Source organism: Chelatococcus albus (assembly GCF_030067675.1).
Taxonomy (GTDB): domain Bacteria; phylum Pseudomonadota; class Alphaproteobacteria; order Rhizobiales; family Beijerinckiaceae; genus Chelatococcus_A; species Chelatococcus_A albus.
Genome location: NZ_JASJEV010000007.1, coordinates 224,999 through 282,669 on the forward strand (window position 1 = coordinate 224,999; position 57,671 = coordinate 282,669).

General features: G+C 71.5%; 45 protein-coding genes (1 of these 45 cut by a window edge). 3 read left to right on the forward strand and 42 right to left on the reverse strand.

The features are described from left to right. The 15 genes from QNA08_RS12965 to QNA08_RS13035 all read right to left on the reverse strand — a co-directional run. Positions 1-132: the beginning of an ABC transporter permease subunit gene (locus QNA08_RS12965; RefSeq protein WP_283741133.1), read on the reverse strand. It extends 771 nt beyond the left edge of the window; the window shows 132 of its 903 coding nt (coding positions 1-132); its start codon is at positions 130-132; its stop codon lies off the left edge, out of view. Continuing rightward, positions 122-1,132, reverse strand: a complete 1,011-nt coding sequence (locus tag QNA08_RS12970) for an ABC transporter permease subunit (RefSeq protein WP_283741134.1) — start codon at positions 1,130-1,132, stop codon at positions 122-124. The genes QNA08_RS12965 and QNA08_RS12970 overlap by 11 nt, the downstream gene beginning before the upstream one ends. 71 nt (positions 1,133-1,203) lie before the next feature. Further along, on the reverse strand, positions 1,204-2,805 hold the full coding sequence (locus QNA08_RS12975) for an ABC transporter substrate-binding protein (protein WP_283741135.1): 1,602 nt from the start codon (positions 2,803-2,805) through the stop codon (positions 1,204-1,206). Between the two features lie 391 nt (positions 2,806-3,196). After that, entirely contained in the window at positions 3,197-7,528 is a 4,332-nt protein-coding gene (locus tag QNA08_RS12980) for a translocation/assembly module TamB domain-containing protein (RefSeq protein WP_283741136.1), read from the reverse strand. Next, positions 7,528-9,561: an autotransporter assembly complex protein TamA gene (locus QNA08_RS12985; RefSeq protein ID WP_283741137.1), complete on the reverse strand. Its 2,034-nt coding sequence runs from the start codon at positions 9,559-9,561 to the stop codon at positions 7,528-7,530. The genes QNA08_RS12980 and QNA08_RS12985 overlap by 1 nt, the downstream gene beginning before the upstream one ends. Positions 9,562-9,742: 181 nt before the next feature. After that, positions 9,743-11,110, reverse strand: a complete 1,368-nt coding sequence (gene pcaB, locus QNA08_RS12990; protein ID WP_283741138.1) for a 3-carboxy-cis,cis-muconate cycloisomerase — start codon at positions 11,108-11,110, stop codon at positions 9,743-9,745. A gap of 66 nt (positions 11,111-11,176) precedes the next feature. After that, positions 11,177-11,752, reverse strand: a complete 576-nt coding sequence (gene pcaG, locus QNA08_RS12995) for a protocatechuate 3,4-dioxygenase subunit alpha (protein WP_283741139.1) — start codon at positions 11,750-11,752, stop codon at positions 11,177-11,179. 4 nt (positions 11,753-11,756) lie between these two features. After that, on the reverse strand, positions 11,757-12,455 hold the full coding sequence (pcaH, locus tag QNA08_RS13000; protein WP_283741140.1) for a protocatechuate 3,4-dioxygenase subunit beta: 699 nt from the start codon (positions 12,453-12,455) through the stop codon (positions 11,757-11,759). A gap of 55 nt (positions 12,456-12,510) precedes the next feature. Beyond that, positions 12,511-13,716: a 3-oxoadipyl-CoA thiolase gene (pcaF, locus tag QNA08_RS13005; protein WP_283741141.1), complete on the reverse strand. Its 1,206-nt coding sequence runs from the start codon at positions 13,714-13,716 to the stop codon at positions 12,511-12,513. Beyond that, positions 13,716-14,525 carry a CoA-transferase subunit beta gene (locus QNA08_RS13010; RefSeq protein WP_283741142.1) on the reverse strand — a complete coding sequence of 270 codons (810 nt, stop codon included), beginning with the start codon at positions 14,523-14,525 and terminating at the stop codon, positions 13,716-13,718. The genes pcaF and QNA08_RS13010 overlap by 1 nt, the downstream gene beginning before the upstream one ends. A gap of 10 nt (positions 14,526-14,535) precedes the next feature. Beyond that, on the reverse strand, positions 14,536-15,384 hold the full coding sequence (locus tag QNA08_RS13015; RefSeq protein ID WP_283741143.1) for a CoA transferase subunit A: 849 nt from the start codon (positions 15,382-15,384) through the stop codon (positions 14,536-14,538). Between the two features lie 227 nt (positions 15,385-15,611). Beyond that, on the reverse strand, positions 15,612-16,556 hold the full coding sequence (locus QNA08_RS13020; RefSeq protein ID WP_283741144.1) for an ABC transporter substrate-binding protein: 945 nt from the start codon (positions 16,554-16,556) through the stop codon (positions 15,612-15,614). A 94-nt stretch (positions 16,557-16,650) separates the two neighbouring features. Then, positions 16,651-17,700 carry an ABC transporter permease subunit gene (locus tag QNA08_RS13025; RefSeq protein WP_422679914.1) on the reverse strand — a complete coding sequence of 350 codons (1,050 nt, stop codon included), beginning with the start codon at positions 17,698-17,700 and terminating at the stop codon, positions 16,651-16,653. A gap of 66 nt (positions 17,701-17,766) precedes the next feature. After that, positions 17,767-19,314, reverse strand: a complete 1,548-nt coding sequence (locus tag QNA08_RS13030) for a sugar ABC transporter ATP-binding protein (protein WP_283741215.1) — start codon at positions 19,312-19,314, stop codon at positions 17,767-17,769. Positions 19,315-19,349: 35 nt separating this feature from the next. Continuing rightward, entirely contained in the window at positions 19,350-20,603 is a 1,254-nt protein-coding gene (locus tag QNA08_RS13035) for an ROK family transcriptional regulator (RefSeq protein WP_283741145.1), read from the reverse strand. 210 nt (positions 20,604-20,813) lie between these two features. Between QNA08_RS13035 and xylB the strand changes: the two genes are divergently transcribed. Beyond that, entirely contained in the window at positions 20,814-22,277 is a 1,464-nt protein-coding gene (xylB, locus tag QNA08_RS13040; protein ID WP_283741146.1) for a xylulokinase, read from the forward strand. Between the two features lie 242 nt (positions 22,278-22,519). Here the strand turns inward: xylB and QNA08_RS13045 are convergent, their stop codons facing one another. The 7 genes from QNA08_RS13045 to QNA08_RS13075 form a co-directional block, all read right to left on the reverse strand. Continuing rightward, entirely contained in the window at positions 22,520-23,158 is a 639-nt protein-coding gene (locus QNA08_RS13045; RefSeq protein WP_283741147.1) for a 2-dehydro-3-deoxy-6-phosphogalactonate aldolase, read from the reverse strand. A 5-nt stretch (positions 23,159-23,163) separates the two neighbouring features. Further along, on the reverse strand, positions 23,164-24,099 hold the full coding sequence (locus QNA08_RS13050; RefSeq protein WP_283741148.1) for a 2-dehydro-3-deoxygalactonokinase: 936 nt from the start codon (positions 24,097-24,099) through the stop codon (positions 23,164-23,166). Between the two features lie 42 nt (positions 24,100-24,141). Further along, positions 24,142-25,347 carry a mandelate racemase/muconate lactonizing enzyme family protein gene (locus QNA08_RS13055; RefSeq protein WP_283741149.1) on the reverse strand — a complete coding sequence of 402 codons (1,206 nt, stop codon included), beginning with the start codon at positions 25,345-25,347 and terminating at the stop codon, positions 24,142-24,144. Positions 25,348-25,449: 102 nt separating this feature from the next. Then, the gene (locus QNA08_RS13060) at positions 25,450-26,466 is read right to left on the reverse strand and encodes a TRAP transporter substrate-binding protein (RefSeq protein WP_283741150.1); all 1,017 of its coding nucleotides are present in this window, start codon (positions 26,464-26,466) and stop codon (positions 25,450-25,452) included. 65 nt (positions 26,467-26,531) lie between these two features. Further along, complete coding sequence (locus QNA08_RS13065) at positions 26,532-27,815, reverse strand: TRAP transporter large permease subunit (protein WP_283741151.1); 1,284 nt, start codon at positions 27,813-27,815, stop codon at positions 26,532-26,534. Continuing rightward, positions 27,812-28,354 (reverse strand): TRAP transporter small permease, encoded by a 543-nt coding sequence (locus QNA08_RS13070; protein WP_283741152.1) that lies wholly within the window; start codon positions 28,352-28,354, stop codon positions 27,812-27,814. Before QNA08_RS13070 ends, QNA08_RS13065 begins: the two co-directional genes overlap by 4 nt. A gap of 48 nt (positions 28,355-28,402) precedes the next feature. Continuing rightward, entirely contained in the window at positions 28,403-29,104 is a 702-nt protein-coding gene (locus tag QNA08_RS13075) for a FadR/GntR family transcriptional regulator (RefSeq protein ID WP_283741153.1), read from the reverse strand. Positions 29,105-29,357: 253 nt separating this feature from the next. On the opposite strand from QNA08_RS13075, the gene QNA08_RS13080 reads away from it, so the two are divergent. Beyond that, the gene (locus QNA08_RS13080) at positions 29,358-30,260 is read left to right on the forward strand and encodes a DMT family transporter (protein ID WP_283741154.1); all 903 of its coding nucleotides are present in this window, start codon (positions 29,358-29,360) and stop codon (positions 30,258-30,260) included. A gap of 19 nt (positions 30,261-30,279) precedes the next feature. Here the strand turns inward: QNA08_RS13080 and QNA08_RS13085 are convergent, their stop codons facing one another. From QNA08_RS13085 to QNA08_RS13125, 9 genes are all read right to left on the reverse strand, one after another. Beyond that, positions 30,280-31,443 carry a M20 aminoacylase family protein gene (locus QNA08_RS13085; protein WP_283741155.1) on the reverse strand — a complete coding sequence of 388 codons (1,164 nt, stop codon included), beginning with the start codon at positions 31,441-31,443 and terminating at the stop codon, positions 30,280-30,282. 48 nt (positions 31,444-31,491) lie between these two features. Further along, positions 31,492-32,994 (reverse strand): M81 family metallopeptidase, encoded by a 1,503-nt coding sequence (locus tag QNA08_RS13090; RefSeq protein ID WP_340322117.1) that lies wholly within the window; start codon positions 32,992-32,994, stop codon positions 31,492-31,494. Next, entirely contained in the window at positions 32,994-34,508 is a 1,515-nt protein-coding gene (locus QNA08_RS13095; protein ID WP_283741157.1) for a M81 family metallopeptidase, read from the reverse strand. Before QNA08_RS13095 ends, QNA08_RS13090 begins: the two co-directional genes overlap by 1 nt. 19 nt (positions 34,509-34,527) lie before the next feature. Beyond that, positions 34,528-36,174 carry an ABC transporter ATP-binding protein gene (locus QNA08_RS13100; protein WP_283741216.1) on the reverse strand — a complete coding sequence of 549 codons (1,647 nt, stop codon included), beginning with the start codon at positions 36,172-36,174 and terminating at the stop codon, positions 34,528-34,530. A gap of 14 nt (positions 36,175-36,188) precedes the next feature. Then, complete coding sequence (locus QNA08_RS13105; RefSeq protein ID WP_283741217.1) at positions 36,189-37,016, reverse strand: ABC transporter permease; 828 nt, start codon at positions 37,014-37,016, stop codon at positions 36,189-36,191. A 62-nt stretch (positions 37,017-37,078) separates the two neighbouring features. Next, a complete protein-coding gene (locus QNA08_RS13110; RefSeq protein WP_283741158.1) occupies positions 37,079-38,020 on the reverse strand; it encodes an ABC transporter permease in 942 nt (313 codons plus the stop codon). Between the two features lie 147 nt (positions 38,021-38,167). Beyond that, positions 38,168-39,694 (reverse strand): ABC transporter substrate-binding protein, encoded by a 1,527-nt coding sequence (locus QNA08_RS13115; protein ID WP_422679918.1) that lies wholly within the window; start codon positions 39,692-39,694, stop codon positions 38,168-38,170. Positions 39,695-40,011: 317 nt separating this feature from the next. After that, positions 40,012-40,335, reverse strand: coding sequence for a cupin domain-containing protein (locus QNA08_RS13120; RefSeq protein WP_283741160.1), 324 nt, complete (start codon positions 40,333-40,335; stop codon positions 40,012-40,014). A gap of 41 nt (positions 40,336-40,376) precedes the next feature. Beyond that, positions 40,377-41,177 (reverse strand): IclR family transcriptional regulator, encoded by an 801-nt coding sequence (locus tag QNA08_RS13125; RefSeq protein WP_283741161.1) that lies wholly within the window; start codon positions 41,175-41,177, stop codon positions 40,377-40,379. A gap of 211 nt (positions 41,178-41,388) precedes the next feature. Here QNA08_RS13125 and QNA08_RS13130 point away from each other — a divergent pair, with 211 nt between their 5' ends. Beyond that, positions 41,389-42,672, forward strand: a complete 1,284-nt coding sequence (locus QNA08_RS13130) for an ArgE/DapE family deacylase (protein ID WP_283741162.1) — start codon at positions 41,389-41,391, stop codon at positions 42,670-42,672. Positions 42,673-42,702: 30 nt separating this feature from the next. On the opposite strand, the gene QNA08_RS13135 is transcribed toward QNA08_RS13130, so the two are convergent. From QNA08_RS13135 to QNA08_RS13185, 11 genes are all read right to left on the reverse strand, one after another. Continuing rightward, positions 42,703-44,028 (reverse strand): aspartate aminotransferase family protein, encoded by a 1,326-nt coding sequence (locus QNA08_RS13135; RefSeq protein ID WP_283741163.1) that lies wholly within the window; start codon positions 44,026-44,028, stop codon positions 42,703-42,705. Next, the gene (locus QNA08_RS13140; RefSeq protein ID WP_283741164.1) at positions 44,019-45,092 is read right to left on the reverse strand and encodes a phosphotransferase; all 1,074 of its coding nucleotides are present in this window, start codon (positions 45,090-45,092) and stop codon (positions 44,019-44,021) included. Before QNA08_RS13140 ends, QNA08_RS13135 begins: the two co-directional genes overlap by 10 nt. A 392-nt stretch (positions 45,093-45,484) precedes the next feature. Next, complete coding sequence (locus QNA08_RS13145; RefSeq protein WP_283741165.1) at positions 45,485-46,729, reverse strand: Zn-dependent hydrolase; 1,245 nt, start codon at positions 46,727-46,729, stop codon at positions 45,485-45,487. A 75-nt stretch (positions 46,730-46,804) separates the two neighbouring features. Next, complete coding sequence (locus QNA08_RS13150) at positions 46,805-47,473, reverse strand: GntR family transcriptional regulator (RefSeq protein ID WP_283741166.1); 669 nt, start codon at positions 47,471-47,473, stop codon at positions 46,805-46,807. A 216-nt stretch (positions 47,474-47,689) separates the two neighbouring features. Further along, entirely contained in the window at positions 47,690-49,120 is a 1,431-nt protein-coding gene (locus QNA08_RS13155) for an aldehyde dehydrogenase family protein (protein WP_283741167.1), read from the reverse strand. A gap of 41 nt (positions 49,121-49,161) precedes the next feature. Further along, positions 49,162-50,208 (reverse strand): histone deacetylase family protein, encoded by a 1,047-nt coding sequence (locus QNA08_RS13160; protein ID WP_283741168.1) that lies wholly within the window; start codon positions 50,206-50,208, stop codon positions 49,162-49,164. Positions 50,209-50,387: 179 nt separating this feature from the next. After that, positions 50,388-52,088: a thiamine pyrophosphate-binding protein gene (locus QNA08_RS13165; protein WP_283741169.1), complete on the reverse strand. Its 1,701-nt coding sequence runs from the start codon at positions 52,086-52,088 to the stop codon at positions 50,388-50,390. Positions 52,089-52,110: 22 nt separating this feature from the next. Then, positions 52,111-53,757 carry an ABC transporter ATP-binding protein gene (locus tag QNA08_RS13170; protein ID WP_283741170.1) on the reverse strand — a complete coding sequence of 549 codons (1,647 nt, stop codon included), beginning with the start codon at positions 53,755-53,757 and terminating at the stop codon, positions 52,111-52,113. 1 nt (position 53,758) lies between these two features. Then, on the reverse strand, positions 53,759-54,595 hold the full coding sequence (locus QNA08_RS13175; RefSeq protein ID WP_283741171.1) for an ABC transporter permease: 837 nt from the start codon (positions 54,593-54,595) through the stop codon (positions 53,759-53,761). Between the two features lie 14 nt (positions 54,596-54,609). Beyond that, the gene (locus QNA08_RS13180; RefSeq protein WP_283741172.1) at positions 54,610-55,587 is read right to left on the reverse strand and encodes an ABC transporter permease; all 978 of its coding nucleotides are present in this window, start codon (positions 55,585-55,587) and stop codon (positions 54,610-54,612) included. 327 nt (positions 55,588-55,914) lie between these two features. Beyond that, on the reverse strand, positions 55,915-57,492 hold the full coding sequence (locus QNA08_RS13185) for an ABC transporter substrate-binding protein (protein ID WP_283741173.1): 1,578 nt from the start codon (positions 57,490-57,492) through the stop codon (positions 55,915-55,917). Positions 57,493-57,671 lie beyond the last annotated feature (179 nt).

Sequence of the window (57,671 nt, forward strand, 5' to 3'; positions counted from 1 at the left end):
GAGCAGCGCGATGAGCACCACGACGGCGAGGCCGAGGAGCGCGCCCCTGTTGCGCGCGAGGTCGTGCCAGAAGACCGCGAGCGGATGGGGCGGCGCCTGTGGTGCGGAAATGACGGTGACGTCAGCGGCCATGGCGAACCCGCGGATTGATGACGCCGTTGACGATGTCGACGCCGAGATTGACGAGCACGAGGATCGAGGAGATGAGCAGTACGCCGCCCTGCAGGGCGGGATAGTCGCGGCGGAAGATGGACTCGATGAGCCACTTGCCGACCCCCGGCCAGGCGAAGATCGTCTCCGTCAGCACCGCGCCCGCGAGCAGCGTGCCCCCCTGCAGGCCGATGACGGTGACGACCGGGATCATGGCGTTGCGCAGGGCGTGCAGCCCGATGACGCGGAGGGGCGGGAGCCCCTTGGCGCGCGCCGTGCGCACATAGTCCTCCTCCAGCACCTCGAGCATGGACGAGCGCGTCATGCGCGCGATGGCCGCGAGCGGAATGGTGCCGAGCACCACCGCCGGCAGGACGAGGTGGGACAGCGCCGAGGCGAAGGCGCCCTCCTGCCCCGAGATGAGGGCGTCGATCGTCATGAAGCCCGTGACCGGCTCGAAATAGTAGAGCAGGTCGATGCGCCCGGAGACGGGCGTCAGGTCGAGCTGGACCGAGAAGAAGAGGATGAGCAGCAGCCCCCACCAGAAGATCGGCATGGAATAGCCGAAGAGCGCGACGCCCATGAGGCCGTGGTCGAGGATGCCGCCCCGCCGCAGCGCCGCCACGACGCCGAAGGGGATGCCGAAGGTGACGGCGAAGACGGTGGCGAAGAAGGCGAGTTCGAGCGTCGCCGGGAAGAGCGTCAGGAACTCCTTCAGCACCGGCTCCTTGGTGACGAGCGAGATGCCGAAATCGCCCTGCGCGAGGCCGGAGACGTAGTCGGCGAACTGCTTCCACACCGGCTGGTCGAGCCCGAGCTCGTGGCGGAACTGGGCAAGCCGCTCGGGGCTGATGCCGCGCTCGCCCGTGCGGACCTCGACGGGGTCCCCCGGGACGAGCCTGACGGCGAGGAAGGTGAGGAACATCAGCGCGAAGATCGTGGGGATCGTCAGCGCCAGACGTCGACCGATGTAGGTGAGCATGGGAGCCTGTTAGCCAAAGGGCGGCAGGTCGTCGATGCGACCTGCCGCCCGATCTCATGCGACTCTTCCGCTCACTTCACTTCGACACCATAGAAGTCGTGGCGTCCGAGGGGGCTCACCTTGTAGCCCGTCACTTCCTTGCGGATCGGCTCGAAGACGACCGAGTGCGCGATCGTCATCTGCGGCGCCTCGTCGTGGGCGATGGTCTGCATCTCCTCGTAGAGCTTCGTGCGCTCGGCGACGTTCGGGATCTGCTTGGCCTTCACCAGCCGGTCGTCGAAGTTCTTGTCGCACCACTTCGACAGGTTCTGGCCGCCGGCGCGGGCCGCCGAGCAGCCGAGCAGGAAGAAGAAGTTGTCCGGATCGCCGTTGTCGCCGGTCCAGCCCAGCTGGCCGGTGATGTGCTCGCCCTGCTGCAGGCGCTTGCGGTACTCGCCCCATTCATAGGTGACGAGCTTGGCGTTGAGCCCGACCTTGGCAAGGTCGGCCTGCATCATCTCGGCGATGCGCTTGGCGTTGGGGTTGTAGGGCCGCTGCACCGGCATGTACCACAGGTCGATGTCGAGCGGCGTCTGCACGCCGGCTTCCTTCAGGAGCTGCCTGGCCTTCTCGGGGTCGTAGCCGTAGTCCTTCACCTTGTCGTTGTAGGACCAGATGGTCGGCGGGATGAGGTTCTTCGCCGCCTGGCCGGCGCCCTGGTAGACGTCGCGGATGATCGCCGCCTTGTCGATCGCCATGATGTAGGCCTGGCGGACGTGCTTGTCGTCGAAGGGCTTCTTCTGCACGTTGAAGGCGACATAGGCGATGTTGAGCCCCGGCTGGGACAGGAGGTTGATGTCCTTGTCCTCCTTCATCTTGGCAAGGTCGGCCGGGTTCGGGCCGAACATCACCTGGCACTCGCCCTTCTTCAGCTTGGCATAGCGGGCGGTCGCGTCCGGCGTGATGGCATAGACGAGGTCGTCGATCTTGGCCTTGCCTCCCCAGTATTGCGGGAAGGCCTTGAAGCGGATGACGGCGTCCTTCTGATAGGCGACGAACTGGAACGGCCCGGTGCCGACGGGGATCTGGTCGAACTGCTCCGGCTTGCCCTGTTTCATGAGGAAGTCGGCATATTCGGCCGAGTGGATCGTGCCGAGGTCCATCGCGAGATTGGCGATGAAGGGCGCATTCGGCTCGGAGAGGGTCATGCGGATGGTATAGTCATCCACCTTCTCGAGCTTCTGAATGAGCTTCGGCATCTCCATGTCGTTGTAGTAGTCGTACGCCCCGCCCGACACCTTGTGGTAGGGATGCTTGGGGTCTCCCTGGCGGTTGAACGAGAACAATACGTCGTCGGCGTTGAAGTCGCGCGTCGGCTTGAAATTGTTGATGCCGGAGTGAAACTTCACGCCCTTGCGCAGGTGGAAGGTGATGACCTTGCCGTCGTCCGAGATGTCCCATTTCTCGGCGAGGCCGGGAACGACCTTGGTGGTGCCGCGCTCGAACTCGACGAGCTGGTTGAAGACGGGACGGGCGGCGTCGAGGCTCGTGCCCGTGGTGTTGAGCGCCGGCGTGAAGTTCTCGGGGCTCCCTTCCGAACAATAGACGAGCGTCTTTGCCGAAAGCGCGGTGGACGCCAGCACCGCGGCCGCGAAGGATACCGCGGCAACGCTTCCCCTGATTGTGCGAGACATTGTTCAGCCCTCTCTGATGCCAGCACCACTGGCCGCCGGTGTGCCGGAGGGGCCGAGGGTCTGGTCGTTATGCGGCCGGTGACGGCACGCGCTGGCGGCTATCGAAGCAAGTCGCGAGGTGGCTGGCAACTGGCCACATGCCGCGCGGCGGCACGTCGCCGAAAGATGATACCAGTTGGGCGGCAGCCTTTACGGAAAAGGCGAGGCTTTTCGCGCCTCGATAATACCAGATTACCCCCCATGTTCCGCAGAGTTTCGCAGCGTGCGCCGGCACGCGAGGCCTCGCCGCCGGCCGTTCGCCGCCGGAATCGGCCGTTCCCGCCCGCCCCCGAGGACCGGACCGGAGATGGCGACCGGCTTGCGCCCCGTCGCCCCCGCGGGCGGCGCGCCCTCAGTAGTCCCATTCCATGCCGACGCCGACCGCGGTCTTGCCCTCGGCGCCCACCTCGCCCTGCACCTTGATGTTCTTCGTCACGTCGATGTCGACCGTGACCGCGCTCGAACCCGGCGTCGCGCCCTGCTTCACGCCGACGTAGATGTTGTCGTTGATGCGCTTGCCGATGCCGACGGCGACGCCGCCGTTCTCGCTCGCGCCGATGTCGATGGCGTCGATGCCGAGGGAGCGCGACAGGTCGTCGAGGCCCCGGCCGCCGAGGCCGGTGAGCTGCGCCACGGCCTGGGCGAGGCGGATGGTCTGGCTCGCGGTGAGGCTGCCCGAGGGGCGGCCGAAGAGGAGGCGGGCGAGCACCTCGTCCTGCGGCAGTTCGGGTGAGGCGGAGAAGGCGAGCTTCGGCTGCGAGGCGCGCCCGGTGACGGCGACGCGCGCGGTGACGTCGCCCGCCGGCGCCTCGGCGAGGAAGTCGAGCTCGGGATCGACGCCGCCGCCCGGGAAGCCGATGGTGCCGCGCGTGAAGGTGAGCCGCCGGCCGAGCAGCGAGAAGGTGCCGCGGCGCATGTCGAAGGCGCCGCTCACCTGCGGGGCGGCGCTCGTGCCGCCGATGGCGAGGGTGCCGCCGAGCTCCGCGTTGATCCCCTGGCCGCGCACGAAGACGCGCGACGGCGCCGCGACGGTGACGTCGAGCACCGCCACGAGCGCCCCCCCGCCCCGGCTGCGCGCGGCGGCGCGCTTCTGCTCGGCGGCGAGGCGCGCCCTCACCCGCGGCGGCGCGTTGACGTGGCGCACGGCGATCGGCGTTGCGGAAAACGGCAGCCGATCGGGCAGGTTGACGTCGAGGTTCGCGACCTCGATGCGCCCGGCGACCTTCGGCTCCCGGGCGAGCGGCCCGCTCACCGAGAGGTCGAGGCTCGCCGTGGCGTTGGTGATCTCGCTGGCGACGAGCTGGGCATTGGCGGCGCGCAGCGTGATCTGGCCCGGGAAGCCCGCCGCCGGATCGAGCGCGATGCGGCCCGAGCCGCCGATCGTGCCGCCGTTGCGCGTCGCCGCGCTCAGGCTCGCGATGGTGAGGGCCCGCTGCGAGCCCGTCACGGTCGCCTCCACCCTGTCGAGATAGAGGCCGTTGACGACGTCCTCGAAGCGGCCGCCCACGATGCGCAGGCTGCCCTGCGCGGCCGGCGCCGCGGGCGTGCCCCTGAGGCCGAGGTCGATCACCGCCGTGCCCGCCGCGCGCTGGCCGTCGGCCAGGAGATCGTTGAGCGTCGCAAGGTCGAGCCGGCCGGCCACCGCGAGGTCGAGCGCGCCCGTCGTGTCGAGCGGGGCCGAGCCGCGCAGCGTGACGGAGGCATTCAACGCGTCGCGGATCACCGCATCGACGCTCGTGCGGCCGCCGGCGAGCGTGCCGGAGGCCGTGACCGCGAAGGGCCTGAGCCCCGCCCCGCGCAGGGCGGCGGAGGACAGCCCCTCGACGCCAAGGCGATAGCGCCCGTCCGGCCTCGCCGCCTCGCCCGACAGCGACAGTTCGCCCCCGAGCGTCCCCGTAAGGCCGAGGTCCGGCGCGGCGAGATCGGCGAGCGCGAGCGGCAGGGCCTCGGCCTTCGCCCGCAGGTCGAGGCGGCGGCCCGCGACCCCGTCCACCACGAGGCGGCCGCGGCCGGCGCGCAATTCGAGGCCGGCGATCCTCACGCCGCCGTCCGCGACGGTGAGCCGTGCCTCGCGCGCGAGCTCGACCCGGTCTGCGCCGCGCAGGGCGGAGAACGTGCGCAGCGCCACCTCCAGGCCGTCGCCGGCCGGCGCGATGCGCGCCCGCGCGGCGAGGTCGATGCCCTGCGCCACGGCGTCGAGCACGACCTCCGTGCCGCCGGCATCGCCCTTCGCCGTCGCGGCGGCGCGGGGCACGGCGAGGCCGCCGCTCGCGAGACCGGCGAGATCGAGGCGCCCGTCGAGTGTCGGCGTGCCGAGGAGGTCACGCCCCTTCATGTCGACATCGGCCCGGCGCAGCGTCGTGCCGAAGGCGGCGACCCGCTCCGCCGTGCCACGCAGGTCGGCGGCCTGACGGCCGTCGACGACGAAGAGATCCGCCTTGAGGTCGAGCTTGCCGGCGAGCTCGGCAAGCAGCAGGGGGCCCACATCGCCGAGGTCGCCCGCCGCGAGCGACAGGCGGCCCGTCGCACGGCCCTGCGCGTCGAGCGCCGCCTCGGCCGCGAGCGCCACCGAGCCGAGATCGAGGCGCAGGCCCTCGATGCGCGTGCGGCCCGCCGCGTCGCGGGTGAAACGTCCCGCCCCCCGCGCCGGCTTGCCGTCCACCGTGCCGTCGAGCGCGAGCGTGCCGCCCGGCGCGGCAAGCACGTCCTTCACCTCCAGGTCGAGCGTGAGGCGCTCGATCGGTCGGTTCACGGCGCGCGCGTCGGCGAGCACCACCCCGGCCCGGGCGTCGAGCCGGGCGAGGCTTCCGGTCAGCGTGGCCGAGACCTCGCCGCGGCCGGCGAGGCGCGGATCGAGGCGGGCGAGATCCGGCAGGAGGAGCCGCGCGGCGACATTGGCACGGGCGGCCGTGGCCGAGCCGTCGGCGACGAGCCGGGCATGAGCCGCGTCGAGCGTCAGATTGCGGAAGCCGAAGCTGCCGTCCATGGCGCGCTGCAGGCCGCCCGTCAGGCGCAGGCTCGGCCCGGCGAGGCCGTCCACCTGCGCCATCCCCGTCCGCAGATTGTCGACCGAGCCGTCGAGGGTGACGGCGAGGCGACCGAGGTCGGGGGCAAGATCGATGTCGGCGGCGAGCCGGACCTGGCCGGCGAAGGGCCGGTCGGCGAAGGCGCGCAGCGCCGCGAGGTCGGCGCGCTCGACCGTCACCTTGCCCTTGACGCTCCGCGGCCCCGCCGCACCGGCATAGCGGGCGGAGAGTGCCGCAAGCTCGATGCGCGCCTCCGCGATCTCGACCTGACCCGTGCGATCCGCCCTGCCCCGGCCGGAGAGCACGGCGCCGCCGCCGAGGGCCCGTGCGAGCGCCGGATCGCGGCTCGCGAGCCCTTCGGCGCGGCCGTCGAGGACGACGGAGAAGCGGGTGTCCGCGGCCATGAGCGGGCCGTCGCCGCTCGCGCCGAGCGTGAGGGCGAGCCGGTCGACACGCTCGCCGTCGAAGGCGAGACCGCGGGCGCTGGCGACCATCCTGACCGTCGGCGCCTTGGCCGTGCCGCCGGCGCTCAGGTCGACGTCGAGGCTCATCCAGCGCGCGGCGGCAGGCAGGAGCGCGGCAAAGCGATGGGCATCGCCGACCGTCAGCCGCACCTGGCCGGCGAGCGCGCCGCCCGTCCTGTCGTAGCTGCCGGTCGCCGAGACCATGCCGGCCGCCGCCGCGAGCTCGACATGGTCGACGCCCACGCGGCCGTCATCGCCGAAGCTGGCGTCGACGGCGAGCGTCGTCTTGCCGTCGAGGAGCGGCGCCAGGCCCGCCGGCATGGCGCGACCGACGTCGGCCTCCAGCCGGCCGGACAGGCTGCGCGCCGCGCCGACGCGCCGCAGGTCGACGAGCCCCCGCGCCGAGCCCTTGTCGGCAAGGTCGAGGGCAAGGTCGCCGCGCCAGGCGTCGAGCGGCCCGGCGCCGACGACGCTGAGCGTCACCGCCGGCAGGTCGGGCAGGCGCGCGAGGCGGGAGACGAGGCCCCCCGCCGGCTCGCTCGCCGTGACGGCCATGTCGAGATGCTGCGTCTCGGGCGCGAAGCGCAGGCGCGCATCGATCCGGCCCTCCGTGCCGTCGATGCGCGCAAGCGCGAGCTCCGCCGACAGGCCCTCGGACGGATCGAGGAGGCGCGCCGCGCCCTCGAGCGACAGGCGCGCCGGCACGCCGAGGAGCGGCGCGCCGAGGTCGATCTCGGCGATCCCCAGCCGCTTGACCGCGACGCCGAGCGGCAGCCGCGGCAGGCCGGGGGGCCCGCCCGCGGGCCCGGCTTCGGCGCGCGGCGGCCGCGCGACCGACAGGCGCCCCACCTCCACCGCGGCGATGTCGAGGCGCCCGGAAAGGAGGGCGCCGGGATGCCAGGCGAGGCGGGCACGGTCGACCGTGAGCCAGGTGCCTTCGGCGTCCGCGAGCGCGACGTCGCGCAGGGTCATGTCGAAGGGCACCGCCCCTTCGAGGCGCCCGATGCGCAGGCTTGCGCCGGGGCCGCTCGCCAGCCGCTCGACGAGGCGCGCGATCTCGGCGCGGCCGGCGTCCGTGCGGGTGAGCGCAAGGAGCGCCGCCCCCGCGAGCGCGACCAGCGCGACGAGCGTGAGGAGCGCCGCCCGGAAGGGCCTGCGGCGCGGAGGCGGGCGGCGGAGGCGGAGGCGGCGCATCAGAAGGCCTGCCCCAGGCTGATGTAGAGGCCGAAGGACGGATCGCCCTTCTCGCGGTTGAGACCGCGCGCGAGGTCGAGCCGGATCGGTCCGATGGCCGTGTAGTAACGCAGGCCGATGCCGGCGGCGTAGCGGAGGTCGGACTTGAAGTCGGGATAGCTCTCGGCGAAGGCGTTGCCGGCGTCGAAGAAGGGAACGACGCCGATCGTGTCGGTGACCTTGACGCGCAGCTCGGCCGAGGCCGCGAGCAGGCTGCGGCCGCCGATGACGTGGCCGCTCGCGTCCCTGGGGCCGAGGCTCTGGTAGCCGTAGCCGCGCACCGAGCCGCCGCCGCCGGCGAAGAAGCGCCGCGGCGGGGGGATGTCGGCGAGATCGGCGCCGATGAGGCTGCCCATGGCGAGGCGGCCGGCGAGCACGTAGCGCGCCTCGTCGTCGAAGGGCAGATAGGCGGAGACGCTGCCCTTGACGAGCGTCATGTCGAGGGAGGAGCCGAGCGCCGTGAGGAAGGGCTCGACGGTGGCGCTCGCGCGGATGCCGCGGGTCGGGTCGAGCTGGCTGTCGGTCGTGTCGTAGGTGAGCGCGACGGGCAGGCCGACGAGCGTGTACCAGCGCCCGCCCTGGTAGTTCGTGTCGAGCGCCCGCAGGATGCGGGCCCGTTCGTGGTCGATGCCGATCTCGCCCGCCAGATGCTCGTCGAAGCGGTGCTTCAGCCCGGCCGCGCCGAGGAAGCCCTGGCGCGAATAGGTCTCGGTGATCTCGCGCAGGAAGGCGGGCTGCACGACGAGGTCGGTCCCCGGGCCGATGATGCCGGGCTTCACGAAGGTGGCGCCGAGGCGATAGCCGACCTGGTCGAGCGTATCGAGCTTCTTGAGCTGGTTGCGGCCGCTGATGTCGGTGCCCGACACCTGCGCATCAAGGCGCAGGCGCTCGGCGCCGCCGAAGAGATTGCGGTGGCCCCAGTAGGCGTTCACCGCCGGGCCGTCGGTCGTCGAATATCTGGCGCCGAAGCCGACGAAGCGCGGCGGGCGCTCCTTGACCTCGATGTCGACAGGCACCTCGCCGCGCTCCTTGAAGCGGTCGTCCTCGCGCAGGCGGATCGACTCGAAGACGTCGTATTTCTGCAGATCGCGGCGCAGCCGGGCGATGGGCTCGGGCGAGAAGACGTCGCCCGGCTTCCAGGGCACGCGCTCGGCGAGGAACTCGGGCCGGAGCCGCTCGGTGCCGCTCACGCCGACGGCGCCGAAGCGGGCCTCTCGGCCGGGCGCGATGCGGAAGGTGACGTCGAGCGTCTTCGTCGCGTGGTCGGCCACGGCGTCGCGCCCCGGCACGGCGGCGAAGGCATGGCCGCGCGTGCGCCAGAGATCGACGAGGGCCTTCTCGGCGGCGAAGACGGTGGCGCTCAGGGCCGGCGCCCCGGGCGCGATGCCGAGCCGCTTCCAGTCCTCGGGCGGCGGCAGCGGCTTGCCCGTGCGGGCGTCGACGACGGCGAGCCGGCCGAAGGTGAACTGCGCGCCGGGCGTGATCGACACGCGCACGGGCACCGGCCCCTTGCGGCGCGCGGCCTCGGCCCGCGCGATCGCCGCCCCGGAGGCCGGGTCGATGCCGGCGACCGCGATGGCCATGGCCGGCTCGTAGTAGCCCAGGGCCGACAGTGCGCCGTAGAGCCGGTCGCGGTCGGCGAGCGCGCGGCGCACGAGGCCCGCGCCGCCCGACGGGGCGTCCTTCCTGAGCCGCGCCAGATTGGACACGTCCTCGAGCTTGCGGGCGAGGTCCCGGTCGCCGCCCGCCACCTCGAAGGTGAGATCGTAGGGCGTGGCGTCCGGCGCGGGGAGCGTCTCCTCGCCGTTGGTCCGGCGGCCGAACAGGCGCTCCCAGAACGAGGGCTCCTCGGCAGGGGCGGCCTGGACAGGGGCGGCTTGGGCGAAGGCGAGCGGCGCCCCCAGGCCGAGCGCGGTCACGACGCCGATGGCGGCACCGCCCCTGCGAAGGATCTGCGAGACGCGCGCGCCCCGATCATGAACCCGACGAACCACCAATCCCGACCGGCCTGAAGGATGCAACCACGAGGTCAGCGCGATGCGCGAGGATCTCGCACATGCCTGCCAACCCGCCCCAATGATAAGGCGAAATTGGGGCGCCGTGGTTAACTGGTACCGGCGACACCGGCCGGTTCAAGGGCTTGCGGCAGCGGTGTTCGAGGCCGCCCGCGGCCCGTCAACCACGATTCCACAGGCTCGCGGCGGCACGGTAGCGGGCGAGTGCCTCGGCGACGAATCGGCCCGCGCTGCCCAGATAGCCGGCGGGATCGAACAGGGGGCCGATCGCCCCGGCGTCGAGATGGGCCCGCACGCGCGGATCGGCCGCAGCGACCTCGGCAAGGCCGCGCCGCCCTGCCACCGCCTCCTTCACCAGGGTCTCGGCGAGGTGATGGGCTTCGCTGCGGCCGAGGGCGGGCGCAAGCGCCGTCATCAGGCGCTCGGCGAAGACGAGGCCGTCGAGTGCGGCGATATTGGCGCCGATCCGCGCCTCGTCAACGACGAGCCCCTCCGCCACCTCGACCATGGCCACGAGCGCCGCATGGGTCGCGGCAAAGAGCGCGGCGATGGTCGGCGCCTCCGCCTGCCAGCCGCCGACGGCTCGCTCGTGCTCCTGCACCATGCCGGCGAGCACGGTGGCCACGAGGCCGGGCGTGCGCGCCGCGGCGGCGAGCGCGATCATCGAGGCGGTGGGATTTCTCTTGTGCGGCATGGTGGAGGAGCCGCCCCGCCCGGCCCCGCCGGGCTCGCGCGCCTCCCCCACCTCGAACTGCATGAGAAGCGAGACGTCGCGCGCCATCTTGGCCGTCGCGCCGGTCAGGATGCCGAGCGCCGCCGCGAGCCCCGCCACGCCGTCGCGGCGCGTGTGCCAGGGCATGGCCGGAAGGGCGAGGCCGAGGCGCGCGGCCATCCGCGCCGCCACTTCCGGGCCCGCCTCGCCCATGACGGCGAGCGTGCCGGTGGCGCCGCCGAGCTGGAGCTCGAGCGCCCCCGCCTTCTCGGCCTCCAGCCGCTCCAGCGCCTCGACGACACCGAGGAGCCAGTTCGCCGCCTTCAGGCCGAAGGTGACGGGCGGGCCCGGCTGCATGAGCGTGCGGCCGAGCATGGGCGTCGCAGCCTGGCGCCCGGCCAGCGCCGCGAGGCCGTCGGCGAGGCGGCGGCCGTCTCGCCCGATCAGCGCGAGGCCCTCGCGCATCTGCAGCGCCGTGGCGGTGTCGACCACGTCCTGGCTCGTCGCGCCATAGTGCACCCAGGCGGCCGCCGCCGCATCGGCGGCGGCGACGCGGGCGGTGAGCCGCCTGACGAAGGGGATGGGAAAGGCCCCCGCGCGCCGGCCCTCGCGGGCAAGGGCCGCGGCATCGAAGCCGTCGGCATCGGCCGCCGCGCGGATGGCGGCCGCCGCGGCCGCCGGAACGAGGCCGAGCTCGGCCTGCGCCTCCGCCAGCGCCACCTCGAAGGCGAGCGCGGCCGCGATGAAGGCATGGTCGCCGAAGACCTCCTCCATCTCGTCGGTGGTGCCCAATGCGCCCGCGATCAACCCCGCCATGCGGCGCCCCCCTCACCGTCCCGTCTCATCGCCCGGCCGCGTCCGCCGCCGGGCAGGGCCTGCCCCTCACGCCTCGAAGAAGACGGTCTCGCCCTCGCCCTGCAGCACGATATCCCAGGTGTAGCGGCCCTCGCCGGCCTTGCGGGCGACGAGGGTGGCGCGGCGCTCGGCGGGCACGAGGGCGAGGACGGGATCGGCCGCATTCGCCGCCTCGCCGTCGAAGTAGAGGCGCGTGTGCAGGCGCTTCAGGACGCCGCGGGCGAAGACGCCGACGCTGATGTGCGGCGCCTGGGCCGCGCCGTCGGGGCCCGGCACCGGGCCGGGCTTGATCGTCTCGAAGAAGAAGGCGCCGTCGGCGCCGGTGGCGGCGCGGCCGAAGCCGACGAAGTCGCTGTTCGGCCGGCGCTCGTCCGCCGGGTGGGCGTAGCGCCCCTCGGCATCCGCCTGCCAGATCTCGATCATGGCGTCGGGCACGGGCGCGCCGTCACCGTCGCGCACGCGGCCCTCGATGCGGATGCGCTCGCCCGTCGTGGAGGGCGTCACGAGATTGCCCGTGACGAACTCGACGCGGCCGTAGTCGCGCGGCGTCAGTGCGTAGGCGAAGTAGGGGCCGACGGTCTGCGAAGGGGTCAGGTCCGCCATGGGGTCACGCCTCCATCGGGGTCGCGTTGCGGCCGCGCAGCACGATGTCGAACCGGTAGCCGAGCGCCCATTCGGGCTTCGTCGTGTCGAGGTCGAAGCGCGAGATCAGCCGCTCGCGCGCCTTCGGGTCGGGGATGGACTGGAAGATCGGGTCGTAGGCGAAGAGCGGGTCGCCCGGGAAATACATCTGCGTGACGAGCCGCGACAGGAAGGAGTGGCCGAAGAGCGAGAAATGGATATGCGCCGGCCGCCAGGCATTGGGGTGGTTGCGCCAGGGATAGGCGCCCGGCTTGACGGTGACGAAGCGGTAGCGCCCTTCGGCGTCCGTCACGCAGCGGCCGGCGCCGGTGAAGTTCGGGTCGAGGGGCGCATCGTGCTGGTCGACCTTGTGGATGTAGCGCCCGGCGGCATTCGCCTGCCAGATCTCGATCAGCGTATCGGGCACCGGGCGGCCGTCCTCGTCGAGCACGCGCCCGGAGACGATGATGCGCTCGCCCAGGGGCTCGCCGGCGTGCTGGCGCGTGAGGTCAGCGTCGTCCGCCCCCACCGTCTCGTGGCCGTAGACGGGCCCGGTCAGCTCGGAGAGCGTGTGCGGAATGATGACGAGCGGCTTCTGCGGCGCGCGCTTCAGCGTGCCGACATAGTCCGCGTGCAGATAGGGCGGATGAGCCTTCAGGCCCTCCCTCGGATAGACAAGACTCATCGGGTTTCCTCCTGGCCTTGTTGCATGGGCGACCCGCCCTGCCGCGGGTCCCGCCTCAGTTCACGCGCTCGACGGCGAGGCTCACCCCCTGTCCGACGCCGACGCACAGGGTGGCGAGGCCGCGCCGCCCGCCCGTCTCGGCGAGGTGGCGCGCCAGCGTCAGCGCCAGCCGCGCCCCCGACATGCCGAGGGGATGGCCGAGCGCGATGGCGCCGCCGTTCGGATTGATGTGCGCGCCGTCGTCCGGCAGGCCGAGGCCGCGCAGCACGGCGAGCGCCTGCGAGGCGAAGGCCTCGTTGAGCTCGACCGCATCGAAGTCCGACACCTTCCAGCCCAGGCGCCCGCACAGCTTCTGCGTGGCCGGGATCGGGCCGATGCCCATGATGCGCGGCTGAACCCCCGCCGTCGCCATGCCGACCACCCGGACGAGCGGGGTGAGGCCGTGCTTCTCCACCGCCTCGGCCGAGGCGACGATCAGCGCCGCCGCGCCGTCGTTGACGCCCGAGGCATTGCCCGCCGTCACCGTGCCCGGCTGGCGCACGAAGGGCTTCAGCTTGGCGAGGCCATCGAGCGTCGTGTCGTGGCGGGGATGCTCGTCCTTGTCGACGACGACGGGGCCGGCCTTGCCCCCCGGCACCATGACCGGCACGATCTCGCCGGCGTGGAAGCCGCGTTCGGCGGCCGCCTTGACGCGCATCTGCGAGCGATAGGCGAAGGCGTCCTGGTCCTCGCGCGTCACCTGGAACTCGTCGGCGACGTTCTCGCCCGTCTCGGGCATCGAGTCGATGCCGTACTGCGCCTTCATCAGCGGATTGACGAAGCGCCAGCCGATCGTCGTGTCGTGCAGCTCGGCGGAGCGCTGGAAGGCGCTCTCGGCCTTGCCCATGACGAGGGGGGCGCGGGTCATGCTCTCGACGCCGCCGGCGATGGCGAGCTCGATCTCGCCGGAGCGGATGGCGCGCGCGGCCGTGCCCACCGCATCGAGCCCGGAGGCACAGAGGCGATTGATGGTGGTGCCCGGCACGGTCTCGGGGAAACCGGCGAGCAGCAGCGCCATGCGCGCCACGTCGCGGTTGTCCTCGCCCGCCTGGTTGGCGCAGCCGAGGAAGACCTCCTCGACATGGTCGGCGAGGCCCGGGTGGCGCGCGGCGAGCGCCTTCAGCGGCACGGCCGCGAGATCGTCGGCGCGCACCCTGGCGAGCGCCCCGCCGTAGCGCCCGATCGGCGTGCGCACGCCGTCGCAGATGAAGACATCGCGCATCACTTTCCTCCCGTCCGCGCCGCCGCCTGCTCGCCCGCCGTGCCCTCGCCCGCGTGGGCGCGCCGCGTGCGCTCCTGCAGGTCGCGCAGCACCGCGAGCTCCCGCTCGGTGGGCGCCGGCGTCTCGGCCACCGTCCCGGCGAAGCGGATCGGCCAGCCCGTGTTCTCGACGATCTTATCGCGGGTCACGCCCGGATGGATGGAGACCACGGTGAGTTCCTTCGTCACCGGGTCGGGCTCCATGACGCACAGGTCGGTGATGACCTTGGTCGGCCCCCTGGTCCTGACGCCGAGGCGCTCGCGGTGGTCGCCGCCCTCGCCGTGGCCCATGGAGGTGACGAAGTCGAGCCTGTCGACGAAGCCGCGCCTGCCCTGCGCCATGATGATGAAGATCTGGCCGCAGTGGGTCGCGATCTCCGGCGCGCCGCCGCCGCCCGGCAGGCGCACCCTGGGGCTGTCGTAGGGGCCCACGACGGTGGTGTTGAGATTGGCGAAGCGGTCGATCTGGGCGCCGCCGAGGAAGCCGAGCGTGATGCGTCCGCCCTGCAGCCAGTAACGGAACATCTCCGGCACAGAGACGGTGGTGAGCGCCGTCTCGCACAATTCGCCGTCGCCGATGGACAGCGGCAGCACGTTCGGCCGCGTGGCGATGGTGCCGCTCTCGTAGATGAGGGTGATGTCGGGCGCGTGCGTCAGGCGCGCGAGGTTGCAGGCGGCGGAGGGTGCTCCGATGCCGACGAAGCAGACATCGTCATTGGTGAGGGCGCGCGCGGCGGCGACCGTCATCATCTCGTTCGCGGTATAGGTCATCGCGCGCTCCTCAGGCCGCCTTGCGGGCGTGGACGGCGAAGGCGTCCGGCCCCTTGGCGAGCACATGTTCCTTCATCCAGGCGAGGAAGGTGTCTCGCTCGCGCGCGATCCCGTCCCATGCCTGGTAGAAGGCGTTGTCACGCTTGTAATAGCCGTGCGCGTAGGAGGGATGGGCCCCGCCCGGCACGACCGCGATCGCCGTCACCGTCCAGGCCGGGAGGATGACGGCGTTGGGCGAGCGCGGCCCGAAGTCGTCGACGATCTCCTCCACAGTCACCACGGCACGCCTGGCGGCGAGCACGGCCTCCTTCTGCACGCCGACGATGCCCTCGAGCAGCACGTTGCCGGCGCGGTCGGCGCGCAGGGCGTGGATCACCGTGACGTCGGGGCGGATGGCCGGCACGGTGGCCAGCACCTCGCCCGTGTAGGGGCAGGTGACGGAGCGGATGCCGGGATTGACCTTGGGCAGGTCCGCCCCCTTGTAGCCGCGGAAGACGGCGAAGGGCAGGTTCGCCGCGCCGGCCTCGTAGGCGTTGGCCATGGCGGCGTGGGAATGCTCCTCGATGGCGAGCCGGTTCGGCCAGCCGTTCTCCACTGCGTCGCGCAGGCGGTGCAGCGAGCCGACGCCGGGATTGCCGCCCCAGGAGAAGACGAGCCTGTCGGCGCAGCCCATGCCGATGAGCTGGTCGTAGATGAGGTCGGGCGTCATGCGCACCAGCGTCAGGTGCCGGCGCCCCTGCCGGATGATCTCGTGCCCCGCCGCATGCGGAATGAGATGCGTGAACCCTTCCATCGCGACGGTGTCGCCGTCGCGAACGGTCTCCCCGATCGCCGCTGCGAGCGGCAGCACCCTGGCCATGGCGTCTCTCGCCTCCCGGTCTGGCGGGGCGGCCCGCCTGCCGGCGGGGATGCCCGTCGTTGAATTGTTGTGCGCATATCGCACAACATGTCGTATTTCGGCCAGAATAGGAGGCGCGCATGCGGCCGTCAATCGGCGCATGCCCGTCGCGGGGGCCGCGGCGGGGCGCCGAAATGCAAACGGCGCCGGACGGGCCGGCGCCGTTTCCCTGGCCGAGGGGCCGCGGCTCAGCGCGGCGAGGACCAGCCCTTGTACTCGTTGACGTTGTCGCGCGTGACGAGCTTCGAGGGCATGAGCGTCACGGTCTCGGCCGGCTTCTTGCCGTTCATGGCCTCGACGCCGAGCTTCACGGCGAGCTGGGCCATGGCGTAGGGGTCCTGGCTGGCGGACGCCTGGATGGCGGGGCTCGCCGGGTCCTTCAGCGCCGCCTCGATGTCGGGGGCGCCGTCCACCGCCGTGATGACGATGCCGTTGCGGTTGAGCTGCTTGGCGGCGAGATCGGTGCCGATGGCCTGGGGATCGTTGATGGCGAAGACGGCGTCGATCTTCGGGTAGCGCGTCAGGTGGCCCTGCATGACGTTGAGGCCGCCGTCGCGCGAGCCCTTGCCGTCCTGGTCGGAGGACAGGACCTTGATGCCGGGGTTCTTGGCGAAGACGCTCTTGCAGCCGTTGACGCGGTCGACGACGGCCGAGACCTGGGGGCCGTTCTGGATGATGACGTCGCCCTTGCCGCCGAGCTTGTCGACGATGTACTGGCAGGCGATCTCGCCGGCCTGGACATTGTTGGTGGTGACGGTGAGGTCGGCGCCCTTGGCCGCCGTGTCCACGGCCACGACCAGGATGCCGGCGGCCTGCGCCTTCCTGATCGCCGGCTCGAGGGCGTTCACGTCGCCGGGGTTGAGCAGGATCATGTCCACGCCCGCGGCGATGAAGTTGTCGATCTGCGTGAACTGCTTGCCGAGGTCGTAGTCGTAGCCGACGGTCGTGATCTTGACGTTCGGGTTCGTCTTCCTGGCCTCCGCCTCCGCCCCCTTGGCAAGAGCGACGAAGAAGGGATTGCCGAGCGAGCCGAGCGAGATGCCGATCGACTTGAGCTCCTTGGCGGACGCCGCTCCGGCGCCGAGCGCGAGGGCGACGGCGGCGGCGGTCAGGGCGAGCGTGCTGGTGGGCATCCTGCGGCGATGGTTCCTCACGGTTTCCTCCACTTGTCCCGATATGCGCCGGCCTGCGGGTTGGTCCCGCGCCGGCCCCGTCCCGCGCGGCCGGTCAGGTCCGCGCCGAGCCCTTGAGGCGGTAGCGGTCGAGCGCCACGGCGCCGATGATGACGAAGCCCTTGATGATGTACTGCCAGATGTCGGACACCCCGACGAGGATGAGGCCGTTCGACAGGACGGCGATGATGAGGGCGCCGACGAGCGTGCCCCAGATGGAGCCGATGCCGCCGACGAAGCTCGTGCCGCCGAGGATGACCGCGGCGATGGCGTCGAGCTCGTAGGACTGGCCGAGCTGCAGGCCGTTGGCCGCGTAGAGGCGCGCCGCCGACATGGCCCCGCCGAGCCCCGAGAACAGGCCCGATGCCCCGTAGACGAAGAGGAGCACGGCCCACACCTTGATGCCCGAGAGCCTTGCGGCGTCCGCATTGCCACCCACCGCATAGATGTGCACGCCGAGCACCGTGCGGCGCAGGACGAACCAGCAGGCGATCACGACGGCGAGCGCGATGACGACGAGCCACGGCACGCCGAGGAGCGTGCCGTTGCCGATGAAGGCGAAGGGCAATTGCGGGTTGAACACCGTCTTGTCGTCGCCGAGGAGGCGCGCGAGGCCGCGGACCGCCGTGAGCGAGCCGAGCGTGACGATGAAGGGCGGCAGGCGCACGAAGGCGATGAGCGCGCCGTTGACGAGGCCGAGCGCGAGCCCCATGGCGAGCGCCGCCGGAATGCCGAGCATGCCCCAGTCCGGGATCTTCGAGGCGATGACGGCGACCATGGCGGAGGCCGCCAGGATCGAGCCGACCGACAGGTCGATGCCGCCGGTGAGGATGACGAAGGTCATGCCGGCGGCGAGCACGATGTTGATCGCCGCCTGCTGCGCCACGATGGACAGGTTCTGCCAGCTCATGAAGCGGCCCTCCGCCCAGGCGCCGGCGAAGCTGCCCGTCTGGGCGTAGCCGCTCAGGAACTGGAACAGGATGGCGATGAGGATCAGCACCGGCAGCATGCCGAGCGCCTGCACGAAGGCGCGCATGGCGAGGCGGCGGCGCATCTCCTCGCTGGCGAAGCCGGCGATCGCGGTGTCGGATGGGCTCGTGGTCATCACAGGGTCCCGTCGCTGATCAGGCTGTCGGAGGACCGCGCCGGGCCGGGCGCGATCCGCGAGCATTCAATGGAGGAGAGCGGGGTCACCCGTAAGGCCCGCCGCCGCGGCCGCCCCCGGGCGATCGACGGCGCCGGTGGCGATGGCGCCGATCGTCTCCTGGCTGATGGGCGGATGGCCGTGGCCTCCGACCTCGCCGGCGATGACGCCCTCGCGCATGACGAGCACGCGGTCGCAGATGCCGACGATCTCGGGCAATTCGCTCGAAATGACGATGACGCCGCCGCCCGCCTTCGCCACGTCGTCGATGAGGCGGTAGATCTCGGACCTGGCGCCGATGTCGACGCCGCGCGTCGGCTCGTCGAGGATGAGCACGCGCGGCCTGGTCTCCAGGAGGCGGGCGAGCAGCACCTTCTGCTGGTTGCCGCCGGACAGCGCGCCCACGCTCACCTGGTCGGTCGGCACGCGGATGCCGAGGTTCTTCACCGCGGCAGCGGCGCGCCGGCGCGCGGCGCGGCGGTCGAGGAGGCCGCCGATGCGGCTGTCGCGGCCGATGACGCCGAGGTTGACGTTCTCCCGCACCGTCATGTCGAGGAAGAGGCCGAGCTGCTTGCGGTCCTCGGTGAGATAGACGATGCCCGCCTCGATCGCCTCGCCCGGGTGCGTCGCCTTCACCGGCCGGCCGTCGAGCGTGATCGTGCCGGTCGTGCGCGGGTCGGCGCCGTAGATCAGGCGCGCGAGCTCCGTGCGCCCGGCGCCGACGAGGCCGGCGAGGCCGAGCACCTCGCCCTCGTGCAGGTCGAGGGAGCAGGGGCCGATGCGGCTGCCGTCGCCGACATCGCGCACCGAGAAGATCACCGGCCCGCGGCTGCCGTGGGCGTCGTGCTCCTTCTTGTAGAAGGTCGACAGGTCGCGGCCCACCATCATGCGGACGAGCTTCTCGGCGGAGAGCTCCGCGCGGTCGAGGGAGCCGACGTGGGTCCCGTCGCGCAGCACGCTGACACGGTCGGCGAGCTCGTAGATCTCGGCCATGCGGTGGCTGATGTAGACGATGGCGAGGCCCTCGGCGCGGAGCTGGCGCACGATGTCGAAGAGGCGCTCCGTCTCGCGCGAGGAGAGCGAGGTGGTCGGCTCGTCCATGACGAGGATGCGCGAGCGGGCGACGAGGGCACGGCCGATCTCGACGAGCTGGCGCTCGGCCATGGTCAGTTCCGCGACCCGCGTCGCCGGCGAGAAGTGCACGCCGAGGCGCTGCAGGACCGGCGCGCACAGCGCGTTCATGGAGCGGCGGTCGACGAAGCTGAGGCGGGCGTGCTCGCGCCCGAGCAGCATGTTCTCCGCCACCGTCAGGTTCGGCGAGAGCGACAGCTCCTGGTAGATGATGGAGACACCGAGCCGGCGCGCGGTGAGCGGCCCGTCGATGTGCACGGTCTCGCCGCCGATGCGGATCTCCCCGCCGGGGTCCGCCTGGTAGGCGCCGGAGAGGATCTTCATGAGCGTCGACTTGCCGGCGCCGTTCTCGCCCATGAGCGCATGAACCTCGCCCGGATAGACGCGCAGCGCCACGTTCGAGAGCGCCTTGACCCCGGGAAAGGTCTTGGAGATCGCGCGCATCTCGAGAATGGGCGCGGCGAGCGGCGTGATCGTGCTCACGGCTGAACCTCCAGGAACATGTCGCCGAAACTGTCGCCGACCTGGCCGGTGAGGACCCGGTGCATGGGGCTGAAGCTCAGGTGCAGCGGCAGGCTCGCCGCGCCGATGGCGGCTGCGTCACAGCCGAGCGAGCCGCGCAGCAGCTCCGGCGCCTTGCGCGACTCGGCCACGGCCGCCTGCGCAGCGCGCGCCACCTCGCCGATGAGGGCGTCGAGCGCCGCCTCCGGCAGGTCGCCGTCGAGCACCACGGTCGAGACATCGAGCAGGTGGCACGAGGCGAGCAGCGGCGCGACGACGGCGTCGGCGGCGTCGCCGCACCATTCGGCGAAGGCCTCGGGACGCGCCGCGATGGCGCGCGCGAGATCCTCGCGGGCGGCGACCGGCGTGCCGCAATGGGCGAGATGGCGCCTGAGCCCGCCGAGCGAGGCGCGCGTGAGCAGCGGCACGTAGTCGTCGCGCGTGCGCGGCACGGAGGGCAGGCGCGACGGGCGCACCGGCATGACGCCGATGTCGCCGGCATTGCCGTTGCGGCCGCGCAGGTAGTCGCCCTCGAGCACGACGCCGCCGCCGAGGGCCGGCCCGATGAAGACATAGATGAAATCGTCGATCTCGCGGCCGCGGCCGTGGTTCAGTTCGCCGACGGCGGCGGCGCTGCCGTCGTTCTCGACGAGGACGCGCAGGCCCGTCGCCGCCGCGAGCGCCGCCTGCACGTCGAAGCTGTCCCACATGCGGTACTTGTCGGCGGTGAGGCCGAGCTCGACGAGCCAGCTCCCCAGATTGTAGGGCATGGCGACGCCGATGCCCTTGAGGCGCTCGACGCCGGGCCGGCCGAGCTCGCGGCGGAAAGCCGCGACGTCGGCCGCGATGCGCACCACCGCATCCTGCGGGTCCGGCAGGCCGTCGTGCACGACGCGCCCGAGGAGGCTGCCGCAGATGTCGACGAGCACGGTCTCGACGAGGTCGCGGTCGATGCGCACGCCGATGGCGTAGGCGCCCTGCGGATTGAGCTCGAGCATGGTCGCCGGCTGGCCGCGCCCGCCGTAGCGCTTGCCGGTGGAGCGCACGAAGCCGGCCGCCTCGAGCTCGCGCACGATCATGCCGGCGGCATTGCTGGTGAGGCCGGCGAGACGGGCGAGATCGGCCTTCGACGCGCGGCCGTGCCGGCGCAGCGCGGTCAGGATGACGCGCTCGTTGAACTCCCGCACGAGGACGGAGTTCGACCCGTGGCGCTGACCGCGCTCCTTGAGCACACCCACCTCCCCGGAGCAGGATCGGGCCCGGGCGCCGTCTCGCCCCCCGTCCCGCCTCTTCTTGCGCGCGAGGGGAGCGGACGCCGCTTCCCTCATTCTTAATTCATAGTGAATTAATTTATCGAACGGCAAAAGCCTGTCAATGTGCCGGCGGCACCCTTTCGCCTATAGTCGCCGGCCGACCCCTTTGGCGCATCGGCGAGCGGCGGCGTGGCACGGTTCATCGGACTGGACATCGGCACCTCGGCGGTGAAGGCGGTGCTCGTCGACGAGGCGCAGGCCGTGCTTGCCGAGGCAGCCGAGCCGCTCGCGACCGAGCGCCCGCGGCCCTTGTGGTCCGAGCAGCATCCCGACGCCTGGTGGCGCGCAGTCGCCACCGTGCTCGACCGGCTCGCGGCCCTGGCGCCGCTCGCGGAGGTTGCGGCCATCGGCCTGTCCGGGCAGATGCACGGCGCCGTCCTCCTCGGCGCGGACCTGAAGCCGCTGCGCCCGGCGATCCTGTGGAACGACGGGCGCGCCTTCGCCGAGGCGGCCGCCCTCAACGCCGACCATCCCGGCCTTGCCGCGATCGTCGGCGTGCCGGCGATGGCGGGCTTCACCGCCCCGAAGCTTGCCTGGCTCGCCCGGCACGAGCCGCCGGTGCGGGCAGGGCTGAAAGTGGCGCTGTCGCCCAAGGACTACCTGCGCCTCGTCCTCACCGGCGAGCTCGCCACCGACCTGTCGGACGCGGCCGGCACCTGGTGGCTCGACGAGGCGCGGCGCGACTGGTGCGACGCGGCGCTTGCCGCCTGCGGCCTCGACCGGTCGTTCATGCCCCGCCTCGTCGAGGGCACCGTCGCCACGGGCAGCGTGCGGGCGGAGCTCGGCCGGCGCTGGGGCCTGCCGCCGGGCGTGATCGTCGCCGCCGGCGCCGGCGACACGGCGGCGGGCGCGATCGGCGTCGGCGTCGTGGCGGAGGGCACGGCGGTCGCCTCCCTCGGCACCTCGGCCAATCTCCTCGCGGCGACGGCGTGCTACCGCCCCGATCCGGGGCGGCTCGTGCACGCCTTCTGCCACGCCCTGCCCGGCCGCTGGTTCCAGATGGCGGCGATGCTCAACGGCGCGAGCTGCCTTTCCTGGGCGGCAAGCCTCGTCGGCGCCGATGTCGCGACGCTCGTCGCCGAGGCCGAGGCGGCCTACGCCGGCCCCGGGGACCTCGTCTTCCTGCCCTATCTCGCCGGCGAGCGCACGCCGCATGACGATCCCCACGCCAGGGGCGCCTTCTTCGGCCTCACCGCGGCGAGCGACCGGCGGGCGCTCGTCCAGGCGGTGCTCGAGGGCGTCGCCTTCACCTTCGCCGACGCGGTCGACTGCATCGCGGCGACCGGCACGCCCCTCGGCGAGATCGCGGCGGTGGGCGGCGGGGCGCGCAGCGATCTGTGGATGCGCATCCTGGCGAGTGTCGTCGACCGGCCCATCCTGCGCCATCGCGGCGGCGACAAGGGCCCGGCCTTCGGCGCCGCCCGCCTCGCCCGCCTGGCGCTGACCGGAGAGGCGCCGGAGGCGGTCTGCGCGGCGCCGCCGATCCTCGACCGCATGGAGCCGGAGCCGGGGCTGGCCGCGGCCTACCGGCCGCGGCTCGCGCGCTTTCGCCGCCTCTACGCGGCCGTGCGCGAGGAGTTCCGCCCCCTCTGACGGCACGAAGCAGCGCTCCTGGAGCACGGCCCGCTTCACCTGAACCGGGAAGCGCATCCATCCTTTCGAGAACAGAGCATTTTCGCCGGCGCGGACCTTCGGCGCTTCGCCATGCCGGCATCCCCTTCGGCGGAAGATGCCTAGAGCACTACCCGATTCAATTGAATCGGGTAGTGCGTCTATCTTTTTGAAAATAGAGCATTTTCTTCGTCGAACCGGCGACCACCTCGGCGGAAAATGCTCTAGCGCACCGCCCTCAGCTCGCGCCAGGCGGAGACGAAGCGCGCGGCCTTGTCCGCCACCTCCGCCGTGCTCATGGCCGGCGTGAACAGGGCGGAACCGAGGCCGAAGCCGTCGGCGCCCGCCCTCATCCAGGGCCCCATGGTCTCGGGCGTGATGCCGCCGACGGGCAGGAAGCGCGTGCCCCCGGGGAACACCGCCCGCCACGCCTTCAGCGCCGCCGGCCCGAGGGTTTCGGCCGGAAACAGCTTCAGCGCGTCGGCCCCGGCCTTGAGCGCGGCGAAGCCCTCCGTCGGGGGGGCGACGCCGGGGGCGCAGGCGAGGCCGAGCGCCTTCGCCCGGCGGATCACCTCCCCGTCCGCGTGCGGCATGACGACGAGCCGGCCGCCGGCCGCCGCCAGCCGGTCGACGTCGGCAGGGTCGAGCACGGTGCCCGCGCCGACCATCACGTCCGCCGGCAGAGCCTCGACGAGGCGGGCGATGCTGGCGAAGGGGTCTGGTGAGTTGAGCGGCACCTCGACGAGGCGGAAGCCCGCGGCGGCGAGCGCCTCGCCGATCTCCACCGCCCGCTCCGGCCCGAGGCCGCGCAGGATGGCGACGAGCGGCAGGGCGGCAAGACAGTCGCTGAGGCAGAAGGCCATGGTCCTTACCCGATGAGCTTGCCGGCGCGCGCCACGCGCAGGAGGCCGGCGGCGACGATGTCGGCCGGCGCCACGCGGCTCTCGAGCGAGAAGCGCGCGAGCGCCGCGGCATAGTGGCCGGCGAGCGCCTCGCCGGCGACGACGGTCAGCGGCCGGGCCTCCGGCTCCAGCCCCATGGCGCGGCACCAGGCGAGCGCCCCGACGATCTCGGCGCCGATGAGGAGGCCGCTGAGATAGCTCGGCGTCGCCGTCTGCGGAAACTCGCCGAAGAGCGGCAGGGTGCGGGCGCTGAACAGGCGGTGCAGGAGGCCGCCCTGCCCGTCCATGTCCTCGGCCATGGCAAGGCCGCGGGCGAAGGCCTCGGCGTCGTCCACCCCGCCCTCGGCGAGCCGGCCGAGGATGGAATGGTCGCGCAGCACGGCGAAGAGCTCGCCGGTCATGAAGGTGCGGAAGGCCGTGACGCGCCCGTTCGCCACGCGCACCCACTTGCTGTGCGTGCCGGGCAGGACGACGAGGCGCTCGCCCTCCGCCTCCCCCAGGGCGCCGAAGATCTGCACCTCCTCGCCGCGCATCACGTCCGGCACGCCGGCCGCGTCGCGCCAGTCGAGCCCCGGCAGGATGCGCAGGCTCCCGTGGTCCGGCACGGCGACGTCGACGCCCGCGGCCGCGACGTCGGCAAGGCCCGCCGGACAGGGGCAGTAGGGCGCCTCGCGCCAGCCCTGGCGGCTGCCGATCATGCCCGAGGCGAGGACGGGCAGGCGCGGATGGGCCTTCACCCAGTCCCCCACCGTCTCGGCGAAGACGGCCGGGAAGGCGCGCCCCTCCACCGCGAGGATGCCGCGCGCAGAGGCGCGCCGGTCGAGCACCGCCCCGTCCGTCCCGATCAGATAGGCGCGCAGCGAGGTCGTTCCCCAGTCCAGGCCGATGAGCGCAGCGGTCACTCCCCTCTCCTCTCGTTCACCCGGGCCCGGCCTGCCCGCGCCTCACAGGTCCCCGGCCCGCGTCACGCGCACGACGGCGTCGGGCCGCCCGGTGAGGCCGGGCAGGAGCTCGAGGCCGAGGCCCGGCTTCATGTTCACCGTCACCTCGCCCCGTGTCACCGCGGGCAGCTCGGTGACGAGCTCGGTATACCAGCCCGTGTAGAAGGCGCGCACGCTCTCCTGGATGAGGGCGTTGCGGGCGTGCAGCGAGAAGTGGCAGGAGGCGGCATAGACCACCGGGCCGGTGCAGTCGTGTGGGGCCACCGGCACGTGCCAGGCCTCGGCGAGCGCCGCGATCTTGCGCGCCTCCGACAGGCCGCCGCACCAGGAGAGATCGAGCATGGCGACGCCGGCCGCCCCCGTCTCCAGATATTCGCGGAAGGCGTGGGTGTAGGACAGGGTCTCCGAGGCGCAGACCCAAGCCTTGCAGTGCTCGGCGTAGTCCCTGAGGTCGCCGACGTTGTCGAGGCGGAAGGGGTCCTCGTGCCAGTAGGTGTCGTAATCGGCGAGCACGCGGGCGAGCTTCTTGGCCATGGGCAGGCTCCACAGCGAGTGGAACTCGACCATGATGTCCATCCTGTCGCCGACCGCCTTGCGGATCCTGGCGAAGGGCTCGAGCGCCCGCCGCAGCTCCTCGGGCGAGATGTCGTAGCCGTTGCTGCGCTCGGCGGCGACATCGAAGGGCCAGATCTTCATGGCGCGGATGCCCTGCTCCAGCAGGGAATGGGCCAGTTCGTCGGCGCGGTGGAGGAAGCCCTCGAGATCCTCGTAGGGCCCCTCGGAGGCGCCGACACCCCAGTTCGCCACCTTCTGGGCGCGCGCGTCGCGAATGTATTTGTAGCCGGCGCAGGTGTTATAGACGCGGATCCTGTCGCGCGAGCGCCCGCCCAGCATGTCGCAGACGGGCTTGCCGTGCGCCTTGCCGAAGATGTCCCAGAGCGCGATGTCGATCGCCGAATTGCCGCGCGTCTCAACCCCGGCGGAGCGCCAGCCGAGATAGTTGGCGAGGTCGCGGTTGACGCCCTCGATCTGCAGCGGATCGCGGCCGATGAGCTTCGCCGCCGCCGTCTCGTGCACATAGGCCTCGACCGCGGCCGCCCCCATGAAGGTCTCGCCGAGGCCGGCGAGCCCCTCGTCGGTGTGGAGACGAACCCAGCAGATATTGGCGAATTCGCCCAGGCGGACGGTTTCGACGGCGGTGATCTTCATGGCAGATGCGTTCTCGCCCGAGGCGGGCGAGGCCCTTCGGAAAGCAGGGAGCGGGGGAGGCGTGCGGAGGGCCTGGCCCTCCGCACGCGCGGACGCGTGCCGTCAGTTCGCCTTGCGCAGGGCGGCGAGCTCGTCGAGCATCCTCTTCAGGGTCTCGGCGCCGACGTTCGGCGCGTGCTTGTCGTAGACCGCCTTGGCCTGCTCGCGGATGCGCTCCTGCTCCTGCTTCTCGAGTTCGTTGACGAGCATGCCCTTGTCCTTGAGCGAGGCGAGGGCCTTGGCGCCCTGGTCGCGCGAGGCCTTGCGCTGCTCGTCGCGGCCGGCGACGGCGCAGTCCTGCAGGGCCTTCTGCTCGTCCGCCGACAGGCCGTCCCACAGCTTCTTGGAATAAAGCACCAGGAAGGGCGTGTAGGCGTGGCGCGTCACCGACAGATATTTCTGCACCTCGTAAAACTTGGAGGTGTCGATGGTGACGAAGGGATTCTCCTGGCCGTCGATCGCCTTGGTCTCGAGCGCCGTGAACACCTCGCCGAAGGCCATGGGCACGGCGTTCGCGCCCATGTTCTTGAAGGTGTCGAGGAAGACGTTGTTCTGCATGACGCGCACCTTCATGCCCTTGAAGTCCTCCCACTTCGTGATGGGCCGGCGCGAGTTCGTCATGTTGCGGAAGCCGTTCTCCCAATAGGCGAGATTGACGAGCCCGACCGTCGTCAGCTTGTCGGAGACATACTTGCCGAAGGCGCCGTCGAGGATGGCGTCGGCTTCCCTTTCGCTGGCGAAGAGGAAGGGCAGGTCGAAGACGCCGAGGTCGGGCAGGATGCCGATGAGCGGCGAGCTCGAGGTGACGACCATCTCCTGCGTGCCGGAGCGAAGCGCCTGCGTCGCCTGCAGGTCGCCGCCGAGCGCCCCGCCCCAGAAGCCCTGCACCTTCATCTTGCCGCCGGACTTCTCGGCGAGGCAGGCCTTGAACCTGGCGACGCCGAGGCCGTTGGGATGGTCCTCGTTGACGCCGTTCGAGAGGCGGATGGTGCGGTCGGCGAACTGCGCCGAGGCGGGCATGGCCGCCGCGAGCGTCATCGCGGCCGCGGCCGCAGCGAGCGTGAGCTTGAGAGCTTTCATCCTTCGTTTCCTCACCTTGATGGTTCTGCGGTTCATTCGATCAGCGATGTCCGCCGCCCCATGCCTCAGCGCCCGCGCAGCCATGCGAGCGGCCCCGTGACGAACTCGGGGAAGAGGATGAGCAGGAAGAGCACGATCGTCTGGGCGATCAGGAAGGGATTGACGCCGCGGATCACGGCGCCCATGGGCACCCGCGCCACGCCGCTGACGACGTTGAGCACGATGCCGACCGGCGGCGTGATGAGGCCGATGGCGTTGTTCATGATGAACAGCACGCCGAAATAGACGGGGTCGATCCCCGCCTGCTTGACGATGGGCATGAGCACCGGCGTCAGGATGAGCACCGTCGGCGAGAAGTCGAGCGCCGTGCCCACCACGAGGACGAGCAGCATGAGCGCGGCCATGAGCAGCGTCTTGTGGCCCATGAGCGGCTCCAGGATGCCGCCGATCTCGGCCGGGATGTTCGCCTGGGTGATGAGCCAGGAGGAGACGAGCGCCGCCGCGACGAGGAACATGACGACGGCCGTCGTCTTTGCCGCGGTGAGGAAGACGCCGTAGAGCATCGACGGCTTCAGCTCGCGATAGACGAACATGCCGATGACGAGGGCATAGACGGCGGCGAGCACGGCCGCCTCCGTCGGCGTGACGATGCCCCACTTGATGCCGCCGAGGATCATCGCCGGCATCAGCAGGGCGAAGAAGCCGTCGACGAAGGCCCTGCCGCGCTCGCGCATGGACGTGCGCGGCGTCGTCTCGAGCGCGTCGCGCCGCGACACGAAGGCCCAGGCGGCGACGAGCGACAGCCCCATCATCAGGCCGGGCACGACGCCGGCGAGGAAGAGCTGCGAGATCGAGACGTTGGCGGCGACACCGAAGATGATGAAGCCGATCGAGGGCGGAATGACCGGCGCGATGATGCCGCCGGCGGCGATGAGGCCGGCCGAGCGCGACACGTCGTAGCCGGCGTTGCGCATCATCGGGATGAGGATCGCCGCGAGCGCCGCCGTGTCGGCCGCAGCCGAGCCCGACAGGGCGGCGAGAATGATCGCCGCCACGATGGCCACATAGCCGAGGCCGCCGTGGATATGGCCGAGGCAGGCCACCGCGAAGTTGACGATGCGCTTCGACAGGCCGCCGACATTCATCAGCTCGCCCGCGAGCAGGAAGAACGGCACGGCGAGCAGCTGGAAGTTGTCGGCGCCGATGATCATGTTCTGCGCCACGATCTGGCTGTCGAAATTGCCGAGCCAGACCATAAGCGCGAGTGCGCAGACGATGAGCGCGAAGGCGATCGGCATGCCGAGCGCCATGGCCCCAAGGAGCGAGGAGAGGAAGACGGCGATGGTCATTCGAGGCGCTCCTTCAGGGCGTGCGCCTCGTCGTCGCCATACTCGCCGGCGAAGGCCTTCAGCTCGTGCTCGTCGATGCGACCGGTGACGACGCGCAGGATGCGCGCGAGCGCCATAAGGCCCATGCCGATGCTCGTGAAGAAGCCGACGCCGTAGATCCACAGCATCGAGATCTCGGTGATCGGCGCGTAGTTCGTGGCGTTGATGCCGGCCTGCTGCCAGGTGCCCCAGAAGAAGACGGCGCAGCAGGCGATGATGACGACGTCGGACAGGACCATGCAGAGCTTGCGCCCGCCCGCGCCGAGGCGCGTCACCAGCGTCTCGACGCCGAGATGCGCGTTCTCGCGCGCGACGACGACTGCACCGATGAAGGTCAGCCACACGAACAGGAAGCGCGACAGCTCCTCCGACACGTCGATGCCCGTGTCGAAGAGATAGCGCAGCACCACGTTGCCGAAGACCATGACGACCATGGCGGCGAGGAGGAGCACGAGAAGCCCCTCCAGGCCCTTGAATCCTAAATCGATTAGACCGCGCATCGACCCTCCCCGCTGCGGTGACCGTCTTCTTGTCTCACGTTCGTCGTTTCATGGCCGGAAGCCGGGCCTGCCCTCGATGTCGCCGCGCGCCCGCACGATGAGGATGCGCGTGGCGTCGCGGGCCGCATCGGGCGTGCCGGCCGCGATCGCGTCGAGCACCGCCTCGTGCAGCGTGAGCGAGGCGATGGCCGCCTCACGCGAGACTACGGACAGCTCGAAGGACAGGCGCAGCATGCCCGTGACGATGGGCACGAGCTGCGACAGGAACTGGTTGCGCGCGGCGTGCAGCAGCGCGCGGTGGAAGGCGAGGTCTGCCTCCACGTAGCTGCCCTTGCGGTACGCCGCCTCGGTCATGGCGGAGAAGGCCCCGCGCAGCGCGGCGATGTCCGCCTCGCCCGCACGCTCGGCGGCGAGCGCCGCCGCCTCCGGCTCGATGATGAGGCGCATGTCGACGATGTCACGCACGAGCGTCCCGTCCACGCCGCTCGCCAGGCGCCAGTCGACCACTTCCGGGTCGAGCAGGCTCCAGCGCTCGTGCGGGCGCACGCGCGTGCCGGTCTTCGGGCGGACGGAAACGATGCCCTTGGCGGTGAGCGTCTTGAGCGCCTCGCGCACCGTGGTGCGGCTCACGGCATAGGCGGCACAGAGCTCGGGCTCGGTCGGCAGCGTGTCGCCCGGCCGATAGCGGCCCGTGACAATGTCGCGGGCGATCGCATCGACGACGGCCTGATGGGCGGTGCGCGGCTCCATGTAATCATCGTATGATATGATGATTGGAGCACAATGGCCTTGTCGTGCACCGCACCAATCCGCGGTGCGACGCACAATGACCCCACCGGCGCCCCCGTCCGAAGCCGTGGCCGCGGCCCCGGTGCCATGAGCCTGGCGCAGGGGCAGGCGGCGCCCGAGGCATGCTCACAAGACAGGCAGGCCGGGATAGGCTCCCGGCCACGCGGGGGCGAGGCGACGCCACCCCCTCCCGACAGCCCACCACGGTTTCCCGATGACCTTCACCCAGATCCGCCGCGCGGTCCTCGAGCCGCGCCACGCCACCCTCGCCGGCATCGGCATGATGGTGACGGGCATCTTCCTCTTCTCCGTCAACGACGTGATGGGAAAGTGGCTGGTCGCGACCTATCCGGTGGCGCAGGTGCTGCTCGTCAGGAGCCTTGCCGCCCTCATCATGCTGGCGCCCTTCATCCGCCGCGAGGGCGTCGCCGCCTTCAGGGGCGCCCCGCGCCCGGGACTGCAGATCCTGCGCGTCGTGTTCTCTACGCTGGAAGTGGCCTGTTTCTACTGGGCGGTGACCTCCCTGCCGCTCGCCGACGTCATGACCTACTATCTCGCCGGCCCGATCTACGTGACGGCGCTCTCGGCCCTCTTCCTCGGCGAGAAGGTGGGCTGGCGGCGCTGGGCGGCGGTGACGGCGGGCTTCGCGGGCGTGCTCGTCGCCCTTCAGCCCTCGCCGGCCACGCTGACGCTGCCGGCGCTCGTGTCCCTCGCGGGCAGCCTGTTCTTCGCCCTGCTGATGATCACGACGCGCAAGCTCAGCGGCACGAGCGACACGGTGCTCGTCACCGGCCAGACGGTTGCCGCGCTCCTCCTCGGCCTCGTGATGGCGCCGTTCGCCTGGGTGGCGCCGGGCGGGCGCGACCTCGCCCTCCTCTCGCTCCTCGGCATCGTCGCCATGGTGGCACACGTGTGCGTCAACCGGGCCCTGAAGCTCGCGCCCGCCTCCGTCGTCGTGCCCTACCAGTACATGCTGATCGTGTGGGCCGTCGTGTTCGGCTACCTCGTCTTCGGCGACGTGCCGCAGGCCTCCACGCTCGTCGGCGCCGCGATCATCGTCGGCGCCGGCCTGTTCATCTTCCTGCGCGAGCAGAGCCTCGCGCGCCCGCAGGGCTGATCGGGCAGGCCCCGATGCCTCACGCCGCCGGCAGGCGCGTCTCGATCAGGCGGGCGAAGAGGCTCGCGCCCGTGGGCAGGATCGCGTCGTCGAGGACGAAGCCCGGATTGTGCACGGGCACGTTGCCGGAGTGGCCGAGCCAGAAGTAGCAGCCCGGCACGGCGCGCAGCATGTCGGCGAAATCCTCGCTGCCCATGAGCGGCTTCGGCGCCGTCAGCACGTTGCCGGCGCCGACGATCTCCTGCGCCACCTCGGCAACCGCCGCGGCCGGCACCTCGTGGTTCTCGAGCACGGTGAAGATGTCGCGGATGTCGACCGCGATCCCGACGTCGAAGGCGGCAGCGATGCCGCCGGCGATGGCGCGCATGCGCTCGCGCACGAGCGTCCGCACGTCGTCGGCGAAGGCGCGGACGGTGCCGGCAAGCCTGACCTCGTCGGGAATGACGTTGTAGGCGGAGCCCGCGTGCACCTGCGTGATGGACAGCACCGCCGCCTGGAGCGGATCGGCGTTGCGGCTCACCACCGTCTGCAGCGCCTGGCCGAGCGCCATGGCGGCGACCACCGGATCGCGCGACTGGTGCGGCATGGCGCCGTGGCTGCCGCGGCCCTTGACCGTGATGTCGAAGAAGTCGGCCCCCGCCATGCCCGGCCCGGGAAAGACCGACACCTGCCCCGGCTCGAGATCGGGCGAGTTGTGCAGGGCATAGACCTCGTCGCAGGGGAAGCGCTCGAACAGGCCCTCGGCGAGCATGGCGCGGGCGCCGCCGAGCCCCTCCTCCGCCGGCTGGAAGATGAAGACGGCCGTGCCGTCGAAGTTGCGCGTCTCGGCGAGGTAGCGTGCCGCGCCGAGGAGGATCGTCGTGTGCCCGTCGTGCCCGCAGCCGTGGAAGCGGTTGGGGATGGTGGAGCGGTAGGGCAGATTGGTCTTCTCCTCCATGGGCAGGGCGTCCATGTCGGCGCGCAGGCCGATGCGGCGCCCGCCGTCGCCCCGGCCCTGGAGCAGGCCGACGACGCCCGTGCCGCCGATGCCGCGATGCACCTCGATGCCCCAGCTCGCGAGCTTCTCCGCCACGATGGAGGAGGTGCGCAGCTCCTCGAAGCCGATTTCCGGATGGGCGTGCAGGTCGCGGCGGATGGCCGTCAGTTCGTCGGCGTAGCCGTCGATGCGGGCGATGTTGGGCATGGCGTTCGTCCGGTGTGCGTGTGGGGGTCGAAGGTCGTCGCGGCGGCGTCAGGGAGCGAAGGCGGGTCCGTTCGGCTTCAGGCGCAGGCCGCGGCGCAGGCGCGTCCAGGGCAGCGCCGCGGGATCGGCCGGCATGGGACCGGGCGCGGCGCAGACGAGGATCGCCTCGGCGATGGGCTCGAAGTCGGCGCGGAAATGCACCGAGCTCTTGTTGACGAGGATCGCCTGCTCCGTGGGCTCGATGCCGACATGGCGGAACATCGCCTGGTCGGCGAGCTGCGCCTTGCGCGAGCCGACGACGACGCGCACGTCGCCGATGCGCAGGCAGGCGGAGGGGCCGAGGTTCATGCGGCTGCCGCCGTAGTAGGGCCCCGGGGCGGTGAAGATGCCGTCCGACAGGGCCTCCACCGCGAATGTCGCCTCGAAGGGGGCATCGCCCGCAACGCCGGACCTGCCGCCGAGGGCGAGCGTCACGGTGGCGCCCTCCCCTGCCGCATGGGCGGCAGCCGCCGCCGCGGGATCGACGATGACGCCGAGGGCCGCCCGCGGCGCCCGGTGCGCCACGAGCGCCCGCAGCATGCCCGTCGTGTCGGAATCGCCGCCGGCGCCGGGGTTGTCCTGCGTGTCGGCGATGACGACGGGCTTCCTCGCCCCCGCCGCGATGGCCATCGCCCGCCGCACGCCCTCGTCCGGCGACAGGATCTCGCCGTCGAAGGCCGCCTCGCTCGCCATGACGAGGCGGGCGATCGCGTCGGCCGCGGCCTCCGCCTCGGCCCGGCTGCGGCCGTAGGCCACCACCGAGGGGCCGCAGTCGGGAATGTCGGCGGCCGGAAAGCCCGGCGCGAAGGAGAGCGTCGGCACCGCCTCGCCCTCCAGCGCGGCGAGGCGGGCATAGATGCCGCGGCAGGGCTCCATGCCCGTGTATTGCCAGCTGATCGGGATGAGGAAGGGCAGCTGCCGGAAGGCCTTGGCGAAGCGCCCGCCGGCGAGGAGGCGCGCGAGGTGGCGCGCGGCGCGGCGCCCGGTCTCGGCCATGTCGACATGCGGGTAGGTGCGGAAGGCGACGAGGGCATCCGCCCCCTCCACCATGGCCGGCGTGACGTTGGCGTGCAGGTCGAGGCTGACGACGAGCGGCACGGCGGGGCCGATGACGCGGCGCACGCGGGCGATGAGCTCGCCCTCGCCGTCGTCGAGATGCTCGGCCACCATGGCCCCGTGCAGGTCGAGATAGACGCCGTCGAGCGGCCCTGCGGCGGCGATGCCCCCGACGATCGTCCCGGCGATGCGCTCGTAGGTCTCCTCGCGCACGTGGGCGGAGGGGCTCGCCGCGCACCAGAGCGTCGGCACGAGCTCCCAGCCGCGCGCCTCCGCCTCCGCGATGAAGCCGCAGATGCCGATATTGACGTCGCGCGTCGCCTCGACGACCGCCCGCCCCACGGACAGCGGCGGCCAGCCGCCGCCCTCCTCGAAATCGCCGTAGCCGGCCTTCGACGGGGCGAAGGTGTTCGTCTCGTGCAGGAAGCCGCCGACGGCGATCCGGACGGCCGACATCATCCCGCCTCCGCGGCGGGCATCGGCCGCGCGGCATCCGCGTCGAGCGGATAGATCGGCCGGCGGACGTTGCGGAAGGTGATCTCGCCGTAGTCGGACGTGCACACGCCCACCCCGGCGCAGGGGATGATCTCGCGCGCCACGTGCCCGAGCCCGGCGCGCCAGTGCACCCGGCTCTTCAGCATGACGAAGCGCTTGCGGCGCGGGTCGATGCCGACCGAGAGGAAGGCGGCCTCGTCGTTCGGCTCCTGATGCTCGGAGATGACGACGATCTCGGCCCTGCCGGTGTCGAGCACGATCGTCGGCCCCATGCGCATCTCGACGCCCTTCGACATCGGGCCGAGGTTGCGGAAATGGCCGTCGGTGATCGTCTTGACGACGCCCGTCACGTCAAGCGGCGGACTGGCCCGGCGGATCGCGGGCATCGCCATCTTGCCGCCGAGCGAGAGCGTGACAGTGGCGCCATGGCCGGCGGCGATCGCCTGCGCCACGGCCGCCGGATCGCAGATCGCGAAGATCGCCACGTCCTCGAGGCCCTGGCGCAGGATCTCGGCAAGGACGGGGGTGGTGTCCATCGTGCCGCCCGAGGCGGCATTGTCGTAGTGGTCGAGGAGGACGATCGGCCCCTCGCCCGGCGGCAGGGCCTTGGCCCGCGCCACGGCCTCGCGCAGGGGCTCGATGGCGAAGACGAAGTCCTTCCGCGCGCGCCAGGCGTCGTCGAGCAGCTCGTCGCGCATCGCCGCGGCGCGGGGCGCGTCGCCGTCCGTCACCACGACGGCCGAGAGGCCTGCCTCGCGGATGTCGGCATGGGGAAAGCCGACGAAGAGGCTCGCGGCGAGCGCCCCCTGCCGCTCGAAGGCGACGCATTTCGCCTGCAGCTCGCGGTTCGGGAACTCGTGCGTGCCCTGCTTCATCACGTGCGGCAGCATGGGGTTGTTGCCCCAGGCCATCACCGGCCGGATCTCGCCGCGGATGGCCCGCACGAGGATGTCGCCGGCGCGCTGCCCGGTCTCGAACTGGTCGAGATGCGGATAGGTCTGGTAGCCGCAGACGACCGTCGCCTTCGCGATGACCGCCGGATAGACATTGGCGTGCATGTCGAGCGCCACTGCGATCGGCGTCGCCGGATCGATGGCGCGGATGCGCTCGATGAGCGTGCCCTCCCCGTCCTCGTGGCTCTCGGTGACCATGGCGCCGTGCAGGTCGAGCATGATGCCGTCGAGGCCGCCGGCGCGCACGGCGTCGAGGATCATGCCGCACATCGTGTCGTAGGCTGCGTCCTCGACGAGGCCGGAGGGCCAGGCCTCGGCGGCGAGCGGGCAGACGATCTCCGCCCCCTCGCGGTCGGCGACGGCGATGAAGCCGCCGATGCCCGAGCCCGTGCCGCGATAGGCCTTCAGCGCCTCCTCGCCGGACAGCGGCACCCCGCGGCCGCGGGCGAAGCGCTCGATCGGCGTCGGCACCGGACTGAAGGTGTTGGTCTCGTGCTTCATCATCGCGATGAGAAAGCGCATTCCCGTCTCCATCCCCTGATCACGAAGCCACCGCGGCCGAGACCGGGCGGAAATGGGCGAAGTCCCAGTCGCGGCCGGGCGCCGCCTCGAAGAGCTGGCGGGTGTAGGCCTGCCGCGGCCGCGTCAGCACCTCCTGCGCCGGCCCCTGCTCGACGATGCGCCCGTGCTGCATGACGACGACGTCGTCGCAGATCTGCGCCGCGACCCTGAGGTCGTGGGTGATGAAGAGGAGCGCGATGCCGAGCCGCTGCTGGATCTCGTCGAGGAGCGCGAGCACCTGCGCCTGCACCGAGACGTCGAGGGCGGAGACGGCCTCGTCGGCGACGAGCACGTCGGGCTCCATGGCGAGCGCGCGGGCGATGGCGATGCGCTGGCGCTGGCCGCCCGAGAACTGGTGCGGATAGCGCGTCACCGCGTCGGGCGGCAGGTCGACGAGCTTCAGGAGCTCGCGCGCCCGCGCCAGGGCATCCTCGCGCGCCACGCCGAAGTTGACCGGCCCCTCGGCGATCGTCTCCCCCACCGTCAGGCGCGGGTTGAGCGAGCGGTAGGGGTCCTGGAAGATCATCTGGATGCGCTTGCGGTGCGGCCGCAGCGCCCCGCGCGAGAGGCCGGAGATGTCGTCGCCGGCGACGCGGATGGCGCCCGAGGAGGGATCGACGAGGCGCACGATGCAGCGCGCCACGGTGGACTTGCCCGAGCCGCTCTCGCCCACGATGCCGAGCGTGCGGCCCTTGCGCAGCGTCAGCGTCACGTCCTTCGCCGCCGCGACCTCGCGTGCCCGGCCGAAGGCGGAGCGCTCGCGGTAGACCTTGCCGAGCCCCGTCGTCTCGAGCACCACGGGCGCCCCCGCATCCGGCCGCGGCGGGCGCGGCACGAGGCTCGGCACCGCCGAGAGGAGATGGCGCGTATAGTCCTGCGCGGGCTCGCGCAGGATCGCGTCAAGGGGGCCGCTCTCGACGAGGCGGCCGTGGCGCATCACCGCCACGCGGTCGGCGATCTCGGCGACGACGCCCATGTCGTGCGTGATGAAGAGCACGGCCGTGCCCTGATTCTCCTGCAGTTCGCGGATGAGCGTCAGGATCTGCTTCTGGGTCGTGACGTCGAGCGCCGTCGTCGGCTCGTCGGCGATGAGGAGCTTCGGCTCCAGGATCAGCGCCATGGCGATCATGATGCGCTGGCGCTGGCCGCCGGAGAGCCTGTGCGGGTAGGAGGCGAAGATGCGCTCCACGTCCGGCAGGTGCACCTGTTCCATCATGGCGAGGATGCGCCGGCGCCGCTCGCGCGCGTCGAGCTTCGTGTGCGCCCTCAGGACCTCGTCGATCTGCCGGCCGACGGGCACCACCGGGTTGAGGGCGGTCATCGGCTCCTGGAAGATCATGGCCATGGTCGTGGCGCGCAGCTGCCGCAGGCGCCGGTCGCTCGCCTGAAGCACCTCCTCACCCACGAGCCGCACCCGGCCGCCGCCCGGCACGAGCGCGCGCTTCGGCAGCAGGCCCATGACGGTGAGCGAGGTGACCGACTTGCCCGAGCCGGACTCGCCGACGAGGCACAGCGTCTCGGCCTCGCGCAGCCTGAGCGAGATGCCGTCGATCACCCGCGGGCCGCCGGGCTTCGGCCCGAGGCCGACGACGAGGTCCTCGATGTCGAGGACGATCGGATGCGTCATGGCGGTCGTCCCGGTCATCGCGTGCCCTCCCGCCGCTTCATGCGCGGATCGAGCGCGTCGCGCGCCGCGTCGCCCAGGAGGTTGATGGAGAGGATGGCGGCCGAGAGCAGGAGGCCCGGCCAGAAGATGAGCGAGGGCTTCAGCTGGAAGTAGGTGCGGCCCTCGGCCATGATGTTGCCCCAGGTCGGCGTCTCCGGGCTGATGCCGGCGCCGAGGAAGGACAGGATCGCCTCGGTGAGGATCGCCGAGGCGCAGACATAGGTGCCCTGCACGATGAGGGGCGCGATGGTGTTCGGCATCAGGTGGCGCCACAGGATCCTCGGCAGGCTGGTGCCGACGGAGATGGCCGCCTCCACGTAGGGCTCCTCGCGCGCCGACAGGACCACCGAGCGCACGAGGCGCACGACACGCGGGATCTCGGGGATGGTGATGGCCACGAGGACTGTGGCGAGGCTCGCCCCGGAGAGCGACACGACGGCGATGGCGAGCAGGATGGCGGGGATCGCCATCAGCCCGTCCATGATGCGCATGACGACGGCATCGACCGGCCGGAAGAAGCCCGAGACGAGGCCGATGGCGAGGCCGATCGTGATGCTGACCAGCGCGGCGCCGAGGCCGACGAGGAGCGAGACGCGCCCGCCATAGACGACGCGCGACAGGAGATCGCGCCCGTAGGCGTCGGTGCCGAGGGGGAATTCCGCGCCCGGCGGCTTCAGGCGCTGGGCCGGGGCGAGCTGCAGCGGGTCGTGCGGCGCGATCCAGGGGGCGAAGACGGCGGAGGCGACGACGACGGCGAGGCAGAGCGCCGCGATCAGCGTGAGCGGGCTCGACGCCGCGAGCATCAGGCTCGCCGACAGGCGCGAGCGCGGGCCCTCGCCGGCCTCGGAAAGGGTCTCGACGCTCATCAGTAGCGGATCCTCGGATCGAGAAGGGTGTAGGCGACGTCGATGAGGAGGTTGATCAGCACGTAGAGCCCGCTGGTCAGAAGGATCATGCCCTGGATGACGGGATAGTCGCGCGCGAGCACGGCATCGACGGTGAGGCGGCCGATGCCCGGCAGGTTGAACACGCTCTCCGTCACCACGACGCCCGAGATGAGGAGGGCGAAGCCCGTGCCGATGACGGTGATGACGGGCACGGCCGCGTTGCGCAGGGCATGGCGCAGGAGCACCGCATGTTCGGCGATGCCCTTGGCGCGCGCCGTGCGCACATAGTCCTCGCCGAGCACGTCGAGCACGGCCGCGCGCGTCATGCGGGCGATGAGCGCGATGTAGATGAAGGACAGCGTGAGCGTGGGCAGGAGCGCCCGCTCGAAGAAGGGCCAGAGGCCGCGCGACAGGCTGCGGAAGCCCTGCACCGGCAGCCATTTCAGCTCGATGGCGAAGATCTGGATCAGGATGTAGCCGATGACGAAGACGGGGATCGAGAAGCCGAGCACCGAGAGCGACATGACGCCCTTGTCGACCAGGCTGCCGTGCTTCCACGCAGCGATGACGCCAAGCGGCACGGCCACGACGATGGAGAGGATGATGGTCGAGAGGGCGAGGCTCACCGTCGGCTCGATGCGCTGGCCGATCATCTGCACGACCGGCACCTGCGAGATGAGCGACACGCCGAGATCGCCGCGCAGGACCTTGCCGATCCAGGTGAAGAACTGCGTGTAGATCGGCTCGTTGAGGCCGAGCGAGATGCGGATGCGCTCGAGCTGCTCGGGGCTCGCCTGGTCGCCGGCGATGATGGCGGCCGGATCGCCTGGGGTGAGCCGCAGGAGCAGGAAGACGAAGACCGCGACGACCCCCATGACGGGAATGGCGGCGAGAACGCGGCGCACGAGATAACCGAACATGTCTGTGCTTCGTTCCGGTCAGGATGTCGGTGCGGGGCGGAACCGCCCCGGCGAGGCGGCGGGCGGCGGCCGCCGACGGCGCGGGCCGCCGCCTCGCCGATCGGGGGCCGGTCCCCGGCGGGCGCGGCGCCCGCCGGGGAGCGCCCGTCAGTCGGCCTTGTCGATGTTCCAGAAATACGGCGCCGGGCCGTCGAGCACGCCGGTCAGCTCCGTGCGCCAGGCGCTCGGCACGATGTACTGGCCGAGGGGGATGTAGATCGCCTGCTCGTAGGCATAGGCCTGCAGGTCCCTGGCGATCGTCTTCTGCTCGTCGAGCGAGCCCGCGCGGCTGTAGGCGTCGCGGAAGGCTTCGAGCTTGGGGTCATCCGGCCAGCCGAACCAGGCGCCCCTGCCGCGGCCGTTGAGGCTGACGTTGACGAGGGGGTTGAAGACGTCGGCGCCGACCCAGTTCGTGAAGAACATGTTCCAGCCGCCTTCCTTCGGCGGCTTCTGGCTGGCGCGGCGGGTGACGAGCGTCTGCCAGTCCATGGCCTGCATGTCGACCTTGAAGCCGGCGGCGCGCAGGAGCTGGCTCGCGACGATGGGCTGCGCCTTCAGGGTGCCGACGTCGGTCGGCTGCATGAGCACGATGGGCGTGCCGTCGTAGCCGGCCTCGGCGAGGAGCTTCTTCGCCTCCTCCATGCCCGTCTTCCTGACGAGCGTCTCGGCGCCGACCTCGGTTTCGAGCGGCGTGCCGCAGACGAACATGGCGCCGCAGATCCTGTAGTACTGCGGGTTGCCGATGAGGGCGTCGAGCACGTCCTTCTGGTTGAGGGCGAGAAGCGCGGCGCGGCGGATCTTCGGATTGTCGAAGGGCGGGTGCAGGAAGTTCATGCGCCCCATGGTCTGGTAGCCGAGCGCATTGGTGTTGTGGACCTTGACCTCCTTGCTGGCGGCAAGGATCGGCAACAGGTCGATCGGCGGCTGCTCGATGAAGTCGATCTCGCCCGACATCAGCGCGTTCACCGCCGTCTGGGCGTCGGGCATGGTGATCCACTCGACGCGGTCGACCTTGACGACCTTGCCGCCGGCGGCCCAGCTCGCCTTCTCGGCGCGCGGCACGTAGTCCTTGTTCTTCTCGTAGACAGCCTTCACGCCCGGCTGGAACTCGGCCTGCACGAACCTGAAGGGGCCGGAGCCGATCTGCTCGCCGATCGCCTTGTCCGGCGGCGTCTCGGCGATGCGCCTCGGCATCATGAAGGGGACGATGGAGGAGGGCTTGGCGATCGACTCGAGGACGAGGCCGTAGGGCTCCTTGAGCTTGAGCGTGATGGTGCGCTCGTCGCTCGCCGTGAGGCTCGCGGTCATGTCCATGAGCTTCTGGCCCATGCCGTCGCGCGCCGCCCAGCGCTTCAGGGAGGCGACGCAGTCCTCGGCGGTCACCGGCTTGCCGTCGTGCCACTTCAGGCCGTCGCGCAGCGTGAAGGTGTAGGTGAGCCTGTCGTCCGACACCTTCCAGTCCGCCATCTGCGGACGCACCTTGAACGCCTCATCCAGCGCCAGGAGCGTGTCGAAGATCATGTAGCCGTGGTTGCGCGTGATATAGGCGGTGGTGATGATCGGATCCGTGACGCGCAGGTCCGAATGCATCACCGCCGTCAGCGTCTTGGCCTCCGCTGCGGCAGACAATGTCATCGCCGCGGACACCGCAACGCCGGACAGAAGCGCCGGGCGGCACACCCACCGGCGCAAGACACGCACAACATCCACCATGTGACCTCTCCCGTTACAAAGCATCATGCACAAGTTTATTATTTGCGGCGCCGACATTACATTTGCGGCCGCACATCTGACCAGATGCTTATCCCCTCTTTATTTCAATGCATCATGCCTACATCATGACGTCAACCATCATTCTTCGGCATCGCCTTGCCGTCGCCGCCCCGGCCGTCCCGATGTCACCACGGGCCACTTCCGTTTGTCTACAAACGAATCGACCACCGCCGCGCCCCTCACGCGGCCGGACGGCCGAGGGCCTCGGGCGCCTTGATCTCGATCTCGACGAAGGCGATCGGATGGGCCGAGCCGTTCATGACGTCGTGCTCGATGCCCGCCGGGCGCATGTAGGACTGACCGGCCGAGAGCGGCACGTCGGCGGCCGCGCGGCCGTCGTGAATGCGCAGGATGCCGTCGGTGAGCATGATCACGAAATAGGGCCAGCCGTGGCGGTGCCAGCCGGTCACCGCGCCGGGGGCGAAGTCCCAGCGGGTGATGCGCACGGAGGCGTCGTCCTGCTGGACGGTGGGCACGGCGGGCACGGTGCATTCGAAAGCCATTCTTCCCTCGCGTGTTGCGGCTGGCCGCTCTTCCCCGGCTGCTACCGAAGCTGCTCCCCGATGCGCGTCGCAGCGCCGAGGAGGATGTCGAGGTGGCGCGGGCGCCCGTCCTCCACGATGCCCGCCGTCAGGCCGGTGATGCTGAGCGCGCCGACGAAGGCGCCGCGCCGGTCGAGGATCGGCACGCCGAGCGCGGCGAGGCCGACGAAGAAGTCGTCGACGGCGAGCTCCCAGCCGCGGGCCCGGATGGTGCGCGCCGCCTCGCGCAGCCGCGCCGGGTCCGTCTCGCTCGCGGGCGTGCGCTGCGGCAGCTCCCCGGCGAGCGCGGCCTCGCGCTCCTCCTCCGTGATGTAGGCGAGGAGGACGCGCGGCCCGCCGCCGCAGTTGAGGAAGGCCCGCGCCCCCACGGTGAACCAGGTGGCGTCGATGCGCAGGAGCGGCGCGCGCACGCGCTCGACGCACAGCGCCGTGCCGTCGTGGTGCACCCAGAGGAAGGCCGTGGCGCCCGTCTTCTCCGTCACGTCGGTGAGGACGGGGGCGGCCACCTCGCGCAGGTCCCTGCCCGCCTCCACGGCGGCGGCAATCCCGAGGACGTCGGCGCCGAGCCGGTAGAGCTGCGCACGCTCGTCGAACTCGACGAGGCCCGCCGCGGCGAGGGTGAGCAGGAGGCGGCGCGCCGTGCCCTTGTCGAGCCCGGCGGCCCGGGCGAGCTCCGACAGGCCGAGGCGCGGGCGCTCGGGCGCGAAGGCGCGCAGGAGCGCGACGGCGCGCTCCACCGCCCGCACCGGCGGCACCCCGGGCCTCGCCGTCAGGCGCGGCGGACGGCGCATGTCATCGAGCATGGCGCTCCCCCTGCCGCGGCGGAGCGTCGAGGAGAGGCGGATGCGCGGCCGGGTAGGTCGCCCTTCGCCCCGCCGGAAGCGCGGTCGTGTCATTGTATGACATCATGCATCATATGTTGACACGATCGGAAAGGTCTTTGCAAATACTCCTGCTTCCTCGGCCCGGGGCCGTCCGTCGCTCCCGGCCCTCTCCCGCCCGCGAGGACGTCCCATGGCGCTGGACCCGCACACGCGCGACAAGATCATCGCTTCCGTCAAACAGGGCTTCGCCGACCAGATCGCCATGACACGCGAGATGATCCGCTTCCCGTCCGTGCGGGGCGCGGAGCACGCCGTGCAGGATTTCGTCTTCCGCGCCCTGAAGGGCCGCGGCTACGCCATGGACCGCTTCGCCATGGACCGGGAGGCGATCGCCCAGCATCCGGGCGGCTCGCCCTGGTCGCAGGCCCATTCCGAGGCGCCCATCGTCGTGGGCATCCACCGCCCCAGGGCGGAGACGGGGCGCTCGCTCATCCTGCAGGCGCATGTGGACGTGGTGCCGACGGGCCCGGCGGAGATGTGGACGCATCCGCCCTTCGAGCCGACGATCGAGGGCGACTGGCTCTACGGGCGCGGCGGCGCCGACATGAAGGCCGGGCACGTCGCCAACATCTTCGCGCTCGACGCGCTCAGGCGCCTCGGGCTGCAACCGGCGGCGACCGTCTACGTGCAGTCGGTGGTCGAGGAGGAATCGACCGGCAACGGCGCGCTCATGACGCATCTGCGCGGCTACCGGGCCGACGCCGTCCTCATCCCGGAGCCGGAGGACGAGAAGCTCGTGCGCGCCAATCTCGGCGTGCTGTGGTTCCAGGTGGAGGTGCGCGGCCATCCGGTGCACGTGCGCGAGATGGGCGCCGGCGCCAACGCCATCGACGCGGCCTACCGCGTCATCGGCGAGCTGCGCCGCCTCGAGGCGGAGTGGAATGCGCGCAAGGCCGGCCGCCCGCACTTCGAGGACGAGCCGCATCCGATCAACCTCAACATCGGCAAGATCGAGGGCGGCGACTGGGCCTCCTCGGTGCCCTGCTGGTGCCGCTTCGACTGCCGCATCGCGATCTATCCCGGCACGTCGGCCGAGGAGGCGGCGCGCGAGATCCGCGAGCGGCTCGCCGCCTTCGCCCGCTCCGACGCCTATTTCGCCAACAACCCGCCGCTCGTCGCCTTCAACGGCTTCTTCGCCGAGGGCTATGAGCTGGAACCGGGCTCGGAGGCGGAGGCCGTGCTCGCCCGCGCCCATGAAGAGGCGACCGGCCGGCCGCTCGAGAGCTTCATGACGGCGGGCTATCTCGATACCCGCGTGCATGCGCTCTACGACAGGGTGCCGGCGCTCTGCTACGGCCCGATCTCGCAGAACATCCACGGCTTCGACGAGCGGGTGAGCCTTGCTTCCGTCGAGCGCATCACCACGGCGATGGCGCTGTTCGTCGCCGAGTGGTGCGGCCTGGAGCCCGTGTGAGCCGCCCCGCGCCGGCGGGACGGGGCCCCCTCAGCCCGCGCCGATCTCGGCCAGGGTGTCGTCGACGGCGGTGAGGAAGAGGTCGGCGTCGTCCCGCGAGAAGACGAGCGGCGGGCGGATCTTGAGGATGTTCGCCGCCGGCCCCGTGGCGCTGATGAGGATGCGCCGCTCGCGCAGCCCGTTGACGAGGCGCGCGGTCTCCTCCGTCGCCGGCTCCAGGCTGTCGCGGTCGCGCACCAGCTCCACGCCGACGAAGAGCCCGGCGCCGCGCACGTCGCCGACGAGCGGATGGCGCGTCGCGAGCTCGCGCAGGCCCGCGCGCAGATGCGCGCCGACGGCGCGGGCGTTCGCCATGAGGCCCTCGTCCTCGATGACGTCGAGCACCGCCATGCCGACGGCGCAGGCGACGGGATTGCCGCCGAAGGTGTTGAAGTAGCGCAGGCGTTCGCCGAAGCTTGCGAGGACCTCGGGGCGCGCCACCAGGCCGGCGAGGGGATGGCCGTTGCCCATCGGCTTGCCGAGCGTGACGAGGTCGGGCACGAGGCCGTGGCGGGCGAAGCCCCACATGTGGTCCCCCGTGCGGCCGAAGCCGGGTTGCACCTCGTCGGCGATGAAGAGGCCGCCCGCCTCGCGCACCGCCGCGACGGCGGCGGCGAGGAAGCCCGGCGGTTCGGTGAAGACGCCGTCGCTGGAGAAGACCGTGTCGACGATGAGCGCCGCCGGCCTGATGCCTTCCGCCCGCATGCCGGCGAGGGCGCGGCGCACGCCCGCGGCGAAGTCCGCGCCCACATCCCGTCCGCGGGCGCGATAGCCGTCGGGCGCCGGCACGGTGCGCACATGCGCGCCGAGCACCATCGCCGCCCCGAGCGAGGGCGACATCCCCGCCACCGCATCGGTGACGCCGTGGTAGGCGAGCCGGGTGACGATGAAGCCGGTGCCGCCGGTATGCGCCTTGGCGATGCGCAGGGCGAGATCGTTCGCCTCGCTGCCGGTGCAGGTGAACATCACATGCGCGAGGCCCGGGGGGAAATGGCCGAGCAGCCGCTCGGCATAGTCGAGGATCGTCTCGTGCAGGTAGCGGGTGTGGGTGTTGAGCACCGCGGCCTGCCGCGACAGCGCGGCCACCACATGCGGATGGCAGTGCCCGACCGAGGCGACGTTGTTGTAGACGTCGAGATAGGCCCGTCCGTCGGGGTCGTAGAGCCACACCCCCTCGCCGCGGACGACATGCACCGGATTGGCGTAGAACAGCCGGTAGGCCGGGCCGAGGAGGCGCCGCCGCCGGGCGATCATCTCCCGCTCGCGCTCGGCCACGCCGGCGGGCGCGGCGGGATCGTAGGCGTTGATCATCGGCATCGGGGTTTCTCCGCGCGGCAGGCCGCATGCAGGACGTCCCGCGCCTCGCCGCGCGTGAGCGCGGCGAGGCGCCCGAGGCCGGCCCAGGCCCGGGCGTTGTTGCGCAGGACGTAGTCGCGGTTGTCGGGGTGGCGCGCCGCGCGCCACCCGCTGATCGCCACCGTCAGCACCATGCGGGTGGCGACGAGGTCGAAGAGGAGGTCGATCTCGTCCGGCTCGAGCGGCAGCACCGCGTGATAGCCGGCGACGACCTCGCCGATCGCCGCGAGCGGATGGCCGCCCTCGCCGAGCTGGTAGGCGCAGGCGATGGCGAGGTCGTTGACGAGCGGCGCATGCACCATGTCGCCGAAATCGATGATGCCGGCGATCTCGTCCGGCGCGTCGGGCCGCACGAGCACGTTGTGCGGGTTCATGTCGTTGTGGATGACCTGCGCCCGCAGGGCCGGCAGCAGCGGCAGCGCGTGACGCTCGAAGGCGTCGAGGAAGCGCGCCGCCAGCGCCCGGCGGCCGGCATCGGGGATGTGCACGAAGAACGCGCGCACGCGGCTCGCGTGCTTGAGGTCCCACATCAGCTCGTGCCCCGCCGCCAGGTGGAAGAAGCCGCGCAGCGCGCGGTCGAGCCGCGCCAGGCAGGCGCCGAGATTGCGCCGCTGCGCGCTGCCGCGGGCCGCCCGGTGCAGCGGCTCGCCCGGCAGGTAGGACAGGATGCGCACGGTCCAAACCTCCCCGTCCGCCCGCGCGAGCGCGAGTTCCGCCTCGCCGTGCCGGGTCACGCTCACGCGCGGCACGGGCAGGGCGGGGTCGACGGCGGCGATGTGCCGGAGCGCCTGCGTCTGCAGCGCGGTCACCTGCCGGTCCTCGGCGGGGTTGCCCACCTTCAGCACGTAGTGGCGGCCGTCGGCGGCCGCGAGATGGAAGTTGCGGTCGCGCTCGCCGGCGAGATCGCCGGCGACGGCCTCGATCCCGAAGTAGCGGCGCGCGAGGTCCTCCGCCTCCCGCGCCGTGATCGCCGGCACGGCGCTCGCGAGGAGCGAGCCGATGTCGTTACGTCCCCTGTTCGCCATCAACCCTCGTCCTCGCGGGGGCGGCCGGCGGCACCGCGATGGCGGCAGACCGCCGCGCCCCCACCCCGGGGCGCGGGGCGCCCGCCATGCGCCCGGCAATCGGAGCGCGCGCCGCCGGGCACCCGCCCCGCCTCGCCCTCGTTCGGATGTATGATGCATCATACGTCATCAAGTTCAAGCCTGAACCTTGTCAGGCCCGGGCGCGTGGCCGGGGTGTCCCCCGGCCGCGCCGCATCGCAGCCCGCGGCCGCCGGGAGGCGGCTGGCCGGCCCGGAGCGGGCGCGATGGCGGCGCGTGCCGGGGCGCGAGCCCGGTGCCGCGCCGAGGCGCCGTCTGCTTCCGCGAGGGATGGCCGGGCGGGACGCCCCCTGAGCGGCCGCCGGCCGGCGTGATCAGCGGTCCGCGCGCGCGACGGCGCAGTGGAGCAGGACGTTCAGGCCCGGAGCGAGGTCGTCGCGGCTCGCGAACTCGGCGTTGTTGTGGGTGATGCCGCCCCGGCAGGGCGTGAAGATCATGGCCGTGGGGCAGATGCGCGCGAGGAAATAGGCGTCGTGCCCGGCCTGGCTCGGCAGGTCGCGATGGCTGTAGCCGAGCAGGCCGGCGTGGTGGCGAACCGACGCGATGAGCTCGGGATCGAAGATCCGCCCACCCCAGTCCCAGCGGTCGACGATCTCGGCCGCGCAGCCCGCGCGCGCCGCGGCCTCGGCGGCGGCGCGCAGGACGCGCTCGGCCATCACGGCGCTCGCCGCCGGATCGTCGTGGCGCACGTCGCAGACGGCCTGCGCCCAGTCCGACAGGATGCCGGCCCTGTTCGGCCAGGCCGCGAGGCGCGCCGCCGTGGCCTTGCCGCCCGTCGCCGCGAAGTCCCAGCCGATGTCGTCGACCGCCACGAGCAGGCGGGCGGCGGCGACGAGGGCGTTGCGGCGCCTGTCCATCGGCCAGGGGCCGGTGTGCGCGGTCTCGCCGCGGAATTCGACGAGGAAGCCGTGCGAGCTGTAGGCGTGCGTGACGACGCCGACCGCGACCCTCTCCGCGTCGAGGATGGGGCCCTGCTCGATGTGCAGCTCGAAATAGGCGTCGACGTCGCGCCCTCCGACCGGCGCCTCGCCGAGATAGCCGATGCGCGCCAGCTCCTCGCCGAAGCGCGGCCCGTCGTCGGCGGGGCGGTCATGCACGAAGTCGAGCGCGTAGGCGCCGGCGAAGCAGCCGGATGCCAGCATGGGCGGGGAGAAGCGCGCGCCCTCCTCGTTGCTCCAGTTGACGATCTCCAGCGGCCGGCGCGTCACGTGGCCGAGGTCGTTCAGCGTGCGCGCCACCTCGAGGGCGCCGAGCACGCCGACGATGCCGTCGAAGCGCCCGCCGTTCGCCTGGGTGTCGAGATGGCTGCCCATCAGCACGGGGGGCAGGTCGTTCTCGCGCCCGGCGCGGCGGGCGAAGATGTTGCCGGCCTTGTCGACGGTCACGGCAAGCCCGGCCTCCCGGCACCAGCCGACGAAGACGTCGCGCATGTCCCGGTCCGCGTCGCCGAGCGCGAGCCGCGCGAGCCCTCCCTCGCGGCCCCGGCCGATCTCGGCCGAGCGCTCGATCGTCGACCAGAGGCGTTCGATGTCGGCACGGGCGGAGGGCGGCAGCGGCATGGGGACCTTGAGGGGGATGCGGGAGGGGATGGCGCCGTCGGGCGGGGTCCTCGGCGGGCGGGGCCGCCCATCCCGTCAGACGTCGCGCGAGAGGATGTTGTGCTTCAGGATGACGCCGCCGCCGCTCAGGATGTCCTCGCGGATCGCCTTCCTGGCGGCGGCGGGGTCACGGCGGCGGATGGCGTCGAGAACGTCGTAGTGGTGGTCGATCATCGTACGCCCGCCGACCTCGTAGGCCGCCGAGATGACCGGCCCCATCTGCAGCCAGAGATTGCGCAGGATGCCGCGCAGGATGGGCATCTCGGCGATATTGGCGAGTTCGAAATGGAAGATCTGGTTGAGCTCCGTCGCCCGGGCGTAGTCCTGCTCCGCGAAGGCGCGCTCGTTGTCGGCGACGAGGGCGGCCAACCGCTCGATGTCGGCGGGGCGGGCGCGCCTGGCCGCCCCTTCGGCCGCAAGGCCCTCGAGCTGCAGGCGGATCGTGCGGATCTCCAGATACTGGTCGTGGCGCAGGATCGGCACGCGGATGTCGCGCGGGCTCTTGAGCAGCAGGGCGCCGTCCTGGACCAGGCGCAGGATGGCGTCGCGCACGGGCGTGACGCTCGTGCCCATCTTCTGGGCGAGGTCGCGGATCTTCAGGCGGTCGTCGGGCCGCAGCGCCCCCTTCATCAGGGCGTTGGCGATGTTCTGGTAGACGAGCTCGCCGAGATTGCTGTGGTCGATGGCCTTGAATTCGAAGTCCACGGCAGGCGCCCCCGGTCAGCGATGACGTCGCCGCTCCCGCCCGCAGGCGGACCGCACGGCGACCGCCGCGGCATCCGGCGGGAGACCGGCCCGTATCATACTGTGAAATCGGCTGGATGACATGAGGACGAGACATGATGCATCAGGGAAGCGGGCCGGCGGGGCGGCAGCCCCGGCCGCCCCGCCGTCCGTGATCGCGGCCGGCCGCCGCCGGCCTCAGGCCGCGGCGTAGCCGAACATCGACTTCACCTCGAGGAAGTCCTCGAAGCCGTAACGGCCCCATTCCCGGCCGTTGCCGGACTGCCTGTAGCCGCCGAAGGCCGCCGCGAGATCGCCCGGCGCGCCGTTGATGTGCACCATGCCGGCGCGGATACGGCGCGCCACCCGCCGGGCGCGCTCGATGTCGCCGGAGGTGACGTAGCTCGACAGGCCGTAGACCGTGTCGTTGGCGATGGCGATCGCCTCCTCCTCGTCGGCGTAGGGCAGGATCGACAGCACGGGGCCGAAGATCTCCTCGCGGGCGATGGTCATGTCGTTGCGCACGTCGGCGAAGACGGTCGGGCGCACGTAGTAGCCCCTCGCCAGCCCCTCCGGCCGGCCGGGGCCGCCGGCGACGAGGCGCGCCCCCTCGGCGATGCCGGTGTCGATGAGGGCCTGGATCTTGTTGAACTGCGCCTCGCTGACCACCGGGCCGATGGTCGTGCCCTCGGCCCAGGGGTCGCCCACGACGGTCTCCGCGGCGATGCGGGCGGCAACCGCGATCGCCTCCTCCTGCCGGCCGGCCGGCACGAGCAGGCGCGTGGGCGCGTTGCAGGACTGGCCGCTGTTGGAGAAGCACTGGCGCACGCCGTGGGTGACGGCGCGCTGGAGGTCGGCATCGTCGAGGATGATGTTGGGCGACTTGCCGCCCAGCTCCTGGTGCACGCGCTTCACGGTGTCGGCGGCGGCCTTGGCCACGAGGATGCCGGCGCGCGTCGAGCCGGTGAAGGACATCATGTCGATGCCGGGGTGGCGCGCCAGCGCCTGGCCCACCGTCGGGCCGTCGCCGTTGACCATGTTGTAGACGCCGGCGGGAACGCCCGCCTCGTGCATGATCTCGGTGAAGAGATAGCCCGACATGGGGGCGACCTCGCTCGGCTTCAGCACCATGGTGCAGCCGGCGGCGAGCGCGGGGCCGACCTTGCAGGCGATCTGGTTCATCGGCCAGTTCCACGGCGTGATGAAGCCGCAGACGCCGACCGGCTCGCGCGTCACCAGCGTCCGGTTGACCACCTCGTCGAACGCGTAGGTCCTGAGCACGTCGAGGACCTGCGCGAGGTGCCCGAGCCCGGCCGCGGCCTGGGCCTGCCTGGCGAAGCCGATCGGCGCGCCCATCTCGCGGCTGATCGTTTCGGCCATCTCGTCGTGGCGCTTCTTGTAGACGGCGATGACGGATTCGAGGAGCTCGACGCGCTCCTGCCGGCTCGTGCGCGAGAAGGAGGCGAAGGCGCGGGTGGCCGCGGCCACCGCCTTGTCCACGTCGGCGGCATTGCCGAGCGAGATGCGGGCATAGGCCTCCTCGGTCGCGGGATTGATCACGTCGAGGGTCTTCGGCGCCGAAGGCGCGACCCAGGCACCGTCGACGTAGAACATGAGAGCCTCTTGCATCGCTTCTGATCCTTTCGCTGAAACGGGATGGCCGGGAGGGGTCAGCGGGCGAGGAGTCCGTGGAGGAACTGCCCCAGGCAGTCGCCGATGACCGAGATCTGGTAGCCGCCCTCCTGCACCACGACGGTCGGCAGACCGATGGCGCGGACGCGCTCGCCGATGCCGCGGAAGCCTTCGGTCGATACCTTCAGGAGGCCGATCGGGTCCTCGCGGTGGCTGTCGTAGCCGAGCGCCACCACGAGTGCCTCGGCGCCGAAGGCGCCGATCCGTTCCGCCGCCCGGTCCACGGCCGCATGGAACTCGGCATCCGCGGCGCCCGGTGCGAGCGGCAGGTTGATGTTGCGGCCCTCGCCCTCGCCCACGCCCCCCTCGTCGGCATAGCCGATGTAGAAGGGGTAGTAGTCGTTCGGGTCGACGTGGATCGAGACCGTCAGCACATCGGCGCGGCGGTAGAACACCTCCTGCGTGCCGTCGCCGTGGTGGGCGTCGACGTCGAGCACCGCGACGCGCGCGTGGCGGCTCAGCAGCCGCTCGGCCGCGATGGCGGAATTGTTGAGGTAGCAGAAGCCCGTGGCCCGGTCGGCGCGGGCGTGGTGGCCGGAGGGGCGGCACAGCGCGTAGGCCGCCGGCGCGCCGGCGAGCACCGCATCCGCGGCGGCCGCGGCCGTGTGGGTCGAGGCGAGCGCCGAGCGCCAGGTGTCCGGGCCGATCGGCACGGCAAGGTCGCCGAGATAGTAGCCCGCCTCGGCCACGACCGAGCGCGAGCGGCAGGCCGGGCGGTGCGGCCAGTCGGGCCGCCCGTTCCAGTAGGGCGAGACGTTGGGCAGCACCTCGGGCCCGGCCTCCGGCAGCGCGCGCCAGCGCTCGTAGGCGCTCGCCAGGAAGTCGAGATAGGGCCGCGTGTGCACGGTCAGAGCGGGCGCGAGGCCGTAGTCGCGCGGCGCCTCGGTCGCGATGCCGCGCGCGGCGAGCGCGCCGATGAGGGCGTCGATGCGACCCGGCAGGTCCTTGGGATCGCGGATCCGGCCGACCCGCATGAACTGCTGGGGGTCGTGCAGGCGCTGGTCGGGGTGGAAGAAGGCTCGCATCGCGTCGCGCTCCTGGATCACGATCGGGGTGGAAGGGGGATGGGACGGAAGAGCGGTTCCCGTTCTCGCGCCATCCCGCTCTCGCATCCTGCTTCTGGGGGGCTTTTCCTGGGGGGCTTTTCCTGGGGGGGCCTTTCGGGCATCGTCGCTGCGGCCGCCGGATCGGCTCCGGCCGCGCCTCAGGCGGTGCCGGCGCGGGCCAGGGCGGCCCGGCGCACGGCGTCGAGCGTCGTGTCCGGCGTGATGCCGTCGGGGTCGTAGCGCACCTCGATGAGCGCGGGCATGCGCTCGGCCTCGGCGAAGGCCGCCGCCCGCTCGAAGGCAGGCAGGAAATCCTCCGTGCGCGCTACCGTCTCGCCGTGGCCGCCGTAGGCGCGCACGAGCGCCGCGAAATCCGGGTTCGTCAGCGACAGGCCGAAGACGCGGCCGGGGAACTCGCGCTCCTGATGCTGGCGGATCGTGCCCCACATGCCGTTGTTGAAGACGAGGACGACGATGCCGAGGCGGTTCTGCGCCGCCGTGCCGAGCTCCTGCATAGTCATCTGGAAGCAGCCGTCGCCGGCATAGGCGACCACCATGCGCCCGGGAAAGGCGAGCTTGGCCGCGATCGCCGCCGGCAGGCCGTAGCCCATGGCGCCGCAGATGGGCGAGGCCTGCGTGCCGAGGCCGGAGAACTGCAGGAAACGGTGCGGGAAGAGTGCGAAGTTCCCCGCCCCGACCGTGACGCAGGCGTCCTTGGGCAGGCGCTCGCGCAGGCAGGCGGAGAGCGCCGACAGGTTCATGGCGCCGGGCATGGGCCCGGGCTCCAGCGTCGCCAGGTACTCGGCGTTCGCGGCGCGCGCGGCCCCCGCCCACCGCGGCGCGGCGCGGGGCGCAAGCCCGGCCACCGCCGCGGCGAAGCCCACGGGATCGGCCACGATGGGAAGGTCCGCCCGATAGACGCGGCCGAGCTCGTCCGGGTCGGGATGGACATGTACCAGCCGCTGGCGCGGCACGGGGCTTCTCACATGCACGTAGCCTTCCGTCGTCGGCTCGTCGAGGCGCGTGCAGACGGCGAGGAGGAGGTCCGCCTCCTCGATGCGGCGGGCGAGCCTGCCATCCATGCCGTAGCCGACGTGGCCGGCGAAGTTCGGATGGCGGTTGTCGAAACACTCGAGCCGGCGCCAGGCGACGCCGACGGGCAGGTCGTAGCGCTCGGCGAAGGCGCGCAGGCCGGCGAGCGCCTCCTCTGTCCAGCCGGCCCCGCCGACGATCATGAAGGGCCGCCCGGCCCCCTCCAGGATTTCGCCGAGGCGGGCAAGCTCGGCCGGGGCGGGATGGGGATGCGGGCGCGGCGCCGGCGGCACGTCGGCGACGGCCGCCTCGCCCCACAGCGTGTCCTCCGGCAGCGCCAGCACGACCGGGCCCGGCCGCCCGCTGCGCGCCACGCGGAAGGCGCGGGCGACGAATTCGGGAATGCGGTCGGTGCGGTCGATGCTCGCGACCCACTTCGCCACGGGGGCGAACATGCGCCGGTAGTCGATCTCCTGGAAGCAGTCGCGCTCCGTCGTGTCCGAGCCGATCTGGCCGACGAAGAGGATCATCGGCGTGCCGTCCTGGTAGGCCGTGTGCAGGCCGATGGCGGCATTCGTCGCGCCGGGGCCGCGCGTGACGAAGCAGACGCCCGGCTCGCCCGTGAGCTTGCCGTGCGCCTCGGCCGCATAGGCCGCGGCGCCCTCCTGGCGGAAGGAGACGGTGGCGATGGCATCGCGGTGCCCGTAGAGCGCATCGATGCAGGGCAGGAAGCTCTCGCCCGCGACCATGAAGACGCGGCTGACACCGTTGAGCATGAGATGGCGAACGAGGATCTCCCCGCCCCGCCGCGCGAGCGGCGCTGTCATTCGGCCCTCCTTCCTCGGATCGTCACGCCACCGCCGCCCGCGGGTCCCAGTGCAGGCCCGGGATGGCGGCGATCAGGCGTTGCGTATAGGCGTGGCGCGGCGCGTCGAAGACCTGCTCCGGCGGGCCGAGTTCGACGATCTCGCCGCGGTACATCACGGCGATGCGGTCGCAGATCTGCGCCGCGACCCTGAGATCGTGGGTGATGAAGATGATGGCGAGGTCGAGCCGGCGCTGCAGCTCCTGCAGGAGCTCCAGCACCTGGGCCTGCACCGACACGTCGAGCGCCGAGACGCTCTCGTCCGCGATCAGGAGCTCGGGCTCGAGCGCCAGCGCCCGGGCAATGCCGACGCGCTGGCGCTGGCCGCCGGAGAACTCGTGCGGGTAGCGGTCGAAGGCGGAGACGTCGAGCCCGACCAGGGCGAGGAGCTCGCGCGCCTTCGCCTCGGCCGCGGCCCGGGGGATGCCGTTGGCGACAGGGCCCGCGGTGAGGATCCGGCCGATCGTCTGGCGCGGGTTGAGCGAGGCGAAGGGGTCCTGGAAGACCATCTGCATGTGCCGGCGCATGGGCCGGAAGGCGCCGGCCGACAGGGGCACCACGTCCTGCCCGCGGAAGCGCACCTCGCCGCCGTCGACGTCGGTGAGCTTCAGGAGGCAGCGGCCGAGGGTCGACTTGCCGGAGCCCGACTCGCCGACGATGCCGAGCGTCTCCCCGCGCCGGACGGTGAAGCTCACGTCCTTGACGGCATCGACGACGCGCGGCTTCGAGAAGAGCCCGCCGCCGCTGCGGTAGGTCTTGCGCAGGCCGCGCACGTCGAGGAGCAGTTCGCCCTCGCTGCCCGGCCTCGCCTCGTGCGTCTCGCGGTGCGGCACGGCCGCGATGAGGCGGCGCGTGTAGGCGTGCTGCGGACGGTTGAGGACGTCGTCCGCCCCGCCCTGCTCGACGACGAGGCCGCGCTCCATGACGACGACCCGGTCGGCGATGTCCGCCACCACGCCGAAGTCGTGCGTGACGAACATCACGCCCATGCCCTTCGCCCGCTGGATGCGGCGGATGAGGTCGAGGATCTGCGCCTGGGTGGTGACGTCGAGCGCCGTCGTCGGCTCGTCGGCGATGAGCATCGCCGGCTCGAGCGCCAGCGCCATGGCGATCATGACGCGCTGGCGCTGGCCGCCGGACAGGCGGAAGGGATAGGCGTGGCGCAGGCTCGCGGGGTCCGGCAGGCCGACATAGTCGAGGAGCGCGAGCACGCGGCGCTCGCGCTCGGCCGCATTGCCCTCCCCGTGCACCTCCATGACCTCGGCGATCTGGTCGCCGACCTTCATGAGCGGGTTGAGGGCCGAGAGCGGCTCCTGGAACACCATGGCGATGGAGCGGCCGCGCTCGCGCTGCAGCTCGGCCTCGCCCATGGCGAGAAGATCCCGGCCGCGGAAGAGGATGCGCCCGGCGGAGGGCTTCAGGTAGCCCGGCAGGAGCCCCATGATGGCATTGGCCGTCATCGACTTGCCGGAGCCGGACTCGCCGACGACACACAGGATCTCGCCCGCGTCGAGCGTGCAGGAGAGGTTCTCGACGGCGAAACGGCGGTCGAGCCCCGCGGGCAGCGGGATCGACAGGCCCTCGACGGCAAGGAGCGGCACGTGATGCGCCTTGGCGGAAGCCGTCTGCATGTCAGCCCCTCCGGCCGCGCAGGTGCGGGTTGAGCGCGTCGTTCAGCCCCTCGCCGATCAGGTTGATGGCGAGCACCGTGAGCAGGATCGCCACGCCCGGGAAGACGCTCATCCACCAGGCCTCGCGCAGCATGGTGCGGGCGGCGCCGATCATGAAGCCCCAGCTCATCATGTTGCGGTCGCCAAGGCCGAGGAAGGAGAGCGAGCTCTCCGTCAGGATGGCGGTCGCGACCATGAGCGAGGCAGTGACGATGATGGGTGAGACGGCGTTGGGCAGGATCTGGGTCAGCATGATGCGCGGACCGGTCTGCCCGACGACGATCGCCGCCTGCACGAACTCGCGCGAGCGCAGGCTCAGGAACTCGCCGCGCACGAGGCGCGCCACGGGCGGCCAGGAGACGACGGCGATGGCAAGCGTGATGGAGACGATGGAGGGGTTGAAGATGGCCACGAGCACGATCGCCATGGCGAGTGCCGGGATCGTCTGGAAGAACTCGGTGAAGCGCATGAGCAGGTCGTCGATCCTGCCGCCGTGGAAGCCGGCGAGCGCGCCGATCGAGACGCCGATGACGACCGCGACCGCGGTCGAGACGACGCCGATGAGGAGCGACACGCGCGCCCCGTAGGCGAGGCCGGCGGCGATGTCGCGCCCGAGCATGTCCGTGCCGAGCGGGAACTGCGGGTCCTCCAAGGGGCCGAGCAGCGGCACGCCGGCGCTCTCCCAGGGGCTCGACGGGAAGAACACGGGCGCAAGGATCGCCACCGCGACCACGACGAGGAGGATCGCAAGGCCGACGAGGGCACCGTAGTTGTGGGCGAAGCGCCGGAGAAACGTCATGGGGGCCCTCTCCCTCAACCCGCCGCCTCGATGCGCGGATCGACGATGCGATAGAGCAGATCCGTCACGAGATTGACGATGACGACGACGGTCGCCGTCACCAGGAAGACGCCGAGCAGCACCGGATAGTCGCGCTGCATCAGCGCATCGAACATGAGCCTGCCGATGCCGGGCCAGGCGAAGACCGTCTCGGTCAGCACCGCCCCGCCCACGAGCTGCCCCGCCTGGACGCTGGCGAAGGTGAAGACGGGGAGGATGGCATTGCGCAGCACGTGCCGGCGCACGATCCGCCCCTTGGGCACGCCCTTGGCGCGGGCCGTCTTGACGAAGTCGAGGCCCATGACCTCGAGCATGGAGGCGCGCGTGAGGCGCGTGTAGATCGCGGTGAAGAACATGCCGAGCGTCACCGTGGGCAGGACGAGATGCTCGGCGATGTCGGCCGCCCGCGCCCAGCCGGTGTAGCCCGCGCCGATCGTCTCCATGTCGAAGGGCGGCAGCCAGTCGAGATGGATGGAGAAGACGAGCACGGCCATCAGCGCCACCCAGAAGAGCGGCGTCGCATAGAAGACGAGGGCGCCGGTCATGACGACGCTGTCGGCGACGCTGCCGCGGCGATAGGCGGCGGCGACGCCGAGCACGATGCCGAGCGCGAGCGAGAAGACGAAGGCGCTCGCGGTGAGGAGAAGCGTCGCCGGCAGCCTGTCCAGGATGAGGCGCGAGACGGGCACCTGGTTGCGGTAGGAGAAGCCGAGATCACCCGAGAGCACGCCCTTCAGATAGGTCCAGAGCTGCCAGTGGAGGGGCTGGTCGAGGCCGAACTGGGCGCGGAGCTGCGCGATGAACTTCTCGTCGCCCGCCCCCGCCTCGCCGGCGAGCACCGCCGCCGGGTCGCCCGGGGCGAGGTGGATGAGCAGGAAGTTCAGGATCACGACGCCAATGACGACCAGGACGGCCTTGACGAGGCGCTGGAACAGGAAATCGAGCGTTTTCAAGCGGCTTCCCCTAACCCCTCAAGGTGATCACAGGCGGCGGAGGCCCCCGGCCGTCATCCCCCTCCTGTCATCCCGGAAGCCGCGCCAGCGGCTGTCCGGGATCCGGAAACGGCAACGCGGCAGGAAGGGGTGCGGCGGTCGTCGCGCCTTCCCGGCGAGTGGCATCGGCTCCGGGTCCCGGGCTCACGCCTGCGCCGGCCCCAGGATGACCGTGCAGGGGTCCGGCGCAACCCTTGCCCCGCCATCGCGGCAAGGGCGCGAGGGAGACGGTGCCCGGGTCCGCCGGCCACCGCCGTCTGCGTCACTCGGCAACGTCATCTGGCGACGTCATCTGGCGATCCAGACCTCGTCCATCGCCTCGTTGAGGCCGATGGCGGTCTTCACGAGATTCTTCACCTTGGCCCTGTTGACGGTGACGTTCTGCAGCTCGAACAGCCAGCCGAGGGCGACATCGCCCGTCACGATCTTCTGCATCTCGCCATAGGCCTTCGCCGCGTCCTCGCTCTTCACCGCCGTGGCACCGGCGAGGAACAGCTCGTCCGCCCTGGGGTTGGAATAGCCCTCGTTGTTGGCGAAGGGCGTGCCCTTGATGATGTTGGCGGTCAGGTAATGGCGCGCCACGCCGAGGGCGGGATCGCCGTACTGGTAGGTGAAGTTGAAGGTGATGTCGAAGTTCCACTCCGACAGCGCCTGCGCCCAGCCGCCGGCGTCGACGGACTGGATCGTGACCTTGAAGCCGAGCTGCTCGAGCTGGAGCTTCACGTATTCCGACAGGCGGTCCCACTGCGAGCCGTAGGGGATCGGCATCAGGCGGATCACCTGCTCGGAGGGCTTGATGCCGGATTCGGCGATGAGCTTCTTCGCCTTCTCGATGTCGAAGGCGTAGGTCGGGGCGTCTGCGGAGTAGAAGCGCGTGGTCGAGGCGAGCGGCCCGGTCGCCGGCTTGCCGAGGCCGAAGAAGATGTTCTTGACGATGAAGTCGCGGTTGACCGCGTGCATGATCGCCTGGCGCACCAGCTTGTTGTCGAAGGGCGCCTTGCGCAGGTTCATCTGCATGAAGACGAGCGGGGCGTACATCTCCCAGCCGGCGGTCGTCGTCTCGACGTCCTTCAGCTTCGCCAGCCGCCGCACCTCGAAGCCCTCGACGTCGCCGCCGCGCAGCACGTCGACCGTGCCCTTCTCGAAGGCGACGCCGCGCGAGGCCGCATCCGGGATGATGCGGAAGTAGAGCTCGTCGAGATAGGGCTTGCCCGGCTTCCAGTAGTCCTCGTTCCTGACGAGGTGGACGTAGGACCCGCGCTTCCACTCCTTGAACTTGAAGGGGCCGGTGCCGATCGGCGTCTGGTTGGCCGGGTTCGTGCGGTAGTCGGCGCCGTCGTAGATGTGCTTCGGCACGACGGGGAAGGAGCTGATCTCGAAGGCCCAGAGGAAGGCCGAGAAGGGCTTCTTCAGCTTGAAGACGACCTGGTTGGGCGCAGGCGCCGCGATCTCGCTCACATAGGTATTGGCGATGTAGCGCCAGCGCGGATGCGCCTCGCGCAGGAACTTGTCGGCGGTGAAGACGACGTCCTCGGCGGAGAAGGGCTTGCCGTCATGCCACTTGACGTTGTCCTGCAGGGTGAAGCTGTAGGTCAGGCCGTCCTCCGACACCTCCCAGGACCTGGCGAGGGACGGCTGCGGCTTCAGGTCCTTCGTGTAGCTGAGAAGGCTCTGATAGATCTGGCCGCCGACATAGATGATCGGCCCCTGGGTGTTGAGGCCGAGCATGAGCGTCGGCGGCTCGGGCTGGGCGATCATGTTGAGCGTGCCGCCCTTGACCGGCGCCTCCTGGGCGAAGGCGCCCGACGCGAGCGCAAGACCCACGGCGCCGGCAAGCCCCGCTATCAGCCTGACAGATGTCTTCATCAGCGACTCCCCTCGGTCATTCCCTGAGCGGCGACCGCCGCGCGGCGGTCGCTTCCTGCGGCGCCGCCGGCGTGGCCGCGGACGGGACGGCGGCTGCCGTGCCGAAGCGCGGAACGCCCGGGCGCGATCGGGCGCGAAGTCAGGCCGACGCGAGCATCGACATGACCTTCGGTGTCAGC

Coding starts and splice junctions, on each gene's coding strand:
- QNA08_RS13115 (WP_422679918.1), bottom strand. CDS start 39,694: ATGACATTGTCTGCCGCAGCGGAGGCCAAGACGCTGACGGCGGTGATG.
- QNA08_RS13185 (WP_283741173.1), bottom strand. CDS start 57,492: ATGAAGACATCTGTCAGGCTGATAGCGGGGCTTGCCGGCGCCGTGGGT.
- QNA08_RS13110 (WP_283741158.1), bottom strand. CDS start 38,020: ATGTTCGGTTATCTCGTGCGCCGCGTTCTCGCCGCCATTCCCGTCATG.
- pcaH (WP_283741140.1), bottom strand. CDS start 12,455: ATGAGTCTTGTCTATCCGAGGGAGGGCCTGAAGGCTCATCCGCCCTAT.
- QNA08_RS13010 (WP_283741142.1), bottom strand. CDS start 14,525: ATGACCTATACCGCGAACGAGATGATGACGGTCGCCGCCGCGCGCGCC.
- QNA08_RS12970 (WP_283741134.1), bottom strand. CDS start 1,132: ATGCTCACCTACATCGGTCGACGTCTGGCGCTGACGATCCCCACGATC.
- QNA08_RS13055 (WP_283741149.1), bottom strand. CDS start 25,347: ATGAAGATCACCGCCGTCGAAACCGTCCGCCTGGGCGAATTCGCCAAT.
- QNA08_RS13015 (WP_283741143.1), bottom strand. CDS start 15,384: ATGGCCAGGGTGCTGCCGCTCGCAGCGGCGATCGGGGAGACCGTTCGC.
- QNA08_RS13145 (WP_283741165.1), bottom strand. CDS start 46,729: ATGCCGCTGCCGCCCTCCGCCCGTGCCGACATCGAACGCCTCTGGTCG.
- QNA08_RS13030 (WP_283741215.1), bottom strand. CDS start 19,314: ATGCGCGCGATCTCCAAGACCTTTCCCGGGGTCAAGGCGCTCTCGAAC.
- QNA08_RS13140 (WP_283741164.1), bottom strand. CDS start 45,092: ATGGCGAACAGGGGACGTAACGACATCGGCTCGCTCCTCGCGAGCGCC.
- QNA08_RS13070 (WP_283741152.1), bottom strand. CDS start 28,354: ATGCGCGGTCTAATCGATTTAGGATTCAAGGGCCTGGAGGGGCTTCTC.
- QNA08_RS13155 (WP_283741167.1), bottom strand. CDS start 49,120: ATGCAAGAGGCTCTCATGTTCTACGTCGACGGTGCCTGGGTCGCGCCT.
- QNA08_RS13075 (WP_283741153.1), bottom strand. CDS start 29,104: ATGGAGCCGCGCACCGCCCATCAGGCCGTCGTCGATGCGATCGCCCGC.
- QNA08_RS13085 (WP_283741155.1), bottom strand. CDS start 31,443: ATGCCCAACATCGCCCGCATCGACGGCTACGCCGACGAACTGACGGCC.
- QNA08_RS13130 (WP_283741162.1), top strand. CDS start 41,389: ATGGCGCTGGACCCGCACACGCGCGACAAGATCATCGCTTCCGTCAAA.
- pcaG (WP_283741139.1), bottom strand. CDS start 11,752: ATGGCGGACCTGACCCCTTCGCAGACCGTCGGCCCCTACTTCGCCTAC.
- QNA08_RS13095 (WP_283741157.1), bottom strand. CDS start 34,508: ATGCGCTTTCTCATCGCGATGATGAAGCACGAGACCAACACCTTCAGT.
- QNA08_RS13135 (WP_283741163.1), bottom strand. CDS start 44,028: ATGCCGATGATCAACGCCTACGATCCCGCCGCGCCCGCCGGCGTGGCC.
- QNA08_RS13080 (WP_283741154.1), top strand. CDS start 29,358: ATGACCTTCACCCAGATCCGCCGCGCGGTCCTCGAGCCGCGCCACGCC.
- pcaF (WP_283741141.1), bottom strand. CDS start 13,716: ATGCGCGATGTCTTCATCTGCGACGGCGTGCGCACGCCGATCGGGCGC.
- QNA08_RS13090 (WP_340322117.1), bottom strand. CDS start 32,994: ATGTCGGCCGTCCGGATCGCCGTCGGCGGCTTCCTGCACGAGACGAAC.
- QNA08_RS13045 (WP_283741147.1), bottom strand. CDS start 23,158: ATGGCCTTCTGCCTCAGCGACTGTCTTGCCGCCCTGCCGCTCGTCGCC.
- QNA08_RS12975 (WP_283741135.1), bottom strand. CDS start 2,805: ATGTCTCGCACAATCAGGGGAAGCGTTGCCGCGGTATCCTTCGCGGCC.
- QNA08_RS13120 (WP_283741160.1), bottom strand. CDS start 40,335: ATGGCTTTCGAATGCACCGTGCCCGCCGTGCCCACCGTCCAGCAGGAC.
- QNA08_RS13125 (WP_283741161.1), bottom strand. CDS start 41,177: ATGCTCGATGACATGCGCCGTCCGCCGCGCCTGACGGCGAGGCCCGGG.
- QNA08_RS13020 (WP_283741144.1), bottom strand. CDS start 16,556: ATGCCCACCAGCACGCTCGCCCTGACCGCCGCCGCCGTCGCCCTCGCG.
- QNA08_RS13165 (WP_283741169.1), bottom strand. CDS start 52,088: ATGACAGCGCCGCTCGCGCGGCGGGGCGGGGAGATCCTCGTTCGCCAT.
- QNA08_RS13105 (WP_283741217.1), bottom strand. CDS start 37,016: ATGCTCGCGGCGTCGAGCCCGCTCACGCTGATCGCGGCGCTCTGCCTC.
- QNA08_RS13160 (WP_283741168.1), bottom strand. CDS start 50,208: ATGCGAGCCTTCTTCCACCCCGACCAGCGCCTGCACGACCCCCAGCAG.
- QNA08_RS13065 (WP_283741151.1), bottom strand. CDS start 27,815: ATGACCATCGCCGTCTTCCTCTCCTCGCTCCTTGGGGCCATGGCGCTC.
- QNA08_RS13170 (WP_283741170.1), bottom strand. CDS start 53,757: ATGCAGACGGCTTCCGCCAAGGCGCATCACGTGCCGCTCCTTGCCGTC.
- QNA08_RS13175 (WP_283741171.1), bottom strand. CDS start 54,595: ATGACGTTTCTCCGGCGCTTCGCCCACAACTACGGTGCCCTCGTCGGC.
- QNA08_RS13060 (WP_283741150.1), bottom strand. CDS start 26,466: ATGAAAGCTCTCAAGCTCACGCTCGCTGCGGCCGCGGCCGCGATGACG.
- QNA08_RS13025 (WP_422679914.1), bottom strand. CDS start 17,700: ATGACCACGAGCCCATCCGACACCGCGATCGCCGGCTTCGCCAGCGAG.
- QNA08_RS13100 (WP_283741216.1), bottom strand. CDS start 36,174: ATGACGCATCCGATCGTCCTCGACATCGAGGACCTCGTCGTCGGCCTC.
- pcaB (WP_283741138.1), bottom strand. CDS start 11,110: ATGGCGGGGTTGATCGCGGGCGCATTGGGCACCACCGACGAGATGGAG.
- QNA08_RS12980 (WP_283741136.1), bottom strand. CDS start 7,528: ATGCGCCGCCTCCGCCTCCGCCGCCCGCCTCCGCGCCGCAGGCCCTTC.